The 57671-nt window shown below is 72.5% G+C and carries 50 protein-coding genes and 1 pseudogene (1 of these 51 running past the window's edge); 36 read left to right on the top strand and 15 right to left on the bottom strand.

Going from position 1 to position 57671, the window contains the following annotated elements; translation table 11 throughout:
• On the top strand, positions 1-252 hold the end of the coding sequence (locus ODJ79_RS47040) for an ABC transporter ATP-binding protein (RefSeq protein ID WP_317620707.1). It extends 1596 nt beyond the left edge of the window; only the last 252 of its 1848 coding nucleotides appear in the window; its start codon lies off the left edge, out of view; the stop codon is at positions 250-252.
• Here the strand turns inward: ODJ79_RS47040 and ODJ79_RS47035 are convergent.
• The 4 genes and pseudogenes from ODJ79_RS47035 to ppk2 all read right to left on the bottom strand — a co-directional run.
• Positions 163-471, bottom strand: a pseudogene (locus ODJ79_RS47035) (helix-turn-helix transcriptional regulator); the annotation flags it as partial. The gene ODJ79_RS47040 and the pseudogene ODJ79_RS47035 overlap by 90 nt on opposite strands.
• 382 nt (positions 472-853) lie before the next feature.
• Entirely contained in the window at positions 854-1444 is a 591-nt protein-coding gene (locus ODJ79_RS27370; protein ID WP_263026564.1) for a response regulator transcription factor, read from the bottom strand.
• A 235-nt stretch (positions 1445-1679) separates the two neighbouring features.
• Positions 1680-2834: a hypothetical protein gene (locus ODJ79_RS27365; protein ID WP_263026468.1), complete on the bottom strand. Its 1155-nt coding sequence runs from the start codon at positions 2832-2834 to the stop codon at positions 1680-1682.
• A 96-nt stretch (positions 2835-2930) separates the two neighbouring features.
• Positions 2931-3827, bottom strand: coding sequence for a polyphosphate kinase 2 (gene ppk2, locus ODJ79_RS27360; protein ID WP_263026467.1), 897 nt, complete (start codon positions 3825-3827; stop codon positions 2931-2933).
• A gap of 213 nt (positions 3828-4040) precedes the next feature.
• On the opposite strand from ppk2, the gene ODJ79_RS27355 reads away from it, so the two are divergent.
• Positions 4041-4562, top strand: a complete 522-nt coding sequence (locus ODJ79_RS27355) for a hypothetical protein (RefSeq protein ID WP_263026466.1) — start codon at positions 4041-4043, stop codon at positions 4560-4562.
• A gap of 140 nt (positions 4563-4702) precedes the next feature.
• On the opposite strand, the gene ODJ79_RS27350 is transcribed toward ODJ79_RS27355, so the two are convergent.
• Complete coding sequence (locus ODJ79_RS27350) at positions 4703-5308, bottom strand: response regulator transcription factor (protein ID WP_263026465.1); 606 nt, start codon at positions 5306-5308, stop codon at positions 4703-4705.
• 1252 nt (positions 5309-6560) lie between these two features.
• Between ODJ79_RS27350 and ODJ79_RS27345 the strand changes: the two genes are divergently transcribed.
• Both ODJ79_RS27345 and ODJ79_RS27340 read left to right on the top strand, forming a co-directional pair.
• Positions 6561-10229, top strand: a complete 3669-nt coding sequence (locus ODJ79_RS27345) for an alpha-L-rhamnosidase (RefSeq protein WP_263026464.1) — start codon at positions 6561-6563, stop codon at positions 10227-10229.
• A 53-nt stretch (positions 10230-10282) separates the two neighbouring features.
• Positions 10283-10762: an HIT family protein gene (locus tag ODJ79_RS27340; protein ID WP_263026463.1), complete on the top strand. Its 480-nt coding sequence runs from the start codon at positions 10283-10285 to the stop codon at positions 10760-10762.
• On the opposite strand, the gene ODJ79_RS27335 is transcribed toward ODJ79_RS27340, so the two are convergent.
• Positions 10733-10927: a ferredoxin gene (locus ODJ79_RS27335; RefSeq protein WP_263026462.1), complete on the bottom strand. Its 195-nt coding sequence runs from the start codon at positions 10925-10927 to the stop codon at positions 10733-10735. The two genes, ODJ79_RS27340 and ODJ79_RS27335, sit on opposite strands and share 30 nt — an antisense overlap.
• A 12-nt stretch (positions 10928-10939) precedes the next feature.
• Positions 10940-12235 carry a cytochrome P450 gene (locus ODJ79_RS27330; RefSeq protein ID WP_263026461.1) on the bottom strand — a complete coding sequence of 432 codons (1296 nt, stop codon included), beginning with the start codon at positions 12233-12235 and terminating at the stop codon, positions 10940-10942.
• Positions 12236-12382: 147 nt separating this feature from the next.
• On the opposite strand from ODJ79_RS27330, the gene ODJ79_RS27325 reads away from it, so the two are divergent.
• Positions 12383-13186, top strand: a complete 804-nt coding sequence (locus tag ODJ79_RS27325; protein WP_263026460.1) for a TetR/AcrR family transcriptional regulator — start codon at positions 12383-12385, stop codon at positions 13184-13186.
• A gap of 128 nt (positions 13187-13314) precedes the next feature.
• A complete protein-coding gene (gene eno, locus ODJ79_RS27320) occupies positions 13315-14580 on the top strand; it encodes a phosphopyruvate hydratase (RefSeq protein WP_263026459.1) in 1266 nt (421 codons plus the stop codon).
• Between the two features lie 8 nt (positions 14581-14588).
• Here eno and ODJ79_RS27315 read toward each other — a convergent pair whose 3' ends face one another.
• Both ODJ79_RS27315 and ODJ79_RS27310 read right to left on the bottom strand, forming a co-directional pair.
• The gene (locus tag ODJ79_RS27315) at positions 14589-15155 is read right to left on the bottom strand and encodes a carboxymuconolactone decarboxylase family protein (protein WP_263026458.1); all 567 of its coding nucleotides are present in this window, start codon (positions 15153-15155) and stop codon (positions 14589-14591) included.
• Between the two features lie 100 nt (positions 15156-15255).
• Entirely contained in the window at positions 15256-15564 is a 309-nt protein-coding gene (locus ODJ79_RS27310) for a winged helix-turn-helix transcriptional regulator (RefSeq protein WP_263026457.1), read from the bottom strand.
• A gap of 616 nt (positions 15565-16180) precedes the next feature.
• On the opposite strand from ODJ79_RS27310, the gene ODJ79_RS27305 reads away from it, so the two are divergent.
• Genes ODJ79_RS27305 through ODJ79_RS27270 form a run of 8 tightly spaced genes read left to right on the top strand, consistent with a single transcriptional unit; the run spans position 16181 to position 24013 of the window.
• Positions 16181-16339 carry a hypothetical protein gene (locus ODJ79_RS27305; RefSeq protein ID WP_263026456.1) on the top strand — a complete coding sequence of 53 codons (159 nt, stop codon included), beginning with the start codon at positions 16181-16183 and terminating at the stop codon, positions 16337-16339.
• A gap of 37 nt (positions 16340-16376) precedes the next feature.
• Positions 16377-17435, top strand: a complete 1059-nt coding sequence (gene aroF, locus ODJ79_RS27300) for a 3-deoxy-7-phosphoheptulonate synthase (protein WP_263026455.1) — start codon at positions 16377-16379, stop codon at positions 17433-17435.
• 38 nt (positions 17436-17473) lie between these two features.
• Positions 17474-18565 carry an AMP-binding protein gene (locus tag ODJ79_RS27295; RefSeq protein WP_263026454.1) on the top strand — a complete coding sequence of 364 codons (1092 nt, stop codon included), beginning with the start codon at positions 17474-17476 and terminating at the stop codon, positions 18563-18565.
• A gap of 2 nt (positions 18566-18567) precedes the next feature.
• Positions 18568-20031, top strand: coding sequence for an isochorismate synthase MenF (locus tag ODJ79_RS27290; RefSeq protein WP_263026453.1), 1464 nt, complete (start codon positions 18568-18570; stop codon positions 20029-20031).
• Positions 20028-20873 (top strand): ATP-dependent sacrificial sulfur transferase LarE, encoded by an 846-nt coding sequence (gene larE / locus ODJ79_RS27285; protein ID WP_263026452.1) that lies wholly within the window; start codon positions 20028-20030, stop codon positions 20871-20873. Before ODJ79_RS27290 ends, larE begins: the two co-directional genes overlap by 4 nt.
• Positions 20863-21624, top strand: coding sequence for a nickel pincer cofactor biosynthesis protein LarB (gene larB / locus ODJ79_RS27280; RefSeq protein WP_263026451.1), 762 nt, complete (start codon positions 20863-20865; stop codon positions 21622-21624). The genes larE and larB overlap by 11 nt, the downstream gene beginning before the upstream one ends.
• Positions 21621-22808 carry a nickel pincer cofactor biosynthesis protein LarC gene (gene larC / locus ODJ79_RS27275; RefSeq protein WP_263026450.1) on the top strand — a complete coding sequence of 396 codons (1188 nt, stop codon included), beginning with the start codon at positions 21621-21623 and terminating at the stop codon, positions 22806-22808. The genes larB and larC overlap by 4 nt, the downstream gene beginning before the upstream one ends.
• Positions 22809-22819: 11 nt before the next feature.
• Positions 22820-24013, top strand: coding sequence for an NAD(P)/FAD-dependent oxidoreductase (locus ODJ79_RS27270; RefSeq protein WP_263026449.1), 1194 nt, complete (start codon positions 22820-22822; stop codon positions 24011-24013).
• Here ODJ79_RS27270 and ODJ79_RS27265 read toward each other — a convergent pair.
• Entirely contained in the window at positions 24010-24651 is a 642-nt protein-coding gene (locus tag ODJ79_RS27265) for a LuxR C-terminal-related transcriptional regulator (protein ID WP_263026448.1), read from the bottom strand. The genes ODJ79_RS27270 and ODJ79_RS27265 overlap by 4 nt on opposite strands.
• Positions 24652-25034: 383 nt before the next feature.
• On the opposite strand from ODJ79_RS27265, the gene ODJ79_RS27260 reads away from it, so the two are divergent.
• The 16 genes from ODJ79_RS27260 (at position 25035) to ODJ79_RS27185 (ending at position 43370) form a co-directional block, all read left to right on the top strand.
• Positions 25035-25715, top strand: coding sequence for a cyclase family protein (locus ODJ79_RS27260; RefSeq protein ID WP_263026447.1), 681 nt, complete (start codon positions 25035-25037; stop codon positions 25713-25715).
• Positions 25712-26917: a DUF362 domain-containing protein gene (locus ODJ79_RS27255; RefSeq protein ID WP_263026446.1), complete on the top strand. Its 1206-nt coding sequence runs from the start codon at positions 25712-25714 to the stop codon at positions 26915-26917. The genes ODJ79_RS27260 and ODJ79_RS27255 overlap by 4 nt, the downstream gene beginning before the upstream one ends.
• A 1-nt stretch (position 26918) precedes the next feature.
• On the top strand, positions 26919-28256 hold the full coding sequence (locus ODJ79_RS27250) for an aldehyde dehydrogenase family protein (RefSeq protein ID WP_263026445.1): 1338 nt from the start codon (positions 26919-26921) through the stop codon (positions 28254-28256).
• 36 nt (positions 28257-28292) lie between these two features.
• Positions 28293-29393, top strand: coding sequence for a hypothetical protein (locus ODJ79_RS27245; protein WP_263026444.1), 1101 nt, complete (start codon positions 28293-28295; stop codon positions 29391-29393).
• Entirely contained in the window at positions 29390-30646 is a 1257-nt protein-coding gene (locus tag ODJ79_RS27240; RefSeq protein WP_263026443.1) for an ATP-grasp domain-containing protein, read from the top strand. Before ODJ79_RS27245 ends, ODJ79_RS27240 begins: the two co-directional genes overlap by 4 nt.
• Positions 30633-31877, top strand: a complete 1245-nt coding sequence (locus ODJ79_RS27235) for an ATP-grasp domain-containing protein (protein WP_263026442.1) — start codon at positions 30633-30635, stop codon at positions 31875-31877. The genes ODJ79_RS27240 and ODJ79_RS27235 overlap by 14 nt, the downstream gene beginning before the upstream one ends.
• A 32-nt stretch (positions 31878-31909) precedes the next feature.
• Complete coding sequence (locus tag ODJ79_RS27230) at positions 31910-34558, top strand: MFS transporter (RefSeq protein ID WP_263026441.1); 2649 nt, start codon at positions 31910-31912, stop codon at positions 34556-34558.
• Positions 34559-35623 carry a histidinol-phosphate transaminase gene (hisC, locus tag ODJ79_RS27225; protein ID WP_263026440.1) on the top strand — a complete coding sequence of 355 codons (1065 nt, stop codon included), beginning with the start codon at positions 34559-34561 and terminating at the stop codon, positions 35621-35623.
• Positions 35624-35728: 105 nt separating this feature from the next.
• Positions 35729-36514 carry a hypothetical protein gene (locus tag ODJ79_RS27220; RefSeq protein ID WP_263026439.1) on the top strand — a complete coding sequence of 262 codons (786 nt, stop codon included), beginning with the start codon at positions 35729-35731 and terminating at the stop codon, positions 36512-36514.
• 194 nt (positions 36515-36708) lie between these two features.
• Complete coding sequence (locus ODJ79_RS27215; protein WP_263026438.1) at positions 36709-38265, top strand: methyl-accepting chemotaxis protein; 1557 nt, start codon at positions 36709-36711, stop codon at positions 38263-38265.
• 131 nt (positions 38266-38396) lie between these two features.
• Entirely contained in the window at positions 38397-39407 is a 1011-nt protein-coding gene (locus ODJ79_RS27210) for a DNA topoisomerase IB (RefSeq protein WP_263026563.1), read from the top strand.
• A gap of 10 nt (positions 39408-39417) precedes the next feature.
• On the top strand, positions 39418-39735 hold the full coding sequence (locus tag ODJ79_RS27205) for a putative quinol monooxygenase (protein ID WP_263026437.1): 318 nt from the start codon (positions 39418-39420) through the stop codon (positions 39733-39735).
• Positions 39732-40655: an aminoglycoside phosphotransferase family protein gene (locus ODJ79_RS27200; RefSeq protein WP_263026436.1), complete on the top strand. Its 924-nt coding sequence runs from the start codon at positions 39732-39734 to the stop codon at positions 40653-40655. Before ODJ79_RS27205 ends, ODJ79_RS27200 begins: the two co-directional genes overlap by 4 nt.
• A 36-nt stretch (positions 40656-40691) precedes the next feature.
• A complete protein-coding gene (locus ODJ79_RS27195; RefSeq protein ID WP_263026435.1) occupies positions 40692-41582 on the top strand; it encodes a HEAT repeat domain-containing protein in 891 nt (296 codons plus the stop codon).
• Between the two features lie 36 nt (positions 41583-41618).
• Positions 41619-42404: a class I SAM-dependent methyltransferase gene (locus tag ODJ79_RS27190; RefSeq protein ID WP_263026434.1), complete on the top strand. Its 786-nt coding sequence runs from the start codon at positions 41619-41621 to the stop codon at positions 42402-42404.
• A gap of 39 nt (positions 42405-42443) precedes the next feature.
• Positions 42444-43370: an NADP-dependent oxidoreductase gene (locus ODJ79_RS27185; RefSeq protein WP_263026433.1), complete on the top strand. Its 927-nt coding sequence runs from the start codon at positions 42444-42446 to the stop codon at positions 43368-43370.
• 136 nt (positions 43371-43506) lie between these two features.
• On the opposite strand, the gene ODJ79_RS27180 is transcribed toward ODJ79_RS27185, so the two are convergent.
• On the bottom strand, positions 43507-45123 hold the full coding sequence (locus ODJ79_RS27180; RefSeq protein ID WP_263026432.1) for a carboxylesterase/lipase family protein: 1617 nt from the start codon (positions 45121-45123) through the stop codon (positions 43507-43509).
• Between the two features lie 54 nt (positions 45124-45177).
• Positions 45178-45804: a TetR/AcrR family transcriptional regulator gene (locus tag ODJ79_RS27175; protein ID WP_263026431.1), complete on the bottom strand. Its 627-nt coding sequence runs from the start codon at positions 45802-45804 to the stop codon at positions 45178-45180.
• 175 nt (positions 45805-45979) lie between these two features.
• On the opposite strand from ODJ79_RS27175, the gene ODJ79_RS27170 reads away from it, so the two are divergent.
• Positions 45980-47323, top strand: coding sequence for an MFS transporter (locus ODJ79_RS27170; protein ID WP_263026430.1), 1344 nt, complete (start codon positions 45980-45982; stop codon positions 47321-47323).
• Positions 47324-47335: 12 nt separating this feature from the next.
• On the opposite strand, the gene ODJ79_RS27165 is transcribed toward ODJ79_RS27170, so the two are convergent.
• Positions 47336-47821: a hypothetical protein gene (locus ODJ79_RS27165; protein ID WP_263026429.1), complete on the bottom strand. Its 486-nt coding sequence runs from the start codon at positions 47819-47821 to the stop codon at positions 47336-47338.
• A 151-nt stretch (positions 47822-47972) separates the two neighbouring features.
• Positions 47973-51479 (bottom strand): AfsR/SARP family transcriptional regulator, encoded by a 3507-nt coding sequence (locus tag ODJ79_RS27160; protein WP_263026428.1) that lies wholly within the window; start codon positions 51477-51479, stop codon positions 47973-47975.
• 105 nt (positions 51480-51584) lie between these two features.
• Here ODJ79_RS27160 and ODJ79_RS27155 point away from each other — a divergent pair, with 105 nt between their 5' ends.
• The 5 genes from ODJ79_RS27155 (at position 51585) to ODJ79_RS27135 (ending at position 56657) form a co-directional block, all read left to right on the top strand.
• On the top strand, positions 51585-52058 hold the full coding sequence (locus tag ODJ79_RS27155; RefSeq protein ID WP_263026427.1) for a hypothetical protein: 474 nt from the start codon (positions 51585-51587) through the stop codon (positions 52056-52058).
• A 112-nt stretch (positions 52059-52170) separates the two neighbouring features.
• Positions 52171-52842: a DUF4232 domain-containing protein gene (locus ODJ79_RS27150; RefSeq protein ID WP_263026426.1), complete on the top strand. Its 672-nt coding sequence runs from the start codon at positions 52171-52173 to the stop codon at positions 52840-52842.
• Between the two features lie 163 nt (positions 52843-53005).
• Positions 53006-54823, top strand: coding sequence for a phosphatidylglycerol lysyltransferase domain-containing protein (locus tag ODJ79_RS27145; RefSeq protein WP_263026425.1), 1818 nt, complete (start codon positions 53006-53008; stop codon positions 54821-54823).
• Positions 54820-55530 (top strand): hypothetical protein, encoded by a 711-nt coding sequence (locus ODJ79_RS27140; protein WP_263026424.1) that lies wholly within the window; start codon positions 54820-54822, stop codon positions 55528-55530. Before ODJ79_RS27145 ends, ODJ79_RS27140 begins: the two co-directional genes overlap by 4 nt.
• Positions 55527-56657, top strand: a complete 1131-nt coding sequence (locus ODJ79_RS27135) for an alpha/beta hydrolase (protein WP_263026423.1) — start codon at positions 55527-55529, stop codon at positions 56655-56657. The genes ODJ79_RS27140 and ODJ79_RS27135 overlap by 4 nt, the downstream gene beginning before the upstream one ends.
• Before the next feature lie 98 nt (positions 56658-56755).
• On the opposite strand, the gene ODJ79_RS27130 is transcribed toward ODJ79_RS27135, so the two are convergent.
• Positions 56756-57583, bottom strand: a complete 828-nt coding sequence (locus tag ODJ79_RS27130) for a TrmH family RNA methyltransferase (RefSeq protein WP_263026422.1) — start codon at positions 57581-57583, stop codon at positions 56756-56758.
• Positions 57584-57671: the final 88 nt, after the last annotated feature.

The following is a 57671-nucleotide window of genomic DNA, read 5'->3' as shown; positions in this document are numbered from 1 at the left end:
CACGCGCAGCTGCTTGCCGGATCGGCGGCGTACCGGGAGCTCGTCGGGTGCTGGACCGAGGCCGGCGGGGACGGCGGCCCGTCAGATCCAGCCGGCCTCCTTGGCGAGGTGGATGGCCTCGATGCGGTTGCGGGCGCCGGTCTTCGCGATGACTCGGGAGAGATGGTTGCGAACGGTGCCGGGCGAGATCGACAACTTGCGGGCGATGTCCTTGACCGGCAGGCCCTGCGCCGCGACCTCCAACACCCGTAGCTCCTTGCCGGACAGCGGCATCTTCGGGTTGAGCGCGGCGACCAGCAGGTCACCGTCGACGACGGTCTCGCCCCGGGCGAGCCGGCGCACCGCGTCGACGACCCGCTCGGGCGACGCGGAATGAGCGAGAAAGCCGATCGTCGGCGGTAATCCGGCGAGCTGGCTGCCGAAGCCCGGCCGACGCGGATCGACCAGCACCAGCGCCCGGACTTCGGGCATCTCGGCGTGGGCTGTCCGGGCGGCCCGGCGCGCGTCGATCCCCTGGCCGCCGGCGAGCAGGCTGAGGTCGAAGACGGTGATGTCGGGCCGCGTCGAGCGCACCGCACGGAACGCGGGCTCCGCCTGGTCACACTCGGCGATCACGTCGATGTCCGGCTCTGCGGACAGGACGAACCGGAGTGCCCCACGTAACAGACCGCCCGGCATGGCCAGCAGCACGCTAATCACGCCGTCACCCCCATCTGGCGAATACGCAGCGCTGCGAAGTCTAAACACTGGGTGATCCGATGTGGACGCCACACTATGACAGCGATCGGTGCAATGCTCGTCGATCAAAGGCCTGCGGCGGCCCGCGGACCAGGCCGCGGGCCGCCGGCCAGGCCTACAACCAGCCCTCCTCTTCCGCACGGCGGGCCGCCTGCAGCCGGTTCGTGCACTCCATCTTGCGTATCGCGTCGGAAAGGTAATTACGGACGGTGCCCTTGCTCAGGAACAGCCGGGCCGCGATCTCCCGGCAGGGCAGCCCTTGGCCGGCGAGGCGCAACACCTCACGCTCCCGCGCCGACAGGGGATTCTCGATGGCCGCCAGCGCGGCCATCGCCGTCGCCGGGTGGATCACCAGGTCACCCCGGGCCACCCGGCGCACGGTCTCGGCCAGTTCGTTCGGTGCGTCGTCCCGGCTGGCGAAGCCACGTGCGCCCGCGGCCAGCGCCCCGCGGAGCACGCCGGGCGTCTGCTGCGCGCTCAGCGCCACCGTTGCGATCGCCGGCAGTTCCTTGACCAGCAGCCGAACGGTGCGCAGGCCGTGCCGGCCAGGCGGATCCAGGTCGACCACGGCGACTTCGGTGTTGGCCGCCCGGGCGGCCACCAGCACCTCCTGCTCGCTGCCGGATGCGCCGCTCACCTCCAAGCCGTCCAAGGACAAGATCAGACACAGTGCTTCACGTATCAGGGCATGGTTCGACACGATCATCGTGCGAATCACCGCTGCTCCCTCGCGTCCCGTCCGGGTGCGTTCGCTGTGACCCGACGGGGCATGCCGGGATCACCGCCGGCGGTCGTGCCGCGACGGCGTCCGATGGACATGACAGGTGCTGCGAGGATCGACCCTGCGGGGTGCGCGGACGGCTCGGCGCTGTGGCTCGAGGACGCGCCGGAGCGGCTGCTCCGCGGCCGAGGCGGCCCGGCGCGCGGGGTCGACAACGGCGCTAGCCGGGCGGTGGGCGGACATCCGGCCACCGGCCGGGAGGAATGCGGTCGGCCGACAGCGGTACGGGACGGGCACCGACGGGCCGGAGCAGGTTCTGCCGGGCGAGCGAGACGGGCGGCGGCCCGTCGGAGCGCGAGCGGGAGCCGAGCGCGCCGCCCGGCACGGCCGCACCGACACCGGAGGACCCCACCGGCCCGGGCGAATCCCGACCGGCGCCGGCCCGGGCGGCGGCGCGTCGGCCCTGCGCGCCGTGTCCGGCCGGCCGGGCCGGGTCGGTGTCGCCCGCAAGCCGGGGCGGGCCGGACATCGGAGCCAGGCCGGACATCGGGGCCGGGCCGGACCTCGGAACAGGGTCCGCCGCGGACAGTCCCGCACCGGCGGTGCTCGCCGCGGCGGGTCCGGCATCCCGCACGCCAGCCACGGCACGGAGAGGCGCCGGCGGGGCCGGCGCGGGCCCCGCCGGCTCCGGAGCGGCCCCGACCGCAAGAATCTTGCCGACGCCGGGAATTCCCAGCGGCGGCGCCGGATCGGCCACGACGGGGGTCACGGCGTCGACGGTGGGTGCAAGGTCGCCCGGCAGCGAGGTGACGACGGCGACCACATCTGGGACGTCCACCGCCGCCGGAGCGTCGATCCGCGATGGGACGGCGCCGACGAGGCGCCGAAGTATGCCGACCGGCGGCCGGGCAGCAGGGAGTTGGCGCGCAGCGGTCTTTCCGACGCGGGCTGCGGGCCTTTCGTCATGGGCGTCAACGGGCCGCATCTTGCTTGTGTGTGCGTTGTTCGTGGCCGCCGCGCTGTCGGCGACCCGGGCCCGGATGGACGGGGCGTGCACACCAGCCCGGATGGACGGGGCGTGCACACCGACCCGGATGGACGGGGCGTGCACACCGACCCGGATGGACGGGACGTGCACACCGGCGCCGGCCAGGACGCCGGGGAGCGCGTCCGACGGTCGAGCGGGGCCGGCCGGTCCGCCGGCCTGGGCCGTCGACGCCTGGGCGGCGGGCGAGAACATGGCCAAGAGCAGGTATCCCGCGACTCCGGCGGCCGCCACCAGCGCGAGCCGCAGCAGCGTACGGGCAGCCCAGCCGGCGGACGCCGTGGGTGCTGCCCCGGTGTCCCGCGTGGCCGGCCGAGCCGTCTCCGTCATTCCCGCTTCCCGATGCCTGCCGATCGGTCGAACCGACCGTAACAACCGGTCCGCATGATCGCAGGTCGGCGCGGTGCGCGGGCACACCCGCTCGGGTCAGTCCTTGATGGAGTCGCGGCCGCGCTGGACCAGCAACGGATCCGGCGCGAAGACCACCGACGGGTCCTTGTCCGCATAGTCGTGCTGGTGCAGGAAGAATCGCATCGCGTTGATCCGGGCACGCTTCTTGTCGTTGCTCTTGATCGAGGTCCACGGCGCGTGATCGGTGTCCGTGTGCTCGATCATCGCCTCCTTGGCGGTGGTGTAGTCGTCCCACCGGTCGAGGGACTCGATGTCCATCGCCGAGAGTTTCCATCGGCGGACCGGGTCGATCTGCCGGATCGCGAACCGGGTGCGCTGCTCGGACTGTGCGACGGAGAACCACAACTTGGTCAGGGTGAAGCCGCTTTCGATCAACATGCGCTCGAACAGCGGAGCCTGCCGGAGGAAGATCTCGTAGTCGTGATCGGTGACGAAGCCCATCACCCGCTCCACGCCCGCCCGGTTGTACCAGGATCGGTCGAACAGCACGATCTCCCCGGCGGTCGGCAGCTGCGCGACGTACCGGTGGAAATACCACTGGCCGAGCTCCGTCTCGGTGGGTTTGGTCAGCGCGACGACCCGGGCGGCCCGCGGGTTGAGATGCTCCATGAACCGCTTGATGGTGCCGCCCTTGCCGGCGGCGTCGCGCCCCTCGAACAGGATCACGTGCTTGGTGCCGGTGTCCTGGGCCCAGTTCTGGAACTTCAGCAGCTCGATCTGCAGTTGATATTTCTCCTGCTCGTAGAGGTCACGGTCGAGCCGCTCGTCGTAGGGGTAGTCCTCGCGCCAGGTCTCCACCGGATTGCCCCCGGGATCGATCAGGTCAGGATCGGACAGGTGTTCGTCGTGCCGCACGCTGTAGCCCTCGCGCAGCAGTTGATCCAGGTACTCCCGGAAGTTCTCCCGTATCACCAATCGAGTATCTATCCGGTCCGGCCGACGGCGAGACAAAGTTTCGGTCCGAACATGACTATTGTCAGCGATCCCCCTGACGCCACTCACCGTCAGCCGATGACAGCGCTCACTGGGTTGAGCTCGCGCCGGCAACGAGGCTTGTCGATGACAACGGAAGCCAGACGGACATCATCGGCAGGAGGAACAATGACACATCGGCAACGGCTATCGATGATCGTCGTAGCATTGCTCGCGGCGATGGGACTCAGCTTCGCGGGTGCGGGTGTGGCCAGTGCCGCGCCGAGTGCCCCGGCGGCCGCGCCGCCCGTGACTGCGCTCGCCACACCGATCACCGGCACGGCCGACAACGGCTCCTTCGCCGGCACCTTCACCCCGACGGCGTTCTCGTCGCGGAACGGAAACCTGCTGGCCACCGGCGTGCTGACCGGTACGGTCCGCGACTCGTCCGGCGCCGCCATCGGCACCGTCACCCAGACCGTCAGCATGCCGGTGGCGGTCGCCGCAGCGACGTGTCAGGTGCTGAACCTGGTCCTCGGGCCGCTGCACCTCGACCTGCTCGGCCTGGTGGTCGACCTGAACCAGGTGCACCTGGTGATCACCGCGGTGCAGGCGCCGGGCAACCTGCTCGGTAACCTGTTGTGCGCGATCACGCACCTGCTCGACGGCACCCCCACCGCGGGTGGACTGGCCGCGCTCCTCAACGCCATCCTGGCTCTGCTCGGCGGGCTCTGACACGTTCGGCGACGGCCGATTCATCACGGCGACGCAGCCGCACCCCGCCAGGTGCGGCTGCGTCGCCCGTGATGGATCGGCCCTCGTCGGGCCGGCGTCACGAGACCCGCCGGCCAGGTAGGCGTCGCGGGAGCCGGCCGTCAGAGCCAGCCGGCGCCCTCGGCGAGGCGGACCGCCTCCAGGCGATTACGAGCGCCGGTCTTGCGGAGGATCGCCGAGATGTAGTTGCGCACGGTGCCGGTGCTCAGGTGCAACTCGGCGGCGACCTCCGTGGAGGGCACGCCGGACGCGGCCACGCTCAACACGCTGAGCTCGCGCTGCGACAGTGGACTGCGCGGCGCCGCGACCATCGCCACGGCCAGGCTCGCGTCGATGACCCGCTCGCCCCGGGCGAGCCGGCGGATGCCGCGGACCAGTTCACAAGGGGCGGCCTGGGTGCCGACAACGCCGCCGATGCCGAGCTCGAACGCCCGGCTGAGCAGCGCCGACTCGTCCGGGCGGGCCAGCGCCAGGACGGCGCAATCGGGCTGCTCGGCGGTGAGCCGGGCGATCGTGTTCAGGCCGTCGCCGGTCAGCAGCGCGACGTTGACCACGGCCACGTCCGGCGACACCGCACGGGCCATGTCCGGCGCCGGGTCGAGGGCGCCCAGGTCGGCGACCACCTCGAAGTCCTCTTCCAGAGACAACGTCGCGGTCAGGGCGCCGCGGAGCAGATTCATGGGTTCGACGAGCAGTACGCGGATCACGATGGCCTCCCAGCCAGGGTCAAAGCTTCTCCGGCCGGACTGATGCGCCGGCCGGCTTTCCGGATCCCTGCGGGAGTTGGTTCAGCTGGGAGGGCCCGCGTAGCGGACGGTACGTCCACGGGCGATGAGATCGGTGACCACGCGACGGCCGCCGGCCGCCACCTCGGGCCGCCATGACGACGGCGCGGTGGCCATCGCCGGTCCGTTGCCGCCACCGGGGTCGCGTGCTTGTTCGGTGGGAGTCGACCGGTCGGCCGGCTGCCGAGGAGGTGCCGGAAGCGGCACCGTGCGCGGTTGAGCCGATGCCGTCGGCGGCTCGGTCAGTCCGGCCGGCCCAGGCGTCCGCGCGAGGGACAGCCCAGGCGTCTGCGCGAGGGACAGCACTGGCGCCTGCGCGAGGGACAGCCCCGGCGTCTGCGCGAGGGCCGGCGACTGCGGCCACACCGGCGGCATGCCCGGCACGTGCGATACCGAAGCGCTGGGTGACGCGATAGCCAGGGTCGGTACCGGCGGCAGCCCAGGCGACCGCGGCCACGAGACCGACGGCGGCAAGGCGGGGAACTCGGGCCGAGGCAGATGAGGCAGCGGGGCGACCTTCGGCATGGACGGGAGCCGGGCGGGGGTCGGCAACATCCGCCGGACGACGACCGTCTGAGCCGAGGATGCGGTGGCTCGGACAACCTCTCGCACCGCATGGGACGGGAGGTGGCGGGGCTTCGACGTCCGGAGCCGCACCTGCCGGGCGATCTCCTTCTTCTTGATCGTCGGCCGGTGGATCCGATGCGGTCGGGCCTGCGAAGCGGTCGGCTTCGGAATGGTCAACTCCGATGTCGGGGCGGCCTTCTCGGCACCGGCGACCGCGGCCTTCACCGAGGCGACCGGATCGACAGACTGACCGTTCGACCCGGGGTCGGCCCACGCCGAATGATCGAAAAGGCTCAGCGCGAGATACGCCGCGGCGGCGACGCCGAGCAGCACGAACAGGCGGACGATGCGCCGGGTTATCCCGGGCGAAGCGTCGTCTCCAGGCGCAGTACCACACCGCATCCCCACGAGTTACCCATTCCCGGCAAGCTGACACCGAGCGGCAAACCGGGCCGTCAACTCGGCACGAACGTGCACGGTTGTCGATGTGTCTTGAGTGGATCTCGGACCGGGCATAGGCTCTTGAGCAGGGCGGATTGAAACGTTTAAATCCCCGAGACGCCGCCCGAAGCTCCTTTCGCTCACCGAGGAGACCCAGGAGAAACGCATGACCGCATCTGCGCTCCCCCGCGCCCAAAAACTGCTCGCCGCCCTCATCGCCACCGTCACCGTCCTCGCCACCGCCGGCCCGGCAAGCGCCGCGGGGCCGGCCCTGCGGCAGAGCAGCGCCACGCCGCCGGCCCCGCGGCAAAGCCTCGTCACCACCCCGGTGACGCTCGATGCCGCGCACTGGATCTGGTATCCCGAGGGCGACCCGACCACCGCCGCCCCGGCCGCCACCCGCTACCTACGCCGGGATTTCACTGCCCCGGCCGGGCCCTACACCGACGCCCAGCTGGTCGTGACCGGGGACGACACGGTCGACGTCTGGCTCAACGACACCTATCTCGCCGGCTCCCCGCGCGTGACCGACGCGTGGAAGCAGGCCCGGTACCTCGACCTCGCCGGTGCGCTGAGGGCCGGCAACAACACCCTGCGGATCGCCGTGCGCAACACCAGCGCCGGCCCCGCCGGTCTGCTCGGCCACCTGCACGTCACCGCCGCCGGTGGCACCACCGATCTGGTCACCGACGGGCAGTGGCAGGCGGCCAACGGCGTACCGGAAACCTGGGTGACCGCCAAGGACCTCGCGGCGTACGGCAGCGGGCCGTGGGCCGGCAACGTCGCCGCACCCGATCCCGGCGCCGCCTCGCCGGCCACGGTGGCCGGCCTGACCACCGAGCGGCAGGCCGGGCCGGTCGGCATCGACGCGCCGAAACCCCGCTTCGGCTGGCGGCTGGCCGGCCCGACGCCCGGCCTGGTGCAGGGCCGCTACCAGATCGCCGTCGGCACCGCGGCGAACCAGGCCGACGTCTGGGACAGCGGCCAGGTCGCGAGCGGCCAGAGCGTCGACGTCGGCTACGGCGGCCCGAGTCTGCAGAGCGACCACACCTACCACTGGCGGGTCCGGATCTGGGACGCGCAGGGCCGCCCGAGCCCGTGGAGCGCCGACGCCACCTTCGACACCGGCCTGTTCAACCCGGCCGCCGAGTGGCAGGCGAGCTTCATCGGCGCGCCGGTGACCGCGAGCCTGACCGGCGCCCAGTGGATCTGGTATCCCGAGGGCGACCCGGCCACCACCGCGCCGGCCGCGACCAGGTACTTCCGCCGCGGCTTCACGCTGACCGGCACGAGCGCGACGAGACTGGTGGTGACCGGGGACGACACCGCGGACGTGTGGCTCAACGGGGTGCAGGTCAGCAGCTCCCGCCGGGTCGCCGACTCGTGGAAGCGGGCGACCAGCGTGGACGTCAGCGCCGCGGCCCGCACCGGCACGAACACGCTCGCGATCGCCGCGACCAACACCAGCGCGGGCCCGGCGAGCGTGATCGCCAAGCTCACCCAGGGCAGCACCACGGTCGTCACCGACGGATCCTGGAAGGCGCAGCAAACCGCCCCCGCCGGCTGGCAACAGCCCGGCTTCAACGACGACGCCTGGCCCGCCGCCCAGGTCACCGCCGCGCTCGGCGCCGGGCCGTGGGGCAGCCAGGTCAGCGTCCCGCAGCCCACGCCGTACCTCAGCAAGGTTTTCGGCATTGGTAAGCCGATCGCCCGGGCCCGGCTGTTCGCCACCGCGCTCGGGCTGCACGAGACCTACCTCAACGGCACGAAGGTCGGCCCCGAGCGACTCGCCCCGGGCTGGACCGACTACACCAAGCGCCTGCAATACCGCACGTACGACGTCACCGCGCTGCTCAAGCAGGGCACGAACACGGTCGGCGCGCTGGTCGGCAACGGCTGGTACTCCGGCAACGTCGGCTTCGCCGGCAGCCGGCTCTACGGCGCCTCGCCCTGGTACTCCGCGCGGCTGTCGATCCAGTACGCCGACGGCACGAGCGGCAGCGTCACCACCGACGGCACGTGGACGGCGACCGCGAGCACGGTCGTCGCCGACGACCTGTACATGGGCGAGGACCAGGACGCCCGGATCCCGGCCGGCTCCGGCCCCCCGGTGACCGTCCGCGCCGGCGCGCTGCCGAATCTGGTCGCCCAGGTCGACCCGGGTGTCACCGTGCAGCAGGAGCTGCACCCGGTGGCGATCACCCAGCCCACCCCGGGCGTCTGGATCGCCGACCTCGGGCAGAACTTCGCCGGCTGGGACCGACTGAAGGTGACCGGCCCGGCCGGCACGAAGGTCACGCTGCGGCACGGCGAGATCCTCAATGCGGACGGCACGCTCTATACCGCGAACCTGCGGGCCGCCCAGGCCACCGACACGTTCACGCTGGCCGGGACGGGCGCGCCGGAGGTGTTCGAGCCGCACTTCACCGTGCACGGTTACCGGTACGTCGAGCTGACCGGCTTCCCCGGCACACCGGCCGCGGACAGCATCACCGGCGAGGCGGCCTGGACCAACGGCGCCGCCACCGGCACGTTCACCAGCAGCAACGCGATGGTCAACCAGCTCGCGCGCAACATCCTCTGGGGCGCCCGCTCCAACCTGCTGTCGATCCCGACCGACTGCCCGCAGCGCGACGAGCGGCTCGGCTGGACCGGCGACATCGCGGCGTTCAGCGCGACCTCGACGTTCGCCTTCGACACGCACGGGCTGCTCAGCAAGTTCGCCGACGACATGGTCGACGCGCAGCAGCCGAACGGCGCGTTCACCGACGTCGCACCGGCCGTGATCAGCGGGTCGGGCAAGGCCGGCTGGGCGGACGCGGGCGTCATCGTGCCGTACACCGTCTGGCAGCGGTACGGCGATCTGTCCGTCGCGGACACCCACTTCGCGGCGATGCAGAAGTACGTCGACTACCTCAGGTCCACCGCCGGCAGCGACCTGATCCGCAACCAGGACACCTACGGCGACTGGTTGAACGTCAACGACGGCACCGCCAACGACCTGACCAGCACCGCCTACTTCGGCTGGTCGGCACGGCTGCTGTCGCGGATGGCGGCGGCGACCGGGCGCACCGCCGAGGCGAGCACCTACGGGACGCTCGCCGACCAGATTGCGGCGGCCTTCACCACCAGGTTCGTGGCGGCGGACGGGACGGTCGGCTCCGGCAGCCAGACCGGCTATGTGCTGGCGCTCGCGTTCGGGCTGGTGCCGGCGAGCCGGCAGCAGGCGGTCGCGGACAGGCTCGCGGCCGCGGTCGACGCCCGCAACGGGCACCTCACGGTCGGCTTCATGGGCGTGGAGAACCTGCTGCCGGTGCTCGCCGACCACGGGCACGCCGACACCGCGTACCGGATCCTGCAGCAACCGGACTACCCCGGGTGGGGCTACATGATCTCGCGCGGCGCGACCACGATCTGGGAGCGCTGGGACGGCATCAGGACCGACGGCACGCTGCAGGACCCGGGCATGAACTCCTTCAACCACTACGGGCTCGGCTCGGTCGGCGACTGGCTCTACCGCACCGTCGGCGGCGTCGCCCCGGCGACGCCGGGCTACCACCAGGTGCTCATCGCACCCCGGCCGGGCGGTTCGCTCACGGCCGCGTCGTCCTCGCTTTCCACCGCGTACGGCGGGACCGGCGCGAACTGGACGAAGAGCGGAGCCACACTGACACTCCAGCTGGTCGTCCCGCCGAACGCCACCGCGACGGTCCGCGTGCCGGCGTCGTCCGCGGCCGCGGTGACCGCCCCGGCGGAGGCCGTCCCGCAGGGGTACACCAACGGGACGGCGGTGTTCACGCTCGGCTCGGGCAGCTACACCTTCACGGCGTCATAGCCATTTCGCGGCGCCGCGGCCACCCGGTCGCGGCGCCGTGTTTGATGGTTCAGGTGACCGAAACATGGAAGTCGGACCGCATCGGGTCCGCGCGCGCCGGGACCAACCCCACGCTGCTGGCCAAGCTGCCGCAGTCGTTCGCCGTCATGGGCGACACGCAGTTCCTCCCGGGCTACTGCGTGCTGCTGGTGGACGACCCGAGCATCGATCGGCTCACCGACCTGCCGAAAAGGCAGCGCCTGGAGTTCCTCGACAGCATGGACACGCTGGGCCAGGCGGTGGAGGCGGCCTGCCGGGCCACCGATGCCGGGTTCCGGCGGATGAACTACGAGATCCTCGGCAACACCGACGCGTACCTGCACGCGCATCTGTTCCCGCGCTATGAGTGGGAGAGATCGGAGCACGTCGGCCGGCCGGTCTGGCTCTACGACCCGGACGAGTTCTATGGACCCGAGGCCGCGCTCGCGCCCCGCCACGACGAGCTCCGCCGGCGCATCGTCAGCTCACTCCTGGTCGATGGAGAGAGCGTGTGACGGGCAGAGGTCGACCGCGTCGCGGACGGCCTCGGCGACCTGGTCGTCGGGCTGATCGGTGAGCAGGACGACGATGCCGTCGTCGTCCTGCTCGAAGACGGCCGGTTCGGTCAGCACGCACTGCCCGGCGCCGATGCAGACATCCCGATCCGCCTTGATCCGCACGGTGTCCTCCCCCTACCAGGTGACCGGCAGCTCGTACGCGCCGTAGATGCCGGCGTCGGTCTTGAGCGGGACCTGGTCGACCGGTACGGCGAGGCGCAGGCCGGGGATGCGGCGGAAGAGGGTGTTGAAGACGATCTCCAGCTCGAGCCGGGCCAGGTTCTGGCCGAGGCACTGGTGCGGGCCGTAGCCGAAGGCGAGGTGGTGCCGTGCCCCGCGCTCGACGGCGAGCGCGGCGGGGTCGTCGAAGACGGCCGGATCCCAGTCCGCCGACAGGCCCGAGACCAGGACGCCGTCGTCGGCCTTGATGGTCACCCCGCCGACGGAGACGTCCTCGGTGGCGACCCGGGCGGTGACCGCGTCGGCGATGCTGAAATAGCGCAGCAGCTCCTCGACCGCCATCGGGGTCCGGGCCGGGTCGGCCGTGATCATCGCCAGCTGGTCCGGATGCTCCAGCAGGGCCAGGACGCCCAGCGAGATCATGTTCGCGGTGGTCTCGTGGCCGGCGATCAGCAGCAGGAACGCCAGGCCGACCAGGCCGTCGTGGTCGAGCTCGCCGGCCTGGCGCTGCCGCGCGATCTGCCGGCTGAACAGATCGTCGGCGGGCTCGCTCTCCTTGGCGGTGATCAGGTCGTCGATGTAGGACCGCAGCTCGTCGGCGAGCCGCTGCCGCTCGTCGGGAGCGGTGCCCATGCGCAGCATCGCCGAGGTGCGGCTCTGGAAGAAGTCGTGGTCGGTGTAGGGCGCGCCGAGCAGCTCGCAGATCACCAGCGAGGGCACCGGCAGCGACAGCGCCTGGACGAGGTCGACCGGGTGCTGCTCGGCGGCCAGCAGGTCGTCGATGAATCCGTCGACGATCTCCTGGATCCGTGGCCGCATCGCGGCGATCCGCTTGACGGTGAACTCGGAGATCACCGCGCGCCGGGACTCGGCATGTTCGGCGCCATCCATGCCGATCATGGCGATCGGCTGGCTGCGGAGGCGCTTGCGGGCCTCCTGGTCGGCGGTGAACAGCGGGAAGCCCTCCCGTCGCCGGTCCGAGGAGAACCGGGGGTCGGCCAGCACCGAGCGGGCCTCCTGCCAGCCCGCGACCCACCAGGCCTCGCTGCCGCCGGTGAGTCTTACTCGGCTGATCGGGGCTCGCCCCGTTGCCCCGCCCGGCAGAGCCTGATCGGGCTCGGTTTTGGCGCCGAGTCGCGGCTCGGCACCGCGCCGCGACTCGGCACCGCGCAGGGACGGCTCGGCGTTGATCGGCTCGGCGAAGGGGCAGCGGCGCGCGAGCGGGAATTCGGCAGGAACGGTTCCGGTCATGACGACTCCCCCGAACATCCGGACGGAATTCCTCCACTTACTCCGAGACTAGCCAACCGGACGTTTTCCGTCCACTACTGACCGTTCGACCACGGACCTCCCGCGGGGCGCAGTGCGATACTCCAGGCCAGGTCAAGGGGGTCGAAAGTGCAGGACAAGCAGGCCGCGCCGGCCCCGTTACGCGCCGACGCTCGGCGTAACCGGGAGCAGATCATCCAGGCGGCCCGGACACTTTTCCTCCGGCTCGGCACCGACGTCCCGATGGAGGACATCGCGCGGGCGGCCGGGGTGGGCGTCGGCACGCTCTACCGGCGCTTTCCCGACCGCGAGCAGCTGATCAAGGCGGTCACCCTGGACAACTTCACCCAGCTGGCCGAGGTGGCCCGCCGGGTGGAGCGCGACGAGCCCGATCCGGCCACGGCACTCACCACCCTGATGACCTACGTTCTCGACCTGCGCCTCGGCATCGCCGCGGCCGCGCTGGCCGACCACGGTGCCGCGACGCCGGACGCCCACGACCCGCCGCCCGCCACCGAACCGTCCGCCACCGAACCGCCGGCCACCGAACCGCCGGTCACCGAACCGCCGGTCACCGAACCGCCGGCCATCGAACCGTCGGTCACCGAGCACCGCGCCGCGGCGACCGCCGTCCTCGACCGGCTGCTGCAGCGCGCTCAGCACCTCGGCGCCATCCGGCCGGACGTCGGCCCCGGTGACCTCGTGCTCGCCCTGGCCCTGGTGACCAGGCTGCTCCCGCCCGCCGACGACGAGCTCGGCGACATGGCCGTCCGCCGGCTCTTCACCGTGCTGATGGACGGACTGCGCGCGGTTCCCGGCACGACCCTGCCCGGACGCCAGATCAGCCACCACGACCTGGAGGTCCTCCGCCGGCAGCACCGGCCGACCGGCCCCGGCCGGGCAGGCGTGGCGCGCCACGACCACGCGACCTGACCGCCGACGGCCGGGACCTTACATCCGTACGTCGGGGTGCGGGTCAAGGTGTTCCTTCTCGCGTCGGCAAGGGTCCCGATCCGTGCCAGTCTGACCCCGGCAAACACCACGGGAGCAGGGAGTACGCGATGACGGCGATCAGCCGGGTGATCGGGCGGCAGATCCTCGACAGCCGGGGCAACCCGACCGTCGAGGTCGACGTGGTTCTCGCGGACGGCTCGACCGGGCGGGCCGCCGTGCCGTCCGGGGCGTCGACCGGGGCTAACGAGGCGGTCGAGCTGCGCGACGGCGACCCCGCACGGTTCCACGGCAAGGGCGTCGGCAAGGCTGTCACCGCGGTCAACGGGGAGATCGCCGGCGCGGTGACCGGATTGGACGCGGAGGACCAGGCCCGCGTCGACCGCACGCTGATCGAGCTGGACGGCACGAAGGACAAGGGCCGCCTGGGCGCCAACGCCCTCCTCGGCGTCTCCCTCGCGACCGTGAAGGCCGCGGCGCTCGCCCACCGCCAACCGCTGTACCGGTATGTCGGCGGGGTCGGCGCCCGCCTGCTGCCGGTGCCGATGATGAACATCGTCAACGGCGGCGCGCACGCCGACAACCCGCTCGACTTCCAGGAGTTCATGATCGCTCCGGTCGGCGCGACCTCGTTCGCCGAGGCCGTCCGGATGGGCTCGGAGGTGTTCCACACGCTGCGCCGCTCGCTGGCGGCGGCCGGGCACAGCACCAATGTCGGCGACGAGGGCGGCTTCGCGCCGAACTTCACGACCGCCGACGAGGCGCTCGAGTTCGTCGTGCGGGCGATCGAGGAGACCGGTTACCGGCCCGGCATCGACCTCACCATCTGCCTCGACCCGGCCAGCTCCGAGTTCTTCCGCGACGGCGTTTACGCGTACGCCGGGGAGGGCCGCACCCGCACGGCGGCGCAGCACATCGCGTACCTGAAGGATCTGGCCGGCCGATACCCGATCACGTCCATCGAGGACCCGATGGCCGAGGACGACTTCACCGGCTGGAGGCAGCTCACGGCCGAGGTCGGCGACCGGCTCCAGCTGGTCGGCGACGACGTCTTCTGCACCGACGCCGACCGGCTGCGCGACGGCATCGAGGGCGGCTACGCCAACGCGATCCTCGTCAAGGTCAACCAGATCGGCACCGTGACCGAGACCCTCCGCACGGTCGACACCGCGCACCGGGCCGGCTACCGGGTGGTGATCTCGCACCGCTCCGGCGAGACCGAGGACACCACGATCGCCGACCTCGCCGTCGGGCTCGGCTGCGGCCAGATCAAGACCGGCTCGCTGTCCCGCGCGGACCGCACCGCCAAGTACAACCAGCTGATTCGCATCGAGGAGGAGCTCGGCGACCAGGCCGTCTACGCCGGCCACCGGTGAGGTGAAGCTCAGGCGGCCTTCGCGTCGGCGAAGCGGGGCGCGCCGGGCTCCAGATCGACGCGGGCGGCGCGAGCGGCGAAGCAGACCGCGTGGTACCACCCGCACAGCAGCGTCACGTCGAGCAGTTGCCTCTCGTCGAGCAGCTCCTGCGCCGACCGCCACAGGTCGTCGCCGACGTCGGACGAGTCGTGCAGGGCGTCCACCATCCGGATGAGCAGGACTTCCCGGCCGGCCGTCCAGCACGGGTCGTCGGGGGATCCGCCGGTGAGCGAGGTGACCTGGTCCGGGGTGAGTCCGGCGCGGTCGGCGAACACCATGAGGTGGACGCCCCATTCGTACTCGCAGCGGCAGCGCGCGCAGGTGCGCAGGATGACGATCTCCCGCTCGCGGAGCGTCAGGGACAGCTGGCGGCCGAGTTCATACCTGCCCCAGTGGCTCATCGCGACGGTCATCGGCAGGTTCCGCGCGAACGTCCGGAACAGACCGATGGGGGGTACGCCGGCCGGCATCATCGCGGCGAGCTGGGCTTCGACGTCGGAGGTGAAGGGCGGTTCGAGCGCTGGAATGCGAGCCATGGCGACCCTCCGTGTGATTCGGATTCAGAAGCACCCTACCGATTCTGAATCCGAAGCGCCATAGCGGCGACGAGCGGGGTCAGGGCCGCGACCGGAGAGGTCAGGCCGGCGGCCGGAGGGGTCCGGCCTCGTCGTCCTCGCGCAGGGCGGACGCCCACCCGTCGGACCAGCGGACGAGCGGGCGCAATGCCTGGTAGGCGCCGCGGCCGAGGTCGGTGAGCGCGTAGGCGGTGTCCGGCTGCTGCGCCACGAGGCGGGCGTCGAGCAGTTCGGTCAGCCGCTGCCGCAGGACGCTGGAGGACATGTTGTCGCAGCGCTGCTGCAACGTGCGGAAGCCGACCGGCCCGTGCCGCAGTTCCCAGATGACGCGGAGGTTCCAGCGGCGCCCGAACAGATCGAGGGCGGCCATGAGGGGTCGCCCGGTGCTCGATCCGCGTACCGGTTGCCCCGGCCTGGACATCGCCATCGCCCGTCCCGCCCCTCTCGCTGCTTCGATATCCGACACAGTACCGCCCGCGGCGCCGGATAGCCGTTCCATTGAACACCGTCTAAATGGATGTATCGAAATGGCGGACGATCGGCGACTCCGGCGTCCGCCGAATGGCCGATGCCCGGTTTTCTGATAGACCGATACAGGAGTGTCGATACATCGATGGGCGCTGTCGGTTAATACGCCTCGGCGTGTCGGGAAACTTACTTGCTATTGCGGCGGCGGCCGATAGACAGCCCCCGCCGATAGCGCGGGCGTGGCCACTGTGACCTGCGGGCGAACAGCCCTAAACCGGGCCGGACAAAATGGACTATTGGCCGAAAGAGTGGTGAAGCAGAACGGTAAACGGCCCGCCTTCCGGCAACGCGGAAACCCGAGCCGTCCGCGCAGTGGCAGCGCCATAAATCACCTGCAAGCCTGAAGCGGTCACGGCGAAGTAATCGTCTTGAGGGAAAGCCGTGCGGCGACGCTTTTCAAAACAGAGCGCGCAACCGCATTTCACGAAATGCAGCCGGAATGAACTGGGGGTTACAAAATGGACATCCGCAGAACTCGGGTCGGATCGCTACTCATGATCGGTATCGGGTTGATCGCCACGCTCGCGGTCGCCGGTTTCCTGGCCGGCCAGCAGGCCGCCGCGCAGCGCGTCCGTGCCGATGTCGGCTGGGACTTCATCGCACTCGGATCCCGGTAACGCGAACGCCGGCCGCCCACCAACGGAAGGTGCAGCAGTGATCGTCGTATTTCATCCGTCCGCGACCCGGAACCAGATCGACGCCGTCAGCGAGGCCGTCCGGGGCCGGGGCATGACGCCGGTGGCGGTGTCGCTCGGCGACGCCACCATGCTCGTGACCGCCGAGTCCGCCGACGCTGAAACGGTCGCCGTCGTCACCGCCGCGCCGAACGTCGCCCGGGTCGTGCAGATCTCCGGGTCGCACCGCCTGACCACCCGCGCCTTCCGGGCCGAGGACACCCGCGTCCCGGTCGGCCCGGCCACGTTCGGTGGCCCCGAGTTCGTGGTGATCGCCGGCCCGTGCGCCGTGGAGAGCAGCGCCCAGATGAGCGCCGCCGCCGACGCGGTCCACGAGGCCGGCGCGGTCATGCTGCGCGGTGGCGCGTTCAAGCCGCGCACCTCGCCGTACAGCTTCCAGGGCCTGGGCGTGGCCGGTCTGGCCCTGCTCGCCGAGCAGCGCACCCGCACCGGCCTGCAGGTCGTCACCGAGGTGGTCACGCCGAAGGACGTGGAGGTCGTCGCGCAGGAGTGCGACATGCTCCAGATCGGCACCCGCAACATGCAGAACTTCGACCTGCTCCGGGCGGCCGGCGCGGCCGGGCGCCCGGTGCTGCTCAAGCGGGGCATGGCCGCCACCATCGACGAGTGGCTGCACGCGGCCGAATACCTCATGCACATGGGCAACGGCGACGTCGTCCTGTGTGAGCGCGGCATCCGCAGCTTCGACCGCAGCACCCGGTTCACGCTCGACCTGAGCGCGGTGGCCGAGGTGAAGCGGCTGACCCACCTGCCGGTGATCGTCGACCCCAGCCACAGCACCGGCCAGCCGCACCTGGTCGGCCCGATGTCGCTGGCCGCGGCCGCCTGCGGCGCCGACGGCCTGATCATCGACGTGCACACCGACGCCCGGAACGCGATGTGCGACGGATTCCAGGCGCTCAGCGGCGAGCAGTTCGCGGCGCTGATGGGCCGGCTCCGTCCGGTCGTCCACGCGGTCGGCCGGTCGCTCGGGGCCAAGCCCGGGGCCAAGCTCGCGCCGTCGCTGACGACGGTCTGACCCAAAACCACCGCCTGATCCGATTCCGGAGGCAATCCATGCTGGACTCCACCGCCGAGCCGTTCACCGCCGACCTGCCACCCGACGAGTTCCTGGCCGCCGCCATGCAGTGGCACTTCTCGCCGTCGACCGGGTCGCCGTACTGGGTGAAGCGCGCCGCCGAACTCGACTTCAACCCGCTCACCGACGTGCGCACCTGGGACGACCTCGACCTGTTCCCGGACGTCGGCGAGGAATGGCGGGACCTCTCCGTCGACGCCCTGGTGCCGGCCGGGATCTCCCGCGAGGGCTGGGATTTCCAGGTGTTCGACAGCGGCGGCACCACCGGCCGGCCCAAGCGCATCGTGGAGTCGCGGTCGCGGCGCAACGGCGTGCACTGGGTCAGCGACGTGCTCGCCGAGCACCGGTTCCCGGGCGAGGGCGGCGGTCACTGGCTGCACATCGGCCCGAGCGGGCCGCACATCGTCGGCCGGTCGATCGGCATCCTGGCCCACCTGCGCGGCACGTTCTGCCACTACCTCGACTTCGACCCGCGCTGGGTCAAGTCGATCGCGAAGCAGGGCCGCACGGACGAGGTCCGCCGCTACGTCAAGCACATCCTGGCCCAGGCCGAGGACGTCCTGACCACGCAGCCGGTGTCGGTCATGTTCGCCACGCCGCCGGTGCTGGAGGCGCTGGCCGCCGACCCGCGGCTGCTCGATCTGGTGCAGCGCAAGGTGCGCGGCATCATCTGGGCCGGCACCAGCGTGAGCCCGGAGACGCTGCGCGCGTTCGAGCAGGAGGTGTTCCCGGACGCGGCCGTGGTCGGCCTCTACGGCAACACCATGATGGGCATCGCGCCGCAGCGCCCCCGCGAGACCGCCGACGAGAGCTGCGTCTTCGTCCCGTTCCACCCGTTCAGCCGGGTCCGCGTCGTCGACCCGGAGAAGCCCGACACCGAGATTGCGTACGGCGAGCGCGGCCAGGTCAAGGTCAGCCTGGTCTCCCGTGACCTGTTCCTGCCCTGGACCTTGGAGCGCGACGCCGTCGTGCGGATCCCGCCGGCCGGCAGGTACCCGCAGGACGGCCTCGCCGACGTGCAGCCGCTGAACGCCGCCGGCAGCGCGCCCGCGGTCGAGGGGGTGTACTGACCATGACGGTGACGGCGCCGCCGCTGTTCATTCCGCTGCTCGGGCGGATCGACCGGGACAGCCTGGTGGCCACCTGCCGCCGGGCGGCCGAGCGGGCCCGCCGGCTGCGCAAGCCGGTGCTGGCCAGCTGGGCGAAGCCGCTGTACGTCGGCGACCCGGTCGCGGTCTGGAGCCGGGCCCGGGGCGCGGTCGAGCGCTCGATGCTCTGGCAGTCGGCCTGGGACCAGGGTTCGATCGTCGCCCTCGGCACGGCGCACGACCTGCGGGCCACCGGCGACGGCCGGATCGCCAAGGTCCGCGACGACTGGACGGCGCTGGCCCGGGAGGTGGTCAGCGGCGGCACCGGCGCCGGGGACGGCCCGCTGGCGATCGGCGGGTTCGCGTTCCGCCCGGGTGACCCGGCCTGCGCCGGACGACTCCCGGACGCCCTGCTCTGGGTGCCCGCCCTGCAGATCCGCAGCACGGTCACCGACGCCGCCGCCGGCGAGTTCCCGGTGCCGGCCCGGCTGGCACTCAACGCGCTGCTCACCCCGGACGCCGACGCCGAGCAGGTGGCCGACGAGCTGGCCCGCCTGGCCGACGACTGCCTGCCGGTAGCGGGCGAAGAACCGGTCGCGGTGGCCGGCCCGCGCACGTACACACGGACCGAGCTGCCCTCGGCCGACGATTGGAAGAAGCTGGTCCGGCACGCGACCGACCGGATCGACGCCGGCGACTTCGAGAAGGTCGTGCTCGCCCGCGAGCTGCGGGTGATCGCGTCCGAGCCGTTCGACGTGCCGGCGGTGGTGCGCCGGCTGCGCCAGGCCGGCCCGGGCACCACCCTGTTCGCGGTGGACCACGGCGGGCGTACGTTCCTCGGGTCCACACCGGAGTATCTGGTGCGGGTCGGCGACCGGACCGTGCACGCCCTGGGCCTGGCCGGCACCATGCCGCGCGGCGCGACGCCGGAGCAGGACGAAGCGCTGGCCCGCGAGCTGGCGGCCAGCCCGAAGCTGCGGCACGAGCACGACGTGGTCGTCCGGATGCTGGCCGACGCGCTGCGCGAGGCGTGCGCCGACGTCTCCGTCGAGTCCCCGCGGGTGCTGCGGCTGGCGAACGTGCAGCATCTGGCCACCCAGGTGCGCGGCCGGCTGGCCGACCACGCCACGGCCCAGGTGCTGGACTTCGTCGACCGGCTGCACCCGACGCCGGCGCTCGGCGGCCACCCGCGCGAGGCGGCGCTGAACTGGCTGGCCGCCCACGAGGGGCTGGACCGCAGCTGGTACGCGGGCGTGGTCGGCTGGGCCGACTGCGCCGGACAGGGCCAGTTCGCGGTGGCCATCCGCTCGGCGCTGCTGGACGGCGACGCGGCCACGCTCTACGCCGGCTGCGGCCTGGTCGCCGGCTCGGATCCGGACGCCGAGTACGCCGAGACCTGCGCCAAGCTGCGCGTCATGACGACCGCCCTCGCCCTGGACCTGGAATGACCGACCTGCTGGCGGACCGCCTCGACGCCCTGCATCGGCAGCTTGCCGGTCTGGGCTCGGTGCTGGTCGCCTTCTCCGGCGGAGCCGACTCCGCCCTGCTGGTGGCGGCCGCGATCCGTGCCCTCGGCCCGGCCGCGGTCGTGGCCGCCACCGGCAACTCGCCGAGCCTGGCGAACGACGAGCGCGAGGCGGTCCGCCGGATCGCCGCCGAGCTGGGCGCCCCGCACGTCTTCGTGGACACCGACGAGCTGGCCACGGCCGGATACCGGGAGAATTCCCGGTCCCGGTGCTGGTTCTGCAAGGACGAGCTGATCACCCGGCTGCGCGACCACGCGACCGGGCACGGCCTGGCGCACGTCGCCACCGGCACCAACGCCGACGACCTGGCCGACCGGTTCCGGCCCGGGATCCGGGCGGCGGCCCGGCTCGGCGCGCTCACCCCGCTGGCCGACGCGGGGCTGACCAAGAAGCAGGTGCGCGCGGCCGCCCGCGGCTGGGGACTGACCTTCTGGGACAAGCCGGCCTCGCCGTGCCTGTCCAGCCGCGTCGCGTACGGCGTGCCGATCACCCGGGAGCGACTGGCCCGGGTGGACGCGGCCGAGACCGCGCTGCGCGCCGTCCTGCGGTCGGCCGGCATCGACTCGTACGACCTGCGCGTGCGCGACCTCGGCCGGCAGGCCCTGATCCAGGTCGACGGGCCGGTCGTCGCCGCCGTCCGGGCCTGCCCGGCGGCGCTGGACGCGGTGCGCGCGGCCGGTTTCGAGGCGGTCGACGTCGACCCGGCGGGCTTCCGCAGCGGCTATCTCAACCTGATCGGAAAGGCACAGGCCGATGGATCGTGACGAGACCCTGGCCCTGCTGCGGCAGGTCGCGGGCGGCGAGCTGACCCCCGGCCGGGCGCTCGGCGCGCTGGCCGGCGCGGCGACCCGGGATCTGGGTTTCGCCCGCCTGGACACCGGCCGAGGCGTGCGCACCGGCGACCCGGAGGTGATCTTCGGGGCCGGCAAGACCCCGGAGCAGACGGTGGCGCTGCTGGACGCGCTCGCCCGGCAGCCCGGCCGGCGCTCCGCGGTCGCCACCCGGCTGCCCGACGCGGCGCTGGAGAGCGTGGCCCGCGCCTTCCCGGACGGCCGGATCGACCCGGTCGCCCGCTGCGTCGCGATCGGCGACCCCGCCGAGCCGGCCGGCCGGGTCCTGGTGGTCACGGCCGGAACCTCCGACGAGCCGGTCGCCCGGGAGGCCGCGTTCGTGGCCACCGAGTTCGGCTGCGACACCACGATGGTGCGCGACGTCGGGGTGGCCGGCATCCACCGGGTCCTCGCCGTGCGCGACGAGCTGGACGCCGCCGACTGCCTGATCGTGGTGGCCGGCATGGACGGCGCCCTGCCCAGCGTGGTCGCCGGCCTGGTCGCCACGCCGGTACTGGCGGTGCCCACCAGCGTCGGCTACGGCAGCAGCTTCGGCGGCGTGGCCGCGCTGCTCGCCATGCTCAACTCGTGCGGGCCCGGCGTCACCGTGTGCAACATCGACAACGGCTTCGGCGCGGCCGTGGCGGCGGCCCGGATGATCCGCCGGGTGGTGGCGCGCACATGACCACCATGGCCTGGTTCGACTGTTCGTCCGGCGCATCCGGCGACATGCTGCTCGGCGCGCTGCTGGATGCCGGGGCGCCGCTGGCGGCGGTGCAGCGTGCGGTCGACGCGGTCGTCCCCGGCAGCGTCACCATCCGGGTCGACACCGTGGTGCGGGCCGGCCTGTCCGCCCGCAAGGCGCACGTCGACACCGTCGCCGACCAGCCGCACCGCACCTGGCGGGCGATCCGCGCCCGGCTGGTCGAGGCGGACCTGCCCGATCCCGTCCGCGATCGGGCGCTGGCGGTCTTCACCCGGCTGGCCCGGGCCGAGGCCGCCGTGCACGGGGTGCCGGTCGACGACGTGCACTTCCACGAGGTCGGCGCGCTGGACGCCATCGCCGACGTGGTCGGCGTCTGCGCCGCCCACCACGAGCTGGCCATCGGCGCGGCCACCGCGACACCACTGGTACTGGGCGCCGGCCGGGTGCGCACGGCACACGGCGAGCTGCCGGTCCCGGCGCCCGCGGTGCTGCGCCTGCTCGCCGATCAGGGCGCCCCGGCCGGCTCGGGCGGCTTCCGGCAGGAGATGACCACGCCGACCGGGGCCGCGCTGATCCTGTCCCTCTGCTCGGGCTGGGGCGACCTGCCCCGGATGGAGCTGCGCGGTGTCGGTGTCGGCGCCGGCACCCGCGATCACCCGGCGATCGCCAACGTGGTGCGCGTCGTGCTGGGCGCCGGGCTGCCCGGTGCCGACGCCGGGTCGCCGGCCGTGGTGATCGACGCCAACGTGGACGATCTCGACCCGCGGATCTGGCCGCACGTGCTGGCCCGGCTGCTGGAGGCCGGCGCGTCCGACGCCTGGCTCACCCCGATCCTGATGAAGAAGGGCCGTCCGGCGCACACCCTCTCCGCGCTGTGCCCGGCGTCGCTGGTCCCGGCCGTCCGGGAAACGATCGTCACCGAGACGTCGACCATCGGCACCCGCGAGTACCCGGTCGCCAAGCGCGAGCTCGCCCGCGAGATCAGCACGGTCGACCTGGACGGCACCGGGGTCCGCGTCAAGATCGCCCGGTCCGGCCGGCGGGTGGTCAACGTCCAGCCCGAGTACGAGGACGTGGTGGCCGCGGCCGAGCGCCTCGGCACCCCGGTGAAGGTGGCCATGGCACGGTCGATCGCCGCCGCCGACGGCCTGGCACGAGAGTAGAGGTATCGACGATGCGGAACATCGTGGTGGCCGGCGCCGGCCTGGCCGGCCTGCGCACGGTCCAGGAGCTGCGCAACCAGGGCTTCGCGGGCACGCTCACGCTGGTCGGGGCGGAGCCGCATCGGCCGTACGATCGGCCGCCGCTCTCCAAGGCCGTGCTGGCCGGTGAGTCCGGCCCCGTCGAGCTGCCGGCCGATTGGGCGCAGCTCGACTGCGAGGTCCTGCTTGGCCGGCGAGCCGAGTCGCTGGCCCTGCACGCCGACCGGCCGGGCGGCACGCTGCACACCACCGGCGGCCCGCTGCCGTTCGACGGACTGGCCGTCGCCACCGGCGCGAGCCCGATCCGCCTGCCCGGCCCCGGGGCGCAACACGTGGTGCGCACCCTGGACGACTGCCGCGCGCTGGCGCCGGAGCTGCGCGCCGGCGCCCGGGTGGTGATCGTCGGCGCCGGCTTCATCGGCGCCGAGGTGGCGACGGTGGCCGCCGGCCGGGGCTGCCGGGTGACCGTGGTCGAGGCGGCCGACGCGCCGCTGGCCGGTGCACTCGGCTCGGCGGCCGGAGCGCTGACCACCGGATGGTATGCCGAGGCGGGCGTCGAGCTGCGCTGTGGCATCAGGGTGGCGGCCGTCGAGGACGGCGGGCTCGCCCTGGTCGGCGGCGAGATGCCGGCCGACGTGGTGATCGCCGCGGTCGGGGTACGGCCCGACGTCGGCTGGCTGGCCGGCTCGGGCCTCGCGGTCGAGCGCGGGCTGCTGGTCGACGGCGCGATGCGGACCAGCCGGCCCGAGGTGGTCGCGGCCGGGGACTGCGCGGCCTGGTGGTCCCGCCGCTTCGGCTGCCGGCTGCCGGCCGAGCACTGGACCCTGGCCAAGGACGCGCCCGAGGTGGCGGCCGCGACCCTGCTCGGCCGGGAAGCGGTCTACGACGCGCCGCCGTACTTCTGGTCGGAGCAGTTCGGCCGGATGGTCCAGTACGCCGGCCACCACCGCGGCGCCGACCGGATGGTGCTGCGCGGCGACCCGGCCGACCCGTCCTGGGCGGCGCTGTGGCTGACCGGCAGCCGGCTGGACGCGATCCTGGCCGTGGACCGCCCGCGCGACCTGGTGCAGGGCCGCCGGCTGATCGCCGACGCCGCCGAGCTCGACCCGGACCGGGCCGCCGACCCGCAGGTGATGCTGCGCAACGCCGTGGGTGTCCGATGCTAGTTCGTGCGCAGATCCTCGAGCGCCAGCCGGTAGCCGAGCTGCAGGCGGTTGGTGGCCCCGACACCCTCCCGCAGGCTGGCCACGTGCGCCGTGATGGTCCGCTCGCTGATGCCCAGCCGGCGACCGATCGTCTTGTCGGCGTGGCCCTCGATGAGCAGCCGCCGGATCGCCTGCCGGATCTCCGGCATGATCTCGGGCGCCGCGTCCCTGGCCCGGTTGGGCCGGAACGGGAACGCCGCGGCCCGCTCCCAGGTGCGGTCGAACAGATCGCGCAGGAAGCGGACCAGGGCCGGCTCGGTGATCTGGAGGGCGGTGGTGCGGTCGGCGGCGGCCGGCAGGAACGCGGTGTCCGCGTCGACGATGACCAGCCGCTCGAAGAACTCGTCGAGGGTGCGCAGTTCGACGCCGAGCTCGATGACGGCGCGCGCGTAGTTCTTCGTCGGCTCGTCGAACCGGGTGGAGTGCTGGTAGAGCGTGCGCATCCGGACCCCGGCGGCCAGCCGGGCGCGCACGGTGTTCAGCGCGGCCTCCAGCACGGCGGGCGACCGCGGACCGCCGGGCTGGGCGGTCAATATCTCGGCCCGGGAGGAGTCGACCGCGAGGGCGATCTTTTTGTTGATGGACTCCAGGCCGTACACGTATTCGATCCCGACCGCCGACGAGATCGGCGAACAGATTGTCGACAATGTCTTTTCGGGGGCCGCCTGCGCGATTTTGACAATGTCGTCTATCAGACTGGTCAAATGGAGTCGGACCACCGGCTCCACGGTTTTCCGCAGGTCAGCGGGCGCTGCGATCGCCGACGACCCGACGTGGCCGTCACCCGTGTGCCTACTGAATACCACCGGTAAACCCCCGCCTTTCGGCAACGCGATAACCCGAACCGTGGCCATTGTGGCATGCCGCCACCAGCACGTGTGACGCTGGCCGCCAATCGAAATGTACGAAGTCGTAACAACGACACTCGACCCATGAACACCGCCAAAACGGACCAAACACTAACGTTTTAACCTTGGAGTAAATGGTGAAGCTCATCGACATCAGTCAGGGCTGGCACGAGGGAATGCCCTCGTACAATGCCGCCTGGTATCCGAAGTTCGGCATCCGGCGGGCGATGACCCCGCAGACCGATCCGGCGAATACCGGCCGCACTTTCTCCGATCTTCAGATATTCCCGCACAATGGCACGCACGTGGAATCCGGTTACCATTTCTTCGCCGATCGGGAGAAGATCGACGAGGTGCCGCTGGAGACCTTCGTGGGCCGGGCCTGCGTGGCCGACCTCTCCGACAAGCGCGACCTCGACCCGGTGACCGGCGAAGACCTGGAGAAGGCCCTCCACGAAACCTGGCGACCGGGCGACCGTCTGCTCATTCGCACCGACCACCCGAACCGTTATCTGGGCCGCGACGACTATTGGGACAACCCGCCATACCTGACCCTTTCCGCCGCCGACTGGATGGTGGAGAACGGCGCCCGGCTGGTCGGTATGGACTGCATCACCGAACGCCCCGACGACCGCAGCGGCCAGGTGCACCGGCGGCTGCTCGCGGCCGGCATCCCGATCCTGGAGAACATCCAGAACCTCGACCAGATCACCAGCCCGGTCGTCCAGCTGATGGCGCTGCCCATCAAGGTCGCCGGGGTGGAGGCGGCGCCCTCGCGCGCGGTCGTCTTCGATGGCTGGCCCGACCTGTCATGACCACCGGCCGCGAGATCGTTGCCCTGACCCGGGCCGCGGCGTCGACGGCCGCGGCCGTCGACGCCGCCGTCGAGCAGGTCCTCGGCCTGCTCGGTGACCCGCTGCGGGACGTCGGCCGCGGCGACCGGGTGGTGATCAAGCCCAACATGTTCCAGCGCAAACCGGGCTTCCGCACCAGCCCCGAGCTGCTGGTCGCGGTGGCCCGGCGGGCGGCCGCGCGGGGCGCCGAGGTGTTCGTCGCCGAGCGCACCGCGGTGCTGACCGAGATCCTGGCCGGCAGCGAGGTGCACCGCTACGCCACGGTGGTCAGCTTCGACGACCGGCCGCTGCGGGTGGTGCAGATCCCCGAGGCGACCTCGCTGCGGGTGCCGATCGCGGTGCCGGACATCGTCGCCGAGTGCGACTTCTTCATCGGCGCGCCCCAACTGCGCACGCACTCCAGCGTGGTGCTCACCAACGCCATGAAGAACCTGGTCGGCCTGCTGCCCGGCTTCACCACCCGGATCGTGCACATGGCCGGCGTCGAGGAGTCCATCGTCGACCTCAACCTGCTCCGCCCGCAGCACCTGGTGGTCTGCGACGCGCTGACGGTGATCGAGGGCAACTACCCGATGGCCGGCAGCTCCCGGGCAGTCGGCCTGATCGGCGCGTCGCGCAACGCGGTGGCCATGGACACCGCGATGGCCGCGGTCGCCGGCGTCGCGCCGGACGAACTGGCCTACCTGCGCGACGCGCACCGGCGCGGTCTCGGTCCGGGTGACCTCGCGGCCGTCGACGTCCGCGGAGCCGCGATCGCCGATGTCGCGTTCACCATCGACCGCGCCCCGGTCGACCTCACCCCGCCCCGCCCGGGCATCCACCTGTACGCCGAGACCGCCTGCGCCGACTGCCGCCGCTGGCTGGCCGCGGCCCTGCACCTGCTGCGCGCCGACCTGCTGGCCTACCCCGGCGAGCTGACCATCGTGGCCGGTCCGGTGCGCCGGCTGCCCGAGCTGCGCGGCGCGGTGGTGCTGGTCGGCAACGCCCTCTACGAGCACCGCGACGCCGGCGTCTACCTGGAGGGCTGCCCACCCCGGGCGATTCAGACGGCCGCCCTGCGGTTCGCGATGGGCCACCCCGTCACGGCCGCCGAGCGCACCCAGTTCCGCGTACCCCAGGAAACCGCCGCACCGGCCTGGCCGGCGGCCGAGGAGTTGGTCTGAGATGTTGTCGATACCGGTGCTGCGCGGCGGCCAGGAGAGCGGCTCGCGCGACACCAGCGTGCTGTCCGGTGTGGACGGCGCCGAGCTGGCCGTCGTGCACGAGGCGCCCGCCCTGATCACCCGGCTGACCGCGCAGGCCGCGCGGCGCGCCCCGGCGGTCGGCGAGGCGGAACGGATGGCGGTGCTGGCCGCGGCCGGGCGGCTGTTCGCCGAGGCCACGCTGGGCGGGCAGAGCCCCGACGACTACTGCCACCAGCAGGCCCTGGCCTCCGGCGTACCCGTCTCGGTGGCCCGCGAGACGCTGAGCCGGATGCGGGAGATCTGCGCCGTGCTCGGCGAGGTGGTCGCCAGGCAGTCGCCGGCCGGCGCCGGGCGCACCGCCCGCTGGGTGCGCCGCGGCGAGGTCTTCGGCGTGGTGGCGCCGAGCAACCACCCGGCCACCCACGCGGCGTGGCTGCAGGCGATCGCGATGGGCTACCGGGTCGTGGTGCGGCCCGGCACCCGCGACCCGATCACCCCGCTGCGGCTGGTCCGGGCGCTGCTGGCGGCCGGCCTCGACCCGGCCTGGATCAGCTTCCTGCCGGGCCCGCACAGCGCCGCCGACGCCCTGGTCGCCGCGGTCGACCTGGCCCTGGTCTACGGCGGCGAGCAGACCGTGGCCCGGCTGCGCGGCAACGACCGGGTGCTGGTCCGCGGCCCCGGCCGCAGCAAGATCCTGCTGGACGGCCCGCTCGACGAGGCCACCCTCGACCACCTCGTCGCCGAGATCGCGGCCGACGGGGGCGTGCGCTGCACCAACGCCACCGCGGTGCTCACCTCCGGCGACCACCGGGCGCTCGCCGACGCGCTGGCGCAGCGCCTGGCCGGCCTGCCGATCCACCCGATCACCGACGATCGGGCGGCGCTGCCGGCCCGGCCACCGGCCGAGGCCAACGGCCTGCGGGCCGCGCTGGACCGGGTCGCGCAGGGCACCGAGGACATGATGCGGCCCTACCTCGACGAGCCGCTGCCGGTGCTGGACGACGGCTCCGCGGCGCTGCGACCGGCGGTGCACTGTGCCGACTCGGCCAACCATCCGGGCCTGGCGACCGAGCTCCCGTTCCCCAGCGTCTGGGTGGCGCCGTGGCGGGAGGCCGACGGTGTCGCCCCGCTGGACGGGTCGCTTGCCCTCACCCTGCTCACCGAGAACGCGTCGCTGATCGCCGACGCGCTCGGCACCCCCGGCATCCGGACCGTCCTGGCGGGCCGGGTCCCGGGCTGGTGGAAGGACCCCTACCTCCCCCACGACGGATACCTCGGCCAGTTCCTCGGCGAGGTACGCGGCTTCGCCGCGGCCTGACAAGACACGTACCGAACACAGATGAGGTGAATGGACATGGCCCCCGGCCGACCGGAGATTCCCATCGTCGTCTTCCCGGCGAACAACGTGGTGCGCTGCACGACCCGCCCGAGCGCGGCCGTCGAGGGAGCGATGAAGGCCACGATCGACGCCCTGACCCGGCTGCACACCGAGCTGATGCGGCCCGAGGGCGCCGGTGACGGCATCACGGCCGCCTTCGACGCCGCCGTCGAGCAGGCCGACCAGCTGGCCACCGAGGCGATGGTCGCCCCGATGGACACCGCGGCGCTGAAGCCGATCGTGCCGAACCACGACTACTTCGGCATCCGCACCGCGCCGCTCGACGACGCCTACCTGGTCAGCGAGATCACCACGATCGCCGCCCGCGCGCTCGCCGACCTGCAGCACTCCCGGGTCGCGCTGCCCGACCAGGCGGCCGCGGTGCTCGCGACGATCCACCTGTTCCGCGGGCTCAACCCGCCGGACGCCGCCCCCGCCGCCGAGCCCGCCGATCGGCCGGCCGGCCTGGTGCCCTACAAGCCGGGCTCCGACGAGCTGACCCGGTGGATCACCATCCACCAGTACCACTTCATCCTGGACCTGGCCGCGGCCGGCGCGGTCACCAGGGCGCTCGACGCGGTCCGCGACGGCGACCGGGTGACGGCCTGCGACGCATTCCGCGAGGCCGCGGTGTTCGTCCTCGGCTTCACCGCGGCGATGATGCACTCGGGTGACATGTCGGCGCCGTGCTACGGCGGCACGGTCCGGCCCACCATGCAGCCGCCCGCCGTTCCGGCCGCGCTGACCGGGCGCACCCTGCCCGAGCACAAGGCACACCGCAAGGCGATGCGCCGGGTCGTCCGGGAGTTCCCGACGCCGTTCACCGAGCTGGCCGAGACCGACGCGGAGCTGGCCCTGGCCCGCGACCTGCTGCTCGAGGCCGACCTGATCGACATCGAGCGGCACGTCATCGTCGCCGCCAACCTGGTCGGCCAGGACCACTCGATCATCCGGGTCGACCCGGGCGCCGAGAGTGCCACCGCGGTGCTGCGGATGATGCGGCACACCCGGGCCGTCGACTACCGCCCGCTGATGCGCTACGGCGACCCGATCGCCCTGGTCGGCGGCCAGCGATGAGCACACGAACCGGCGCCGGCACGGTGGTCGTCGTGGACGCGTACGCCAGCGCCCGCTGCCTGGCCCCGCTGTTCCGGGCCCGCGGCTACGACTGCGTGCACGTGCAGACCACCCCGGAGATCCCGCCGAACTACCGGGCCTTCTACCGGCCCGCCGACTTCAGCGCGAACATCGTGCACGACGGCGACCCGGTGGCGACCGCCGCCGCGGTCGCCGCGCACGCCCCGATCGCGCTGATCGCCGGCATCGAACGCGCGGTCATCCTGGCCGATGAGCTCGGCGAGCGGCTCGGCCTGCCGACCAACGGCACGGCGCTGAGCGCCTGCCGCCGGGACAAGTTCGAGATGGTCGAAACGATCAAGGCGGCCGGGGTGCCGGGCGCCGGCCAGATCCTGGCCGGCGACCTGGACACCCTGCTGCAGTGGTACGGCGACACCGCTCGCCCGGTGGTCCTCAAGCCGGTGAGCAGCGCCGGCAACGACGGCGTCCACCTGTGCGACGACGTCACCGAGGTTCGCAAGGCGTTCGAGACGCTGATCGGCACCACCAGCGCCCTCGGCCAGGCCAACCGGGCCGTGCTGGCGCAGGACTACCTGGCCGGCTTCGAATACATCGTCAACACCGTCGGCGTCGACGGCGAGCACCACGTCTGCGACATGTGGAAGATGCACCACCTGGACGCCAACGGGGTTGCCGGGCAGGCGGTCGGGTCGGAGCTGCTCCCCCGGCACGGGCCCGAGCAGGAGCAGATCGTCGCGTACACGCTGCGGGTCCTGGATGCCCTCGGCATCCGCAACGGACCGGCGCACACCGAGCTCAAGCTCACCCCGGACGGCCCCCGGCTGATCGAGACCGGCGCCCGGGTCTGCGGCGCCGACCTGCACGTGCTCAGCGGCGGCGGCCTCGGCGAGAGCCAGCTGGACTGGACCGTGCTGGCCGCCACCGACCCGGCCGAGTTCGCCCGCCGCCGGCAGGAGGACTACCGGATCGAGCGGCACGCCCGGATCATCAACCTCTTGTCGCCGGTCGAGGGGGTGCTCGCCGGCTACCCCCGGATGGACCTGGTCCGGCAGCTGCCGAGCTTCCACGGCACCTGGTTCCGGGTCAACCCGGGCGACCCGATCCACCGCACCGTGGACGACTGGACCTTCCCGGGGCGGATCTATCTGCTGCACGAGGACGAGAGCGTGGTGGCCCGGGACACCAACACCGTGCGCTACCTGGACGGGGACGGCTTCTATGAGCTCCGATGACCGCACCCTGCTGCTGATCGGCGCGACCGACACCCACCTGGAGCGGGCCAAGGCTTCCGGCCTGCGGATCGTGCTGATCCAGCACCCGGAACGGGTCAACCCGCTGCAGACCGGCCTGGCCGACGTGCTGCTGATGGCCGACTACACCCACTGGCCGACGGTGCGCCCGCTGGCCGAGGCCGCCCGGCAGATCTGGGGCGTGGACGCGGTGCTGTCGCTCACCGAGGGCGGCCTGGAGAACGCGGCGCGGCTCGGCCGGCTCTTCGGCCTGCGCGGCACCCCGCCCGAGGCGGCCCGGCTGCTGCGCGACAAGGCCGCCATGCGCCGCCACCTGGCCGCGCACGGCTGCCCGTTCACGGTGGAGAGCGAGCCGGTCGTCGACCGTGCCTCGCTGGACACGTTCGGCAAGCTCGCCGGCTACCCGTTCATCGTCAAGCCGACCGGCACCACGGCCGGCTACGGGGTGCACCGGGTCGACGACGAGGACGGGCTGGACGCCGCCTGGCAGCACGTCGAACGGCTGCGCGGCCGGCACACCGACCACGGCACCAGCCTGTTCCTGGTCGACGAGTTCCTGATGGAGGCGTACATCGACGGGCCCGAGTTCAGCGTGGAGGGCTTCAGCCACGCCGGCCGGCACACCGTCGTGACGATCACCGAGAAGCTCGTCGACGAGCGGCACTTCGCCGAGCTGGGGCACGCGCTGCCGGCCCGGCTGCCCGCGGCGGACCGGGACGCGATCGTCGCCACGGTCACCGAGTTCCTGACCGTGATGGGCCTGAGCGACGGGCCCAGCCACACCGAGATCCGGCTCAGCGGGCGCGGCCCCGTGGTGATCGAGTCGCACAACCGCGGCGGCGGCGACTTCATCGGCGAGCTGGTCCGCGCGGCGTACGGCATCGACCTGACCGGTCACGCCGTGGCCTGGGCGGCCGGCACCGGCACGCCGTTACCGGCCGATCCGCAGCCGCTGGGCGCCGCCTGCGTGCGCTTCCTGACCGGCGAGCCGGGCACGGTCACCGCGGTCGGCGGCACCGAGGAGCTGGCCGAGCGGCCCGGGGTGCTCGCCGCCCGGATCACCGCGAAGCCCGGCGACCGGGTCCGCCCGCTGCGCGACAACTGGGACCGGCTCGGCTTCGTCGCCGTCCGGGCGGACGACACCGAGGCGGCGGTCGCCCGGTGCGAGCGTCTGATCGGCGACATCCGGATCGACATCGACAAATCAAACTGAAGCCCCTCGCCCACCCCCGTCCTGGGAGACCCATGTCATCGCAGCGCCCCAGCTTTCCCGGAAAGCGCGCCCTGGTCACCGGAATCGCCATCGACGCTCTCGGCTCCGGCATGTACGTCCCCTTCACGCTGGTGTTCTTCTGGCACGTCACCAAGCTGCCGCTGGCCACCATCGGCCTGGTGCTCAGCGTCACCGGGCTGGCCGGCATGGCGATCGTGCCGGTGGCCGGCGCGGCCGTCGACCGCTTCGGCGCCAAACGCATGCAGCTCTGGCTCTACGTCGTGCGGGCCATCGGCTTCGCCTGCTTCCCGCTGGCGCACGGGCTGCCGCTGTTCGTGCTGCTGGCCCTGGTCACCGCGCTGAGCACGCGGGCGTTCCCGGCCACCATGCAGGCCCGGCTGGCCGAGCTGGTCGACGGCACCGACCGGGACAAGATGCAGGCCCTCACCCGCAGCCTGGCCAACGCGGGCCTGGGCGCCGGCACCCTGATCGCCTCGCTGCTGATCGCCACCCGCGGCGACACCGGCTACCTGCTGGCCGCGTACCTCAACGCCGCGAGCTTCCTGATCGCGGCGGTGCTGGCCGCCCGCACCCCGGCCGGCAGGCATGCCATCCGCGGCCGCGCCGAGAAGGGCGGCGGCTACCGGCTGCTGATCAAGGACCGCCCCTACCTCGGCCTCACCTTCGCCAACCTGCTGCTCGCGCTCGGCTACACCAGCCTCAGCGTGCTGCTGCCGGTCTACGCGATCGGCTGGCTGCACCTGCCGCAGGGGCTGATCGGCTCGGCGTTCATCGTCAACACCGCGCTGTGCGCCACCCTCGGCGTGCCGGCCGCCGCGCTGTCCCGCCGCTACACCCGTACCCGCAACCGGGCCGCGGCGGTCGGCGCGGCACTGTTCGTGATCTCCTTCCTCGGGCAGATCGTGCTCGGCACACTGCGCCCGAGCAACGTCGCGGTGCTCACCACCGCGCTGATCACCGTCGTCATCGTGGCGACGGTCGCCGAGCTGGTGCACAGCGCGGCCGCCGGCGCCCTGTCCCAGTCGGCGGCCCCCAAGCAGCTGCGCGGGCGCTACCTGGCCGCGTACCAGATCTCCTGGTCTCTCGCGTACGCGATCGCGCCCTACCTGTTCACCTCGCTGGTCACGCTCGACGGGCGGCTGCCCTGGCTGGTCCTCGCGATCGCCGCCTTCCTCGGCGGCGTGCTGCTGCTGGCCCTCGAGCGCACCCTGCCGCCCGAGGCGGTCGTCCCGCCGCCGGACACCAGCGCGTCCGGTAGCGCCCAGCCCACCCCCGCCGAACCGCAACCTCCGAGGAGCACCGTCATGGACGGCCAGACACTGACCAAGCAATACCTGGACGTGGTGACCGGCAACGGTCTCAAGTCCCGCGAGCTGATCGGCCGGCTCCCCGAGTCGGCCCAGCTCAACGCGTTCTACAAGGGCACATACCTGCCCCGCCCGCTGTTCCTCGGGCACGCCGAGCGGCTGCGCGCGTACACCGATCTGGAAAACCTGCTCACCGCGCTGAGCATGCTGCCGGAGCGGGTGTTCGGCGGCGACTTCGCCGCGTTCGCCCGCGCGGTCGGCATGACCGAGGCCCAGGTGTCGGCAATCATGCGGTGCCGCAGCGGCCCGATGACCCGCCAGGCCCGCGCCGACCTGTATCTCGACAACGGCGTCTTCAAGCTGCTGGAGCTCAACATGGGCAGCACCATCGGCGGCATGGACAACGCCGACATGGTCCGCGGCCTGCTGGAGCACCCGGTGTTGCGGGAGTTCGCCGACAGCCGCGGCCTCGGCTACGTGGACACGCTGCGCGAGCAGGTCAACAACATCCTGGTGGAGAGCGGGTTCGAGCCCGGCGACCGGCCGGTGGTGGCGCTGACCGACTGGCCCAGCACGTTCGACGAGGAGCTGCCGTTCATGACGCTGCTCTGCGGTCGCTGGCGCGAGCTGGGCCTGGACGCCCACCCGTGCCACGCGGGCCAGTTGGTGGCCCGGGACGGCCGGGTCTGGCTCGGCGACCGCCCGGTCGACATCGTCGTGCGTACCTTCCTGATCGCCAACCTGATCGAGACGCCCGAGTCGATGGCCATCGCCGAGCCGGTGCTCGACGCCGCGGGCCGCGGCGAGGTCAAGATCTTCACGCCGCTGGACACCGCGGCGTACGGCAGCAAGGGTGCCCTCGCGATGCTCTCCGACGAGGCCAACCGCGGCGTGTTCCCGCCCGACGTGCTGGACAGCCTGGACCGGCTGATCCCGTGGACCCGGATGGCCCGCCCCGGCCCGGTCACCCTGGAGAACGGCGAGCGCGTCGACCTGGTCGACTACACCCTCGCGCACCGGCAGGAGCTGGTCATCAAGCCGACCCTGCTCTCCGCCGGCAAGGGTGTGGTGCTCGGCTGGGACGACCAGCTGACCGACGAGCAGTGGCGGGAGAAGCTCGAGGCGGCGCTCGGCGGTCCGTACATCGTGCAGCGCCGGATCCGCCCCAACGTCGAGCTGTTCCCCGACGAGGACGGCGAGCTGCAGCCGTGGAACGTCCTGTGGGGAATGTTCACCGTCGCCAACGGCTACGGCGGCGCCAACGCCCGAGCCATCCCCGCGGCCGCCGGCCACGTCGTGATGAACGGTGCCAACGGCGCCTACTCCGGCCCCTCGCTCTACGAGCTGCCGTAGATGTCCGCCCCGAGATTCCGGCCGGCGCTCGACGCGATCCGCGCCTTCCAGCCCACCGGGCGGGTCACGCCGCCCGGTGAGCTGGTCCGGCTGCTCGCCGCGAACGAGTCGCCGTACCCGCCGCCCGGCGCCGTGGTGCGCGCCATCCACGAGCAGGCGCTCGGCATCAACCGCTACCCCGACAACGGCTGCGGCGCGCTGCTCGCCGAGATCTCCGCCCGCCTCGGCGTGCCGGCCGACTCGGTGGCGGCCGGCTGCGGCTCGGTCGGCGCCACCCAGATGCTGCTGGCGGCGGTCGCCGAGCCCGGCGTCGAGATCGTCTACGCCGACCCGTCCTTCGAGGCGTACCGCATCCTCACCCGGTTGTCCGGTGCCACCCCCGTCGAGGTCCCGCTGCGCGACGGCGGGCACGACCTGCCGGCGATGGCCGCCGCGATCACCGATCGGACCAGGCTGGTCTTCGTCTGCAACCCGAACAACCCGACCGGGACCGTGGTGGCCGGCCTCGAGGATTTCGTCGAGCAGGTGCCGCCCGACTGCCTGGTGGTGCTCGACGAGGCGTACATCGAATACGCCCGGACCGGCGACGGCCTCGCGCTGGCCCGCGGCCGCCGCAACGTGCTGGTCCTGCGCACCTTCTCCAAGGCCTACGGACTGGCCGGCCTCCGGGTCGGCTTCGTCGCCGGCCACCCGGAGACGATCGCCGCGATCCGCACGGCGTACCTGCCGTTCAGCGTCAACAGCATCGCGCAGGCGGCGGCGATCGCCGCGCTGCGCAGCGCGGACGAGCTGATGGCCCGGGTGTCGGCGACGATCGCGGAACGCGACCGGGTCAGCGCGGAGCTGGTGGCGCAGGGCTGGCCGGTCACCCCGAGCGAGGCCAACTTCGTCTGGCTTCCGCTGGGCGATCGGGCCGCGGATCTCGCCGTACGCTGCGCCGCCGCCGGCGTGGTGGTGCGGGCCTTCCCGGGCGCCGGCGTCCGCATCACGATCGGCACCCCCGACGACAACGACGCCTTCCTGAAGGTCGCCGGCCCGGCCCGCCGGCCGGACGGGTTCGCCTGACACCTACCCGGTGTTCCGCCGCCCGGCGGTGGAACACCGGGCCCGGCCAAGGTGCGAAGATTCGCTACCGTAGAGATCGAGGCGCACGAGTAGCGGAGGGCTTCGATGGCCGACCCGTTGAATCCCACGCTGATCACGAGGTTGCGAGCCACGCTCGGCCGGGAACGCGATGCGGTCCTGCTGGAAGCCATGCGTTCGGCGGGCCGGGCCGCCTATTCCGAGTCGATGGCCGCCGACCAGGCCCGCGACCACCTCCGCGCCGCCGGTTCCTCGCCGTGGACCGCACCGTCCGCCCTGACCAGCCAGCTCCTGGCCGCCGGCAACGCGTACATGCTGCAGAAGCTCGGCGAGACATTCCTCGACACCGACTATGCCGCCAAACCCGCGACGGTCGGCTTCGTTCCACCCGTGACGTTCGACCAGGCGGCGTCCTGGCTGGGCTCGGTCATCGGCTGGGTGTCGCTGGCCCGCCAGGCGCGCGTCAATCCGGACTTCGACCTCGGCAAGGAGCAGGCGCTGCCGGCTCCCCTGCCGCCGTGGGCGGAGGCCCAGGAATGCCCGCCCGAATACCTGGCCTCCCTGCGAGCGGCGATCCCCCCGGTGCGCGAGCACACCGAGGTAGCGGTCTTCACCCTGACCAGAACCCCCGCCCCGGAGGATCGCCGCCCGGCCGCCAACCGCCTGCGACAGCTCGCCGCCCAGGCCGAGGCGGCGACGACCTACGCGACCACCCTGCACACCGGCCGCCACGACGCCGACCTGCTGAAACTCGTCGAGTCCTCGCTCCGGCACGCCCTTAGCCTCTGGTTTCACCTCGGCCAGCTGGCGGCCATGCCCCGCCTGCTGACCGCCCCGAGTGCGACCCCACCGCCGTCTCCCCCGGCCACATAGTCGCGGCGACGGCGCGAGCCCGCATCAGGCCGCGCGGTGTTGTCGCTTTTGGTAGCGTTGAGCGCGAAATATCGCACCGAACGTGGTGAACGTCGGGCGAAGTGCCTCCGGTCTGATGCTGTGGCCGATCAGAACGTGCCTGATGCCGCCGACAGCAGCACGGGAAGCGGGCAGCGGTGGGCGCAGGGCGCTGGATGCGCGACCGGAAGGTCGCTACGAAGATCTTGACGGTGGCCGGGGTCGCGGTCGCGGGAACCATCGCCACGGCGGCGGTATGCCTGATCGGCATCGCCGATCTGCAAAGCACGCGGGCGAGCGAGGTGCAGCGTGCCGTTCCGTACATCACCAACTTGAACAACGCCGCGCTCACCGCGAAGGCCGCGGCCAACGACGAGCGTGGCTATCTGATCGCCGGTGACACCAAGTTCCGCGACGAGTCGCTCGGCCGGCAGGATGCCGTCGACAACAGCCTGGCGGCGGCGCGGGCGCTGGGCAGCGCGTCGGAGCAGGCCGCCATCGACAAGATCAAGGCGGCCACGGACGCGTGGTTCGCCGCCCTCAAGACCGAGTTCGCCACCTACGGCACCGACCGGCCGGCCGCGATCAAGGCCGCGATGAACGCCAACCGGGACCTGCGCAAGGCGTACGAGTCGCTGATGTCCGCGGAGATCGCCAACGCCGAGAGCACCCTGGTGGCCGGGAAGACCTTCGACGCCACGGTGCGCGCGACCCGCGCGGTGGTGCTGGTGGTCTTTGCCGCCTGCGTGGTCCTGGCCGTCCTGCTGGCGCTCCTGGTGGCCCGCATGATCGTGAGGCCGCTGGGCCGCGTGTCCGGCGTCCTCGAGGCGGTCGCCGGCGGGGACCTCACCCTCGACGCCGAGGTCACGCAGCGTGACGAGCTCGGGCAGATGGCCGACAGCCTGCACCGGGCCACCACCACGCTCCGCGGCGCGATAGGCGACCTGGCGACGCACGCCACCGCGCTCGGCGATGCCGCCGCCGAGCTTGCCGCCACGACCGAGCACAGCTCCGCCAGCTCCGAGCAGGGCGCCCGGCAAGCCGCCGAGGTCGCCGAGTCGGCCGCGCTCATGTCGTCGACCATTCAGACCGTGGCCGCCGGCGCCGAGCAGATGGGCGCCTCCATCCGGGAGATCAGCCACAGCGCCGGCCAGGCGGCCGGGGTGGCCACGCGCGCCGTCGAGCTCACCGCCGCGACCAGCGGCGTGATGGCCAAGCTGGGCGAGTCGTCGGCGGAGATCGGCGACGTCATCAAGGTCATCACGGCGATCGCGGGACAGACCAACCTGCTGGCGCTCAACGCCACCATCGAAGCGGCGCGCGCCGGCGAAGCGGGCAAGGGATTCGCCGTGGTGGCGTCCGAGGTCAAGGACCTGGCTCAGGAAACCGCGAAGGCCACCGAGGACATCGCCCGCCGGGTCGAAGCGATCCAGGCCGACACCGCGGGGGCGGTGTCCGCGATCGAGGAGATCAGCGAGACCATCGGCCACATCAACGACTTCCAGAACACGATCGCCTCGGCCGTCGAGGAACAGAGCGCGACCACCAACGAGATGAGCCGCAACGTCGCCGAGGCAGCGGGCGCCGGCAGCGCCGTCGCGGGCACCATCAACCAGGTCGCCGCCTCGGTGCAGGCCACCACGGCCGGAGTGGACCAGGCACGGCAGGCGGCGGACGGGCTCGCCCGGATGTCCGTCGACCTCCGCCAGATCGTCGACGGTTTCCGGCGCTGAATCCCTACGTTCCCCGTTCGCTGTCCCATCTCGACGCCCGCGGCCCGGTCACCCTGTCATTCCGGCACTGGTTTACCGGCACCGATGTCCGGGAAACCGCCGTCCCGAGCGTTTGGGGAGGGCGGCGCATGGTGCGGTTGCGGCGCAGCAGACTGGCCGAGCCGGGTCTGTCCCGGCAGCGATCGGGTCGCGGGTTTCGCTACCTCGGCACGTCCGGCGATCCGATCGAGGACGCCGCGACGATCGAGCGGATCAAGAGCCTGGTCATCCCGCCGGCCTGGCGGCACGTGTGGATCTCGCCGGACCCGCGCGGGCACATCCAAGCCACCGGCGTCGACGCGGCCGGGCGCAAGCAGTACGTCTACCACCCGGACTGGCGCACCGGTCGCGACGCGAAGAAGTTCGATCGCGTACGGGAGCTGGCCGGTCGCCTGCCCCGCGTGCGCCGCCGCCTGCAGGCCGACCTCACCGGTGGTCGCGGTCTGACCAGGGAACGGGTGCTGGCGGCCACTGTCAGCCTGCTCGACCTGGGCACCTTCCGAATCGGCAGCGACGAGTACGCCGCCCGGGACGAGGATCCGTCGTTCGGCCTGTCCACGCTGCGCCCCGAGCATGTGCGCACCCGCAGCGGTTGCGCACTGCTGCGATTCCCCGGCAAGTCGGGCGTCGAGCACAGCGGCACGGTCGACGACGGCGAGGTGTGCGCCGTGCTCGTCGCGCTCAAGCGGCGCCGCCGGGGCGAGCAGCGGCTGTTCGGGTACTGGGATCCGCACGCCCGCGCCTGGCGGGAGATCGACGCCGGCATGATCAACGACTACCTGCGGGAGATCAGCGGCGAGCAGATGACCGCCAAGGACTTCCGGACCTGGCACGGCACCGTCCAGGCGGCCCGCTCGCTCGCCGAGGCCGGCCCGCAGCCGACCGCGGCCAAGCGCAAGAAGGCCGTCGCACACGCCATGAAGGAGGTCGCCGACCGGCTCGGCAACACCCCGGCGGTGGCCCGGGGGTCGTACGTCGATCCGCGCGTGATCGAGCGATACGAGGACGGCGAAACGATCACGAACGGAACCGAGCAGGAGGTACGCGAGCTGCTCGGTTCCCCCGTACGGGAAATCGGTGGCGCCCACGACCAGCCTGCCTAGGCTGCGTCCCATGTCATTGCCGCTGCGAGCCGTCGTGCTCATCAAGACCCAACCCGGACGAGGCGTCGACCAACGGGCGGCGTTCGCCGCATTGGCGCCGGTGGTCCGGGCCGAGCCCGGCTGTCTGCGCTACGACATGCACGCCGTCGAGGACGACCCGGATCGCTTCGTCCTGATCGAGGAATGGGCGTCGGCGGAGGCGCTGCGGGCACACGACGCCTCGCCGCACATGCGCGAGGCCGACGCCGCCAACCGCGCGTTCCGGGCGGGTCCGGCCGAGGTGTTTCTGCTGGAATCGACGCCCGTCGACGATCGTGCGGCGGCGTGATCACCGATGAGCTGGCCCGCAACGTCGTGGGCGCCTGGGGTGGCGACGGGGCTCGATGGCTCGCGGAGTTGCCGGCCGTTCTGCGGAGCCTGGCCACCGACTGGGACCTCACGGTCGGTGCGCCGTTCGACCTGTCGTACCACTACGTCACCGCGGTGGTGCTCGGGGACGGCACCCCGGCCGTGCTCAAGCTCGGCGTGCCGACCGGCACCTCGCTCGCCGAGGAGGCACGCGCGCTGACGGCGTTCGACGGTCATGGCGCGGTCCGGCTGCTCCGGGCCGACCTCGACCGCGGGGCCATCCTGCTGGAACGCATCGCACCCGGAGGGCGTGCCCGCGATCTGGTGCCCGGCCGGGACAGCGAGGCGACCTCGGTCGCGGCCGACGTGATGCGGCGCCTGCACCGGCCGCCACCGCCCGGGTGCACGATGCCCGACCTGCTGAGCCAGGCCCGGGCGTTCGACGACTACCGGGCCGTCCACGGCCAGGCCGGTCCGCTGCCGCTCGACCTCGTCGTCCGGGCCGGCGGGTTGATGCGTGAACTGTGCGCGTCGGCACCCGCCCACGTCCTGCTGCACGGCGACCTGCACCACGACAACATCCTGCGCGCGACGCGCGAACCGTGGCTCGCGATCGACCCGCACGGCCTGGTCGGCGACCCCGGCTACGAGGTCGGCTCGCTGCTCTACAACCCCGATCCGGACAACCGCGACGAGGCCCTGACCGGGTTGGCTCCCGCGCGGGCCGAGCAGCTCGCCGACGAGCTCGCCATGCCGATCGACCGGGTGCTGGCCTGGGGGTTCGTCAAGGCGGTCCTGTCCGATGTGTGGTCGGCCGAGGGCTGGTCCTCCGTCGCGGACAGGTCCCAGATCAGCCGCGCCCTCGACGTGGCCCGACTGCTGCTGCCGCGCATGCCGTAGATTCGCCCTCCAAGATCAAAACTTGGGGTGGGTACGGTGGGTAGAGTCGAACTCCCGGTCGAGGTGCTGCTGGGCCTGGCGCTGCGGGAGGTCGAGGACGACGACCCGGAGACGCCGCTGCCGTCCCTGGGCGCGTTGCACAACCGGCCGGTTCGGCAGGTGTTCGACAGCGCCGCCGCACTCGTGCGCGACCGCGACCCCGTACGGCGGGAGCTGGGCGTACGGATTCTGCGCGAGCTCGGCCCGGAACAACAGCCGGACGGCCACCGGCCGTTCCGCGGCGAGACGGTCCCGCTGCTGCGCTCGGCTCTGCGGAGCGAGCCGGAGCCCGGCGTGCTGCGCTGGATCGTCTCCGCCCTGGGCTATCACCAGGCCCGCGAGGCCCTGCCCGAGGTGCTCGCCCTGGCCGGGCACCCTGACTGGCGGGTCCGGTTCCACGTCGCCGCGGCCCTGCCCGCCCTGCTCGAACCGGCTGACGTGCCGCCGGACGCCGCCGACGCTCTGCTCCGGCTCTGCCGGGACGAGGACGCCGACACCCGCTATTACGCGCTGTACGCGGTCACCCGCGAGGTCCCGGCCCTCGACACGGAGGCGATGACCCGGCTGACCGCCCAGCTCGCGACCGATCCGGACGAGCAGATCCGGGCGATGGCCACCGCACACCAGGCGGCAATCAGACAAGCCCGGCGGCTGCTCAACGACTGGGACTTCCGCGGCGTCGCCGATCCCGGCAAGGACCCCGGCGAGTACGACAGCATGATCGGCTCGCTGCTGACCGCCCTCGCCCAGGAGGCCGAGGCCGAGGACCTGCGCTGCATGCTCGACGACGAAATCCGCGACCGCTTCGGCATGTCGCCCGATCACGCCGACACCTCCGGCATGGCCCGACGCCTGCACGCCTGGTGGCGGGAACACCACGCCGACTGACCGCTGACCAATGTGGATCCCGGCTATCCTGCTGCCGTGACGGAACGCCGGAATCCCGCTCAGGTCTTCGGCGAAGTTGCCGGCGAGTTCGATCGCGTTCGCCCGGCGTACCCCGCCGCCCTGGTCGATGACGTGGTGAACTACGGCCGGCCCGGCCTCGGCGGCCTGCGGGCACTGGATGTCGGAGCGGGTACCGGCCGGGCCACCGAGGCGTTCGCCGCCAAAGGCCTGCCGGTCGTCGCCGTGGAACCGGACGATGCCATGGCTGACGTTCTCGCCCGCCGCGTTGCCCGGTTCGCGGACGTCCAGGTCGTGCGGGCGACCTTCGAGGATTTCCGTCCGGCCGAGCGGTTCGGCCTGTTGTTCAGCGGGGAGGCCTGGCACTGGACGGTGCCCGAGACGCGGTGGTCGCTGGCGGCGGACGCGCTCGAGGGCGGCGCGACGCTGGCCCTGTTCTGGAACAACGAGCGGATCGCCGAGGCCGCCCTGCGAGCCGCCATGCTGCGGGTGTTCGCGCGGCACGCGCCATCGGTGGTCATCAGCGACGAGCCGGTGACCGCCGAGCAGGTGTGGCGCCAGTGGCCGGGCGACGAACTGGCCGGGCACGCCGCGTTCGAGAGTTGCGCGAGCCGCCACTACCAATGTCAGCGGAGCGTGCCGACGGCCGACTTCCTGGGCTTGGCCCAGACCAGATCACAATTCCGGATGTTGCCGCCCTCGACCCGCCGGGACTTGCTGGAAGGCCTGACGCAACTGTTCGGCGATGAGGTGCCGCTCGCCATCGTCACGACCTTGCTCCTCGCCCGCCGCCGGCAACGGTGACGGGGGATCAAACGCTGGGGCAGGGTCTATAGTGGACGGGTGCTGGGGGTCGTTGCGGCCGCGCTTGGTGGCCCTGAAGTCTTGCAGGTGACCGAACTACCCGAGCCCGAGGCGGGGCCCGGGCAGGTGGTCGTCCGGGTCCGCGCGGTGTGTGTGCAGCCGGCCGATATCGCCGCCACCACCGGGGAGATCCCGCTCGGTCCGGTGATGCCGCCGTTCCTGCCGGGGTGGGATATTGCCGGCGAGGTGGCCTCGGTCGGTCCCGGCGCGGCGGAGTTCCGGGTGGGTGATCGTGTCGTCGGGATGATCCCGTGGTTTCAGACCCGGGGTGCCCCCGGCGGTTATGCCGAGCTCATCGCCGCCGACGCCGGCTGGCTGGTGCCGTTGCCCGACGGGGTCGACTTCGTGTCCGCGTCCACGCTTCCGCTCAACGCCCAGACCGCACAGCAGGGGCTGGCACTGATCGCATTGGACATGCTTCCGCCCGGCAGCCCCATCCTGGTCACCGGGGCCAGCGGTGGTGTCGGCGGCTTCGTCGTCCAACTCGCCGCTCAGGGCGGCTACCGCGTCCTGGCGCAGGCCGGCGATGGGGATGAGGAATGGGTGCGGAGCCTCGGCGCCCACGAGATCATTTCTCGCTCGGCGGATCTGGCCAAGGTGGGACCGGTGCCCGCGGTGTTCGACTCGGTCCCGGTCGGCCTCGCGGCGGCCGCCGCCGTCAAGGACAGGGGGGTCGTGGTCGCCACCCGGCCCACGCCGGACATCGTCCCGGCCCGCGGCATCCGCCAGGACCTGCAACTCATCCGGCTCGACCGCGACCTGCTGGCCGACCTGGTGGGGCAGCTGGCGGCCGGAGGGCTGCGCACCCGCGTGGCCGACACGATGCCCTTGACCGAAGCGGCCGACGCCCATCGGCGGGTCCTGGCCGGCGGCCTGCGCGGAAAGATCGTGCTGACGGCGGGCTAGGCAAGCCACGACGGTGTCGTCGGCCTCGGCGCGGATGCCCCGGGGTGCGGCGGAGCCGGGCGATCGGCCGCGCCCAGACCGCCGCCGGGCCGCGCTTTCGGTAGGGGAGCACCACGACCGGCACTCCCCTATCGCGTCAGAAGTGCTGCGCCCAGAAGGCGCAGTTGTGCTCCGCACTCAGGTCGGCCGCCTTGATGCCGTTCGCCCCCGGCGCGAGGGACAGGACCTGGGTGGACATCGGGAAGAACGCCGGCCACATCGGTGAGCCCGCGCTGACGGGTACTCCGATCGTCGCGAAACGCACCCAGTAGCGCACCATCTGTTGCGACAGCTGGGTCTGCTGAGGGCTGAGCACGTCGGGGAAGACATCGCCGGAGAACAGGTACTGCAGTTCGGAGGCGTGGTAGGCGCCCTGCGGGAAGCTCACCGACTCCGTGCCCGCGAAGACCGGCGCGTTCTCGTCGGCGAACTCGTACACGAAGGTCGGCACCCATCTCGCGAACGCCTGCTCGGTGCGCAGCGCCGGGCAGGACCAGGCGCCGTCGGTGAACACGGTTGCCGTGGCCAGGCTCGGTGAGCCGAACGAGGACAGCGGGTACTCCGCGAGGATCGCGTCGGCGTCGGCGCCGAAATAGGTGCGGATCGCGGTGGTGTAGTCGGCGGCGGTCATCGGCGTGCCGGTGGTCAGTTCCTGGATGGCGATGAAGAGGCGGTGCTCGTCGCGGGTCCCGCCGTGGATCACGGGCACCCGGTTGAAGCGTCCGGAGGACACGGCCACGCCGGGGTCCTCCGGGAGGACGTCGCCGCCGAAGCCCGGCGGGAACGCGACCTCCGACGAGGGCACGGCCGCGGCGAGCAGGGTGGCGACCGGGACCTTCCGCAGGCAGGCGGCCGCGGCCGCGGCGTTGGCGCACCCGAACTTCGCCGCCGCCTGCAACCCGAGGCTCTCGGACTCGGCGAGCGGCTTCCACCAGGGGAACGCCTTCGCGTTGTTGATGCAGGGCGAGCTCTCGATGATGGCCCGCTGGAACAGGCCGGCCGCCGCGGGCGAGGCGAGTTGGGCACAGGTGCTGCCGGCTCCGGCCGACTCACCGGCGAGCGTGACGTTGCCCGGGTCCCCGCCGAACGCGGCGATGTTGCGGTGCACCCAGCGCAGGGCGGCCGTCTGGTCGGCGAAGCCGAAGGCGCCGGACTTGGCCGTTCCGTTGTCCAGCGCGGGATGCGCGAGGAAACCGAGCGCGCCGAGCCGGTAGTTGATGCTGACGAGCAGCATGGGGCCGCCGGCCAGGAGCCGGGTCGCCGGGTAGTCGCTGCCGGCGCCGGTGGTGAGGGATCCGCCGTGGATCCACACCATCACCGGGAGCCCGGAGCCTTTGCTGACCGGTGGTGTGGTGACGTTCAGGTAGAGGCAATCTTCGCTGCTGCCCGCCCGGTTCGGCTGCGCACAGGCGGCGCCCGGCCGGCTCGCGTCCCGGATTCCGCTCCAGGCCGTCGCGGGCTGGGGCGGCTTCCATCGCAGGGCGCCGACCGGTGGGGCGGCGTACGGGATACCGGAGAAGGTGCGCCGGTCGGTGGTGACCACGCCGCGCACCCGGCCGGTGTCGGTGGTGACGATGGCGGGGTCGGCCGCCCGTGGGCGCGCGGCGGCCGTACTCGCGGAGGCCGGCCACGCGATCGCGATGGCGCAGATGCCCGCGGCGAGGGCAAGAATACGCCGCCGATACGTTGAATTTACCACCTCTTCATTGGACATACTCGGCAGTATGTAGTTCGGATCCGCCGTTAGTCAATTGATAATCTTCGATCTTTAAAGAGGCGCGGCAAGGCCGCCGATCAATAGGTCGACAATCCGGCGGGCCAGATCCTGCACCTCATCGGCGCCCTGACCGTCGATCCTCCGAAACCACATGTCGACCGCGTTGAGGTTGCTGAGCAGGGTCCGGGTGGCGAGCGCCGGGTCGACCCCGCGCAGCGAACCGTCCTCAATGCCCTCGACGACCACGCGGTGGAACATCTCCTCGTAGTCGCTGCGCAGGCGGTTCAGCCCGTGCAGCGTGTCGCGCTGGTGGGCCTTGAGCGCCGTGGACGCCTCGCCGCGCACCGCCTGGTGCACGACGTTGTGATAGGCGAGGCCCTCCATCAGGTTGAGCTCGTGGGCTATCGACATCGCCGTCAGTCGTTCGCGCCCGGTCCCGGGCCCGGTGGCATGCGGCTCGACCCGCTCGCGGACTCGCCGCATACCCTCCCCGTACACCGCGAGGAGGATGTCGAACTTCGAGCGGAAATGGTAGTAGACCAGGCCCTTGGTGGCCCCGACATCACGGGCGATGTCGTCGATCGTCGTGCTGGCGAACCCGTCACGGGTGAACGCCTCGGCCGCCGCGTCGAGGATTCTGGTCCTCGCATCGGCCACCACATCGGGGCTCGCGTCCACGGCACCCTCCTGCTCGTCCGAACCAGGCTAGCTGGCCTCCGTCGCGCTGTGACGGTTGACACACCACATCGATGACGCTTAACGTGATACTCCGTAGTATCGCAGCTAGGAGGCCTTCTTACAAGGCACTGGCGGCGCCCCAGTGCGGAGATCACCGACTCCCCGGAGGACCCCGATGACGAACGCCTCAGACGTCCTGCACCAGCAGGCGACCAGAAAAGTGGTGACCCGGCTGCTGCCGGTGCTCGGTATCGCCTATTTCATGTCCTACATAGACCGGTCGAACATCGCGCTGGCAAAAACCGCATTGGGCGCCGACGTCGGGATCAGCGTGGCGGCGTACGGGTTGGGCGCGGGTCTTTTCTTTCTGAGCTATGCCATGCTCGAAGTGCCGAGCAACATGATTCTCTACCGGATCGGCCCGCGAATCTGGATCACCCGGATCGCGATCACCTGGGGCCTGGTTTCGGCCGCCATGATGTTCGTACACAATGAAATGTCGTTCTACCTGCTGCGGCTGGCGCTCGGCGCCACGGAAGCGGGCCTCTTCCCCGCCCTGATGTTCATGATCACGGTGTGGTTCTCGCAGAAGCACCGCGTGACGATGGTGGGCCTGATCTACGTCGCGCCCTGTGTCGCCGTCTTCATCGGCTCCCCGCTGGGCGGGGCACTGATGGAGTTGAACGGCCTCGCCGGGCTGCACGGCTGGCAGATCATGTTCCTGGTCGAGGGGCTCTTCACGGTTCTCGTCGGCGTCCTCGTCTGGTTCACCCTGCCGAACAAGCCCGCCGACGCGAAATGGCTCACGGCACCGGAAGCCGCGATCCTCACCGAACGGGCCGTCGGCCCGGACGCGCCGCACAAGCCCCGGCTCCGCACCACACTGCGCCTGGCGTTCGGCCGCCCGGTGGTGCTCATGCTCGCCGCGATCTACTTCATCAACCAGGCGATCAGCTCCGGTGTGGGCTTCAACTTCCCGTCGCTGCTGCAGCAGCTCGGGCTGAAGAGCCCGTTCGTGATCGGGCTGGTCGCGGGCGGCGGCGGAGTCACCGGCCTCGTCGGGGTCCTGTTCTTCCCCTGGATGAAACGCCGTTTCGGCCACGAGGTCGCGCTGATCGGTGTTTGCACGGCCGGCGTGCTGGCCGTCATGACCACCTTCCTGTTCTCCACCAACGCCCTGTTCAGCGTCTTCCTGATCTTCCTGTCCAGCTTCTTCGCCCTGGGCGCGCTACCGCTGTTCTGGTCGGTCGCCATGTCGCGGATGTCCGGGCTGGTCGCGGCCGCCGGCCTCGCCTTCATCAACATGCTGGGCATCACCGGCGGCTTCGTCGGCCCCTACGTGTATGGGCTGATCGAGGAGTCGACCAAGAACGTCTTCGCGCCGTACTACGTGATCGTCGGCGCGGCGGCCTTCGGAGTCGCACTGGTGCCGGTGCTGGCGCTGACCACTCGACGAGAGCGGAGGACCGACGACACCGTGCTGGTGCCGTCGGACCAGAGCGTGCCCGAACCGGCCTAGCCCTTCGACCCGTCAACAGGTGACGCTGACGGTGAGCTTGGCGCCGGGAGCGTCGGACGCACGGTCGCTCCTCCCCTCGAGATGGGCGCTCTTGCGGTCGGCCGAGACCTTCATGACCGCATCGCCCAGTACGAAGTAGAGCTTGCCGTCCAGCATGGACTGGATCGTCCCGCGTCCCGGCGTGGCCGTGTCGTTGACCACGACGTTGCTCACCGGCGGCCCGGCGTACTTGCCGTGCACGCCGGTCGCGTCGATGATCACCCCCACCGCTGCGCTCCACACGCCACCGGCCGCATGGCATTCCCCGCCGTGCAGAACCCGGCTGACGTCACCGACGGTGATGCGAATCGTCGCCGGGCCACCACAGGTGATGCGCACAACGCCAGACTCCTGCCCGGACAATCCGCCCGAGCACGCCTTGTCGGTGGTCCGGGCGGTGGTGGAAGGTCCGGCGGCGGCACCGGCGGCGGTGGCGCCGGCGGCGGTGGCCGCGGACACGGGCGATCCGGTCGAGCAGGCGGTGAGACCTCCGGCCGCCACCACAAGCAGTGCACATCGCGCCACGGCGATCGGAGGTGCCACGAGTCTCCCCTTTCGGTTCCCGGCGACTCCGGGGCACCCAGGGTGCACGACCGGGATCAGAGTCGGTTCACAGTCCCCCGGACGACGGACCGGCGAGGGACGCGAGCAACGGACCGACGGCCGCCTCGCCGCGCCGATGTCCGCCGGCCCGGTAGATCGCCAACGCCTCCGCGGCGTGGGACTTGGCGGCATCGACGGCGCCCTCGGCCATCTCGACCCCGGCGAGCGCGGCGAGCGCGTCGGCCTCCAGGATCCGATAACCGGTACGCCGGGTGATGGCCAAGGCGTCCTCGGCGGTCGCCCGGGCCTCGTCCCGGCGACCGAGCCCGCGCCGCGCGTCGGCGAGGCCGATCAGGGCGTCGGCCTGGCCCTGCCGGTAGCCGGCCGACCGCGCCAGACGCAGCGCCGTCGAGTGCTCGGCGACGGCCGCGGCCAGGTCCGCACCGGCCCGCTCGACCGCGCCCATCGTGTTGTGCGCGTCCGCCTCGACCCGCTCGTCGCCCGTCTCCGCCGCCATCGCCGCGCTGGCCTGGGCGAGACGCCTGGCCTCGGCGTACCGTCCCGCGCTGCAATGCACCTGGGCGATGTTGTTCAGGGTGTCCGCCTCGCCCTCCCGGCTGCCCGCCTCGCGGTGCAGGGCGAGCGCCTGGTCGAGATGGGCGAGGGCGTCGTCGAGCCGGCCGAGGGCGTGGTAGGTGCAGCCCAGACTGTTGAGGATGTGGCCGCGAGCGTTCCGGGCACCGATCCGCTCGTACACCCGCAGGCTGGTACGGAGATGCTCGATCGCCTCGTCCAGCCGGCCCGACTCGAACAGGACGTTGCCGAGGTTGCCCAGGCTCACCGCCTGGCCGGCCAGGGCGCCGGTACGTTCGAAGATGGCCAGCGCCGCGCGATGATGGTCCGCGGACTCGGCGAGCCGGCCCTGGTCCCGGTAGAGGTTGGCGATGCTGCCTACCGCCGCCGCCTCCCCCTCCGGCCAGCCTGCCGCCCGCGCCCGGTCCCGGGCCTCGACGAAGTGGTGGACGGCGGCGTCGTGCCGGGTGAGCCAGCGGTTCGCCTGGGCCAGGCAGAGGTGCGCGGCGGCCTGCCCGGGCGCATCGGCGGCGGCCACCGCCGCGGCCAGGGCGGCCTCGCCCACGGCCAGCCAGTCGTCGGCGTACCGCCGCATCCAGAAATACCCGCGCAGGGCGTCGGTGAGCAGCCAGGCGGCCGGCCGGCCGGCGTCGGCCGCGGCGCCGACCACGGCGACCAGGTTGGGCCGCTCGTCCTCGAGCCAGGCCAGCGCCGTGGCGTGATCGAGCGGCTCGGCGGGCGTCGCGACGTCCAGCGGCAGGCGTTGCATCTGCGGGTCCAGCGGCAGGCGTTGCATCCGCGGGTCCGGCGGCGGGCGTTGCATCTGCGGGTCCAGCGGCAGGCGTTGCATCCGCGGGTCCAGCGGCAGGCGTTGCATCCGCGGGTCCAGCGGCAGGCGTTGCATCTGCGGGTACAGCACCCGGGCCGCGGCGTCGACGCCGGCCAGACAGAAGGCCTCCAGCCGGCCGGCAGCGGCGTCGCGCTCCGCGCCGTCCTCGGCGTCGGCCAGTTGCCGGGCGTAAAGGCGGAGCAGGTCGTGCATCGCGAACCGGCCCGGCCTCGGCTCGTCGAGCAGATGCGCGTTCACCAGCCGGCCCAGCGCGGCAGCAGTGTCCGCCAGGTCGGCGGCGGACAGCGCCGCGGCGGCCGGAGCGGTGAAGTCCGCGCCCGGCGCCAGGCTGGCGAGCCGGAAAAGGCGGCGCGTCTCGGGCGCCAGGGCCGCATAGGACAGGTCGAACGATGCGCGTACGGCCGCGTGCTCGTCGCCGTCCACCTGCAGCATGCCCAGGCGGTCGCCGGCGCGCAGCTCGGCGACCTGCTGCGCGACGCTCCGCCGCTGCTGACCGGCCAGGTTGGCCGCGGCGATGCGCAGCGCCAGCGGCAGGTAGCCGCACAGTCGCGCCAGCTCGGCGGTGGCGTCCGGCTCGGCCGCGACACGGTCGGCGTCGATCAGGGTGGCGAGCAGCGCCCGGGCCTCGCCGGGGGTGAGCACGCCCAGGGTCAGCGGTCGCGCGCCGTCCCGGGCGGTCAGGCCGGTCAGCCTGTCCCGGCTGGTCACGAGCACCAGGCAGCCCGGGCCGGCGGGCAGCAGCGGGCGTACCTGATCGGGGGTGTTCGCGTTGTCCAGCACGATCAGGGTGCGCCGGTCCGCGAGCAGGCTGCGGTAGTGGGCGCCGGCCTCCGCCGGGTCGAGCGGAATCTCCTCCGGTGCGACACCGAGCGCTCGCAGCATCCGCGCGAGCGCCTGGTGCGGCCGCATGGGTGTGCCGCCGGGCGCGTAGCCGCCGAGGTCGACGTAGAGCTGGCCGTCGGGGAAGCGGTCGCGCCGCTGGAGCGCCCATCGCACAGCAAGCGCGGTCTTGCCGACTCCGGCGCTGCCCCCGATCACCGCGATCGCCATGGCGAGGCCGCCGGCCGCCGCGTCCAGCAGCGCGTCCAGCTCGGCCAGGGCCGCCGCCCGGCCGGTGAAGCCGGCCACCGCCGCGGGCAGCTGCGCCGGCGCCGGCGGGCGGCCCGGAGCCAGCTCACCGGCGCCCGCCGTCGCGGCGACCTCGGCCGGGCGGCCCGCGGCCGGCTCACCAGCGCCCGCCGTCGCGGTGACCTCGGCCGGGCGGGCCGCGACCGGCTCACCAGCGCCCGCCGTCGCGGCGACCTCGGCCGGGCGGGCCGCGACCGGCTCACCAGCGCCCGCCGCCGCGGCGACCTCGGCCGGCCCGCCCGGTCCCGGAGCGCCCATCAAGGAGGCGGCCGGTCGAAGCGCCGGCTCGTCGCGCAGGATGGCCAGGTGCAGTCGGCGCAACTCCGCGCCGGGGTCCGCGCCCAACTGCTCGGCCAGTCTCCGCCGGCCGACCTGGTAGGCGGCCAGCGCCTCACCGGCCCGGCCGGCTCGGTGCAGGGCGAGCATCAGCTGGCCCAGCCGCCGCTCGTCGAGCGGGTCGGCCGCCACCAGGGTGGTCAGGTCGGCGACGAGCTCGTGGTGGTGGCCCAGGCGCAGCCGGGCGTCGATCTGGTCGGCCACCGCCGAGCGGTGCACCTCGTCGAGCCCGGCGCACAGCCGGTCGTACGACTCGATCGGCACCGTGCCGGCCAGCGGCGGCCCCGACCACAGGGCCAGCGCGCGGTCGAGGATCGACACCCGGATCCGGTCGTCCGGCGCATGGCGGGCCTCGTCGAGCAGCGCCCGGAACCGGTGGACATCGATGGACAGTGCATCGGTTCGCAGCAGATAGCCGGTGCCATGGGTACGGACGCCGGCTTCCGCGGCGCCGACCCCGGCGCCGGCCAGCGCCGTACGCAGGCCCGAGACGCAGACCCGGATCGCGTGCTCGGCGGTGCGCGGCGGCGCGATCGGCCAGGCCAGCTCCACCAGCCGTTCGATCGAGACGGGCCGGTTCACCTCCAGGGCCAGGACCGCGAGCACCAGCCGCTGCTTGCGCGGCCCGAGGACGATCCGCCGGCCCCGCGCCTGCGCCTCGACCGTGCCCAGTAACCGCAGCTGCATCCCGTCCCTCCGCGTCGCGTCGATGGTAGTGCGCGCGGCGGGGTATGAACGGACTCTGAATGGCCGATGAGATCATCGCACCGTGACGGCGGAAGGGTGCTCTCGGTGAGCGGGATCCGGATGAGGCGGGCCGCGTGGCTCGCGGCGGTCGCGCTCGCGGTGGCCGGCTGCGGCGACGTGCCGTCCGGCGCGGCCAGCGGCGTGGCGACCAACTACTTCCGGCGCACCGCCGCCCGCGACTTCGCCGGCGCCTGCCGGCTGTTCAGCGCCGACCTGCGCAACCGGCTCGGCGACTGCGCCGGAGCGGTGCAGCGCGGGTACGAAGAGCTCCCGGTCGGCGAGCAGCGCACGCTGGGCCAGGTCACGGTCCACAGCGGAAGGAGCCACGGCTCGGCCGAGGTGCGGATCGCCACCCGGGACGTGGGCACCGTCGACTCGGTCACCGTCAAGGTCAACGGGACGCCGAAGCCGAGGAGCAGCTGGACCATGTCCTTCGCCGCTTACCACATGACCAACGGACACGGCATGGTGCTCGACAAAATCGACGGCACCTGGCAGATCTCCGCCTGCGGGCTGTAACCGCCGGGACACCTACTTCATTCGTGCCATCCGGTGGGCGGTCCGGGCCACCGGCACGTCGATCCCCGCAGAGTGAGCGACACCGATTTCCACTCCGCGAAGGATCCGACTGATGCGTCCCGCCGTTCTGGCCGTGCCCGCGATTGCCGCCGCCGTGCTCCTCTCCTCCGCCGCCTGCGCGGCCGACCGGCCCGCCGCCACGCCGGCCACCGGCTCGGCGATCGCCCCGATCAGCGTGGCGCCGAGCGGACATGCCGCCGGAACGGGCATCAGCACGCCGGGAAACAGTACGTCGGGAACCAGCACGCCGGGCTCCGGGAGCCGGGGCACGACAGTCGCCGCCTGCCGGACCGGCGACGTAGGCGCGGTCGTCACGTTGCAGCCCGAGCGCAACAGCGGCACGACCCGCATGGCGCTGGTCACGCTGACCAACAAGACGAAGAGCACCTGCGTCGTCGACGGCTGGGCCTCGATCTCGCTGGTCAACGCGGCCGACGAGGTGGTGCCGGTGCGGACCACCCGGGTCGATCAGCCGGGCGCCCCGGTGCGGACCGTCCTCAGGCCGGGCACGACCGCCTTCGCCGGCATCAAGTGGACCGCCTGCGACAAGGCCGATGCCTCCTGCGGCGTCGGCAACACCCTCCGGTTCAACCTCCAGGCATCGACCGACGGCGACGTCGCCGAGCTGGAGGGCTTCCCGAACCCGGCGGCCAATGCCATCACGATGACGAAGCTTCAGCTCGGCTCGCTCCAGCCGAGCCGCCAGGGAGTCGTCGCCTGGTGACCGCCCGCGACCTGGAACGCGATCGGCTCGGCCCAAAGTCGTAGGACCCGGAAAAGGTTGCTGACTTCCGGCCGATGTCCAGCGGGCGGTCGATCGGGCAGATTGCCCCTTGCGTGCAGGCGTCATGCTTCCGGTGGGTCGTCGGGGGGACGGAGAAATGTCGATGGAACCGAGTAGGTCATCGGTGCTGGAGCGGACGCCGGGCGCGGCGCGGGACGACGGCGACGCGGGGGTCCGCCGGTGGCAGCAGCCGCCGTCGTCCCGCCGCGCGGTGTCCCGGCTGGTGCAGTTCGTCGGCCTGGTCGGCACCGTGTTCGCCGTGCTACCGCCGCGGCATCACCGGTTCGCGCTGCTCGCCGACATGGTGCCCACCGCCGGCATGCTCACCGCGCGCGCGGCCACCGCGGTCATCGGGGTCCTGCTCATCTATCTGGGTGCCGGGTTGCGCCGCGGCAAGCGCCGCGCCTGGCAGCTCGCGCTGGTGCTCTCCCTGGTCAGCGTCGGCCTGCACCTGGTCAAGGGTGGGCTGGCGCCGTTGGTCTTCTGCGGTGTGGTCGCGGCACTGCTGGTGGTCAAGCGCGATCAGTTCACCGCCGAGACCGACCCGGGCAACCGGTGGCGGGCCGCGCGGGCCTGCGCGATGTTCCTGACCGCCGGCTTCGTCCTGGGGTTCCTCGAGATCGCCGTACGGGTCAACCGGCTCGACGGCCGGCCCGGCATGCTGCGCTGGGCGGAGCACGCCGGGCTGGGCCTGATCGGCGTCACCGGCCCGATCCATTTCCAGCACCCGCTGGGCGGCCTGACCGTGACGGTCACGACCGGCGCGTTCGGCCTGCTCGCGTTCGCCTCGGCCGGCATTCTGCTGCTGCGTCCCTGCACCGGCGCGCGGACCCGGGACGCCGGCGACCGGGACCGGCTGCGGGCGATGCTCGACAAGCACGGCGACGGCGACTCGCTCGGCTACTTCGCCCTGCGCGACGACAAGCAGGTGCTCTGGTCGCCCTCGGGCAGGGCCGCCGTGGCGTACAAGATCGTCAATGGGGTCAGTCTGGCCTCGGGCGATCCGCTGGGCCTGCCCTCCGAGTGGCCGCGCGCGATCGGGCAGTGGCTGGCCGACTGTGCCCGGCACGGGTGGACGCCGGGGGTGCTGGCCTGCGGCACCGCGGGCGGACGGGCGTACCAGAAGGCCGGCCTCGATGTCATCGAGCTGGGTGACGAGGCCATCGTCGACGTCGGCGGCTTCACGCTGGAGGGCCGGGCGATGCGCGGGGTACGCCAGGCCGTCGCCCGGATGCGGCGCTCCGGCTACTCGTGTCAGGTGGTGCGGCAGCGCGACCTCCCGGAGGAGCGCTTCGCCGAGACCGTGGCCTGCGCGAACGCGCTGCGCGACGGCAAGGTCGAGCGTGGCTTCTCGATGGCGCTGTCCCGGCTGGGCGACCCGGAGGACGGCGACTGCCTGCTGGTCCTCTGCCACGACGAGGACGGGCGGCTGCGCGGGCTGCTGCAGTTCGTGCCGTGGGGCCGCCGCGGGTTGTCGCTCGATCTGATGCGCGGCGACCGTACCGCGCCGAACGGGCTGACCGAGCTGATGGTCGTCGCGGCGATCGAGGCGGCGCCGGACCTCGGCGTCGAGCGGATCTCGCTCAACTTCGCGGTGCTGCGCTCGGTGTTCGCCCGCGCCGAGGAACTGGGCGCGGGCCCGGTGATCCGGCTCTGGTCACGCGTCCTGCGGATGGCTTCGCGCCTGTGGCAGATCGAGTCGCTCTACCGGGCCAACGCGAAGTACCTGCCGGACTGGCAGCCGCGGTTCCTGTGCTTCCCGTCGGCCCGCGATCTGCCGCGGATCGCGGTCGCCGCGCTCAGCGCCGAGGCGTTCCTGCCGGCCCATGAGCCCCGGAGGGGCCCGGCTGCCCCGCGCGGGCCGAAGGACCAGGCGCCGGCAGCAACACCGTCCCCGGGCGGCGTGGAGACCGGCAAATGAGCCTGACCGGCTTGCCGCTGATCCTGCTCACCGGCTTCTTGGTGCTGGCCGCCGGCGCGGCCACGGTGCGCTTCTGGCGGCTGCCGGGCCGCAAACGGCTACCGTTCCGCATCGCCGGGCTGGTGGCGATCGAGGTGCTGCTGGTCGCGGAGATCGGCCTGGTGGTGAACCGGCAGGAGTGCTTCTACCCGTCCTGGCGGGTGCTCGGTGGCGCGGAGAACGCCGTCGTCGCCCCCGCGCCGCCGGCCGGCCGGCTCGACGGCGAGCTCGACGCCGACGGCACGATCGCCTGGTCACCGCCGGAGGCCGCGGCTTGGCACCTGGCCGCGGCGCCGCTGCTGGTCACCGCGTCCGAGTACGGCGCGCACGCCGATCGCGCCTTCCCGGTCGTCCTAGCGCTGACCTCCGGGCCCGGCGTGCCCGAGACCCGCCGGCGAGCCGCGGCGGCGACCGGCCTGGTGACCCTCATTCTCCAGCCCACCCCCGGTACCACCGCGCCGTCCCTGGCGGACCTGTCCGAGCTGCTGCGTCGGGACGCCCGGGTCGGGGACGGCCTGGTGCTGCTGGCCGATCCGCGGTGGACCTCGCTGGCCGCCGCCTGGCCCGGCCATCCCCCGGTCGTCGCCGGGCACGCGCCCGCCGACTTCGACTCGGCCGTCCGGGCGCTCCCGCCGTCGCTCGCCGCGCCGCAGCGGCTCCCGTCGTGAGCATCGACGGGCTCGGCACCATCCTCGCCGGCGTGTGCGTGGCGCTGGCGGTCACCGGCGCGCTGGCGCTGCTCTGGGACCGGATCCGCATCATCGGCCGGAGCACCCTGATCGCGGCAATGGTGCTGAGCATCGCGGCCACCGCGGGGCTCGAGCTCAACCGGCTGACCGAGACCTACCCCACCTGGGCCGCGCTGGCCGACGACAAGGCCTATGCGGACCCGGGCCCCACCCCGGTCGCCACGCCCTCGTCCCACACCAGGGTGGACGCCGAGATGCCGATCGGCCGGCCGGGCAACGGACGAGTCGCCACCTATCTCGTGCCCGGCCCGGCGAGCAAGATGACCATGCCGATGATCGTCTACCTGCCGGCCGCGTACTTCACGCCGGAGGGCCAGAGCCTCGACTTCCCGGTGATCGAGGCGCTGCACGGCTACCCCGGCACCCCGGAGGCGTGGATCAAGCGGCTCGACATCGCCGGCCACCTCGACCGGGAGATCGCGGCCGGCCGGATGGCGCCCACCGTGGTCCTGCTGCCGTACCAGACAACCGACCGGCTGCTCGACACCGAGTGCACGAACCTGACCGGCGGCCCGCAGGCCGAGACGTACCTGACCGTGGACGTGCCCGCCTGGGCGCGCAGCCACCTCAGGATCCGCACCGACCGCGCCGCCTGGGGGCTCACCGGCTACTCGGCCGGCGCGTTCTGCGCGATGAACCTCGTGCTCAAACACCCGAATCAGTACGCCGCGGCGGCGAGCCTGTCCGGCTTCGCCGGGCCGGGGATCACGATCGGCGATCACAGCGAGACGACGACCAACAACATCGCGTGGCGGCTCAGCCACCTGGCGCCGCCGCCGGTGGCCCTCTGGATCGGCTGGGCCGACGACGACCGGAGCGCCCGCAACGGTTCGCGCAGCATCGTCGCGCTGGCGAAGCCCCCGATCACGGTGGCGACCGCCAAGGTGCCGCGCGGCGGCCACAGCGGCCAGGTGTGGAAGCAGATGGAGGGCCCGGCGTTCGACTGGCTCTCCGCCCACCTGGCCCGCCCGGCCCCGCACAACTACCCGGCCCCGCACATCGGTCCGGCCCCGCACACCGGCCCGGACGGCGCCCGGCACCCCTGACGTAGTCCAGTAACCTGCGCGGGCGGCCCAGGCGTATCCGGACCGCTTTCCCGGGCCGCGGACGACGGAAGACTCGATGAGCGCCGCCGACGCCGCCGCTACGCGTGGTGGGCGGTCCGCTGGCGGGCGGCTTCGTACAGCACGACGGTGGCGGCCGCGGCCGCGTTCAGGGAGCTGGCGGTGCCGGACATCGGGATCCGGACCAGGTCGTCGCAGGCGTCGCGCCAGGCCGCGCTGAGGCCGGCCGTCTCGTTGCCGATGAGGGCCAGTGTGGGCCGGGTGAAGTCGTGGGCCGCGGCGTCCGGGTCGCCGTTCTCGTCGGTGCCCACCACGCGCAGATCGACGCCGCCGGCCCGCACCTCCCGCACCCAGGCGAGGACCGCCTGGTGCGACGGCACCCGCACCACCGGGAGCCCGAACAGCGAGCCCGTGCTCGCCCGGACCGCCTTGGGGTCGTACACGTCGGCGGCGTGGCCGGTGACGATGACGCCGTCCGCGCCGAACGCGTCCGCGGAGCGGACGAGCGTGCCGATGTTGCCCGGGCCGGTCGGCCGGTCGAAGACGACCACCAGCATCGACGGGCCGGCCGAGATGCGGTCGAGGCTGTCCTCGGGCATCGCCACCACGGCCAGCAGCTCCGGAACCGTGTCCGACTTGCCGCCGAGCTCGGCCATCAGCTCGCGGGAGACGGCGATCCTCTCGGCCGGGACGTCGGTCAGGGTCTCCCGGGCCCAGCCGGACAGCCGGGCGCCCGCGTCGTAGAGCAGCTCCCGGATCTGCCAGCCGTGTGTCACGGCCATCGTGATGGGCCGGACCCCCTGGACGAGGAACTCGCCGCGGCGCTGGCGCTTGGCCCGGTTGCCGAGCAGTGCCTCCCACTGCTGGAACCGCGCGTTGCGGGTGCTCACCCGCAGTCCCTGCGCCAACTCCGCCTCCGTCGCGTGCCCTGACCTGCCGCGAGAGAGATTACGTCAGCCCGGCTCGATCGTCCGGTCATGGGTGCCGTCCAAGACA

The organism is Actinoplanes sp. KI2 (assembly GCF_025630775.1).
In the GTDB taxonomy this organism is placed as follows: Bacteria; Actinomycetota; Actinomycetes; order Mycobacteriales; family Micromonosporaceae; genus Actinoplanes.
The sequence above is the reverse complement of the archived record's forward strand: the minus strand, read 5'-3'. Positions and strand labels throughout refer to the sequence as shown.

What these genes read in the sequence shown, in the direction of transcription:
- ODJ79_RS27240 (WP_263026443.1), top strand. Translation starts at nt 29,390, where the DNA reads ATGAGCACACGAACCGGCGCCGGCACGGTGGTCGTCGTGGACGCGTAC.
- ODJ79_RS27365 (WP_263026468.1), bottom strand. Translation starts at nt 2,834, where the DNA reads ATGACGGAGACGGCTCGGCCGGCCACGCGGGACACCGGGGCAGCACCC.
- ODJ79_RS27255 (WP_263026446.1), top strand. Translation starts at nt 25,712, where the DNA reads ATGACCACCGGCCGCGAGATCGTTGCCCTGACCCGGGCCGCGGCGTCG.
- eno (WP_263026459.1), top strand. Translation starts at nt 13,315, where the DNA reads ATGACGGCGATCAGCCGGGTGATCGGGCGGCAGATCCTCGACAGCCGG.
- ODJ79_RS27315 (WP_263026458.1), bottom strand. Translation starts at nt 15,155, where the DNA reads ATGGCTCGCATTCCAGCGCTCGAACCGCCCTTCACCTCCGACGTCGAA.
- ODJ79_RS27205 (WP_263026437.1), top strand. Translation starts at nt 39,418, where the DNA reads ATGTCATTGCCGCTGCGAGCCGTCGTGCTCATCAAGACCCAACCCGGA.
- larB (WP_263026451.1), top strand. Translation starts at nt 20,863, where the DNA reads ATGGATCGTGACGAGACCCTGGCCCTGCTGCGGCAGGTCGCGGGCGGC.
- ODJ79_RS27310 (WP_263026457.1), bottom strand. Translation starts at nt 15,564, where the DNA reads ATGGCCGCCCTCGATCTGTTCGGGCGCCGCTGGAACCTCCGCGTCATC.
- ODJ79_RS27270 (WP_263026449.1), top strand. Translation starts at nt 22,820, where the DNA reads ATGCGGAACATCGTGGTGGCCGGCGCCGGCCTGGCCGGCCTGCGCACG.
- ODJ79_RS27180 (WP_263026432.1), bottom strand. Translation starts at nt 45,123, where the DNA reads ATGTCCAATGAAGAGGTGGTAAATTCAACGTATCGGCGGCGTATTCTT.
- ODJ79_RS27235 (WP_263026442.1), top strand. Translation starts at nt 30,633, where the DNA reads ATGAGCTCCGATGACCGCACCCTGCTGCTGATCGGCGCGACCGACACC.
- ODJ79_RS27330 (WP_263026461.1), bottom strand. Translation starts at nt 12,235, where the DNA reads ATGACCGGAACCGTTCCTGCCGAATTCCCGCTCGCGCGCCGCTGCCCC.
- larE (WP_263026452.1), top strand. Translation starts at nt 20,028, where the DNA reads ATGACCGACCTGCTGGCGGACCGCCTCGACGCCCTGCATCGGCAGCTT.
- ODJ79_RS27305 (WP_263026456.1), top strand. Translation starts at nt 16,181, where the DNA reads ATGGACATCCGCAGAACTCGGGTCGGATCGCTACTCATGATCGGTATC.
- ODJ79_RS27250 (WP_263026445.1), top strand. Translation starts at nt 26,919, where the DNA reads ATGTTGTCGATACCGGTGCTGCGCGGCGGCCAGGAGAGCGGCTCGCGC.
- ODJ79_RS27145 (WP_263026425.1), top strand. Translation starts at nt 53,006, where the DNA reads ATGGAACCGAGTAGGTCATCGGTGCTGGAGCGGACGCCGGGCGCGGCG.
- ODJ79_RS27355 (WP_263026466.1), top strand. Translation starts at nt 4,041, where the DNA reads ATGATCGTCGTAGCATTGCTCGCGGCGATGGGACTCAGCTTCGCGGGT.
- ODJ79_RS27160 (WP_263026428.1), bottom strand. Translation starts at nt 51,479, where the DNA reads ATGCAGCTGCGGTTACTGGGCACGGTCGAGGCGCAGGCGCGGGGCCGG.
- ODJ79_RS27220 (WP_263026439.1), top strand. Translation starts at nt 35,729, where the DNA reads ATGGCCGACCCGTTGAATCCCACGCTGATCACGAGGTTGCGAGCCACG.
- ODJ79_RS27230 (WP_263026441.1), top strand. Translation starts at nt 31,910, where the DNA reads ATGTCATCGCAGCGCCCCAGCTTTCCCGGAAAGCGCGCCCTGGTCACC.
- ODJ79_RS27215 (WP_263026438.1), top strand. Translation starts at nt 36,709, where the DNA reads ATGCGCGACCGGAAGGTCGCTACGAAGATCTTGACGGTGGCCGGGGTC.
- ODJ79_RS27140 (WP_263026424.1), top strand. Translation starts at nt 54,820, where the DNA reads ATGAGCCTGACCGGCTTGCCGCTGATCCTGCTCACCGGCTTCTTGGTG.
- ODJ79_RS27170 (WP_263026430.1), top strand. Translation starts at nt 45,980, where the DNA reads ATGACGAACGCCTCAGACGTCCTGCACCAGCAGGCGACCAGAAAAGTG.
- ODJ79_RS27370 (WP_263026564.1), bottom strand. Translation starts at nt 1,444, where the DNA reads ATGATCGTGTCGAACCATGCCCTGATACGTGAAGCACTGTGTCTGATC.
- hisC (WP_263026440.1), top strand. Translation starts at nt 34,559, where the DNA reads ATGTCCGCCCCGAGATTCCGGCCGGCGCTCGACGCGATCCGCGCCTTC.
- ODJ79_RS27150 (WP_263026426.1), top strand. Translation starts at nt 52,171, where the DNA reads ATGCGTCCCGCCGTTCTGGCCGTGCCCGCGATTGCCGCCGCCGTGCTC.
- ODJ79_RS27245 (WP_263026444.1), top strand. Translation starts at nt 28,293, where the DNA reads ATGGCCCCCGGCCGACCGGAGATTCCCATCGTCGTCTTCCCGGCGAAC.
- ODJ79_RS27345 (WP_263026464.1), top strand. Translation starts at nt 6,561, where the DNA reads ATGACCGCATCTGCGCTCCCCCGCGCCCAAAAACTGCTCGCCGCCCTC.
- ODJ79_RS27290 (WP_263026453.1), top strand. Translation starts at nt 18,568, where the DNA reads ATGACGGTGACGGCGCCGCCGCTGTTCATTCCGCTGCTCGGGCGGATC.
- ODJ79_RS27295 (WP_263026454.1), top strand. Translation starts at nt 17,474, where the DNA reads ATGCTGGACTCCACCGCCGAGCCGTTCACCGCCGACCTGCCACCCGAC.
- larC (WP_263026450.1), top strand. Translation starts at nt 21,621, where the DNA reads ATGACCACCATGGCCTGGTTCGACTGTTCGTCCGGCGCATCCGGCGAC.
- ODJ79_RS27260 (WP_263026447.1), top strand. Translation starts at nt 25,035, where the DNA reads ATGGTGAAGCTCATCGACATCAGTCAGGGCTGGCACGAGGGAATGCCC.